The organism is Alicyclobacillus sp. TC (assembly GCF_016804365.1).
Classification (GTDB): domain Bacteria; phylum Bacillota; class Bacilli; order Alicyclobacillales; family Alicyclobacillaceae; genus Alicyclobacillus_I; species Alicyclobacillus_I tolerans.
Genome location: NZ_CP044434.1, coordinates 1,901,138 through 1,958,808 on the forward strand (window position 1 = coordinate 1,901,138; position 57,671 = coordinate 1,958,808).

The 57,671-nt window shown below is 43.0% G+C and carries 52 protein-coding genes, 3 tRNA genes, 1 pseudogene and 1 riboswitch (2 of these 57 running past the window's edge); of the genes and pseudogenes, 23 read left to right on the top strand and 33 right to left on the bottom strand.

The window, feature by feature from the left end:
* The 5 genes from FY534_RS09425 to FY534_RS09445 form a co-directional block, all read left to right on the top strand.
* Positions 1 to 380 carry the 3' portion of an IDEAL domain-containing protein gene (locus tag FY534_RS09425; RefSeq protein ID WP_203114403.1) on the top strand. It extends 103 nt beyond the left edge of the window, so only the last 380 of its 483 coding nucleotides appear in the window; its start codon lies off the left edge, out of view; the stop codon is at positions 378 to 380.
* Positions 381 to 582: 202 nt separating this feature from the next.
* Positions 583 to 855 carry an SAV0927 family protein gene (locus tag FY534_RS09430; protein WP_203114404.1) on the top strand — a complete coding sequence of 91 codons (273 nt, stop codon included), beginning with the start codon at positions 583 to 585 and terminating at the stop codon, positions 853 to 855.
* 193 nt (positions 856 to 1,048) lie between these two features.
* Positions 1,049 to 1,264: a hypothetical protein gene (locus FY534_RS09435; protein ID WP_072873748.1), complete on the top strand. Its 216-nt coding sequence runs from the start codon at positions 1,049 to 1,051 to the stop codon at positions 1,262 to 1,264.
* A 5-nt stretch (positions 1,265 to 1,269) separates the two neighbouring features.
* Complete coding sequence (locus tag FY534_RS09440; protein WP_083574138.1) at positions 1,270 to 1,650, top strand: YlbF/YmcA family competence regulator; 381 nt, start codon at positions 1,270 to 1,272, stop codon at positions 1,648 to 1,650.
* A gap of 65 nt (positions 1,651 to 1,715) precedes the next feature.
* Positions 1,716 to 2,018, top strand: a complete 303-nt coding sequence (locus tag FY534_RS09445) for a DUF1292 domain-containing protein (RefSeq protein WP_072873747.1) — start codon at positions 1,716 to 1,718, stop codon at positions 2,016 to 2,018.
* Between the two features lie 49 nt (positions 2,019 to 2,067).
* Here FY534_RS09445 and FY534_RS09450 read toward each other — a convergent pair whose 3' ends face one another.
* Positions 2,068 to 3,378, bottom strand: coding sequence for an MFS transporter (locus FY534_RS09450; protein ID WP_238413480.1), 1,311 nt, complete (start codon positions 3,376 to 3,378; stop codon positions 2,068 to 2,070).
* 173 nt (positions 3,379 to 3,551) lie between these two features.
* On the opposite strand from FY534_RS09450, the gene FY534_RS09455 reads away from it, so the two are divergent.
* Positions 3,552 to 5,012: a catalase gene (locus FY534_RS09455; protein ID WP_072873746.1), complete on the top strand. Its 1,461-nt coding sequence runs from the start codon at positions 3,552 to 3,554 to the stop codon at positions 5,010 to 5,012.
* 139 nt (positions 5,013 to 5,151) lie between these two features.
* Here FY534_RS09455 and menC read toward each other — a convergent pair whose 3' ends face one another.
* Entirely contained in the window at positions 5,152 to 6,273 is a 1,122-nt protein-coding gene (gene menC / locus FY534_RS09460) for an o-succinylbenzoate synthase (RefSeq protein WP_238413753.1), read from the bottom strand.
* Between the two features lie 128 nt (positions 6,274 to 6,401).
* Between menC and FY534_RS09465 the strand changes: the two genes are divergently transcribed.
* Positions 6,402 to 7,058 (top strand): SGNH/GDSL hydrolase family protein, encoded by a 657-nt coding sequence (locus FY534_RS09465; protein ID WP_203114406.1) that lies wholly within the window; start codon positions 6,402 to 6,404, stop codon positions 7,056 to 7,058.
* Positions 7,059 to 7,108: 50 nt separating this feature from the next.
* Here the strand turns inward: FY534_RS09465 and FY534_RS09470 are convergent, their stop codons facing one another.
* A complete protein-coding gene (locus tag FY534_RS09470; RefSeq protein WP_203114407.1) occupies positions 7,109 to 8,041 on the bottom strand; it encodes a phosphotransferase in 933 nt (310 codons plus the stop codon).
* Between the two features lie 154 nt (positions 8,042 to 8,195).
* Here FY534_RS09470 and FY534_RS09475 point away from each other — a divergent pair, with 154 nt between their 5' ends.
* Together FY534_RS09475 and FY534_RS09480 are read left to right on the top strand one after the other, a co-directional pair.
* The gene (locus tag FY534_RS09475; RefSeq protein ID WP_238413481.1) at positions 8,196 to 9,746 is read left to right on the top strand and encodes a glycosyltransferase family 2 protein; all 1,551 of its coding nucleotides are present in this window, start codon (positions 8,196 to 8,198) and stop codon (positions 9,744 to 9,746) included.
* A 19-nt stretch (positions 9,747 to 9,765) separates the two neighbouring features.
* A complete protein-coding gene (locus tag FY534_RS09480; protein ID WP_203114409.1) occupies positions 9,766 to 10,758 on the top strand; it encodes an aminoglycoside phosphotransferase family protein in 993 nt (330 codons plus the stop codon).
* Here FY534_RS09480 and FY534_RS09485 read toward each other — a convergent pair.
* A complete protein-coding gene (locus FY534_RS09485; RefSeq protein WP_203114410.1) occupies positions 10,677 to 11,864 on the bottom strand; it encodes a YheC/YheD family protein in 1,188 nt (395 codons plus the stop codon). The two genes, FY534_RS09480 and FY534_RS09485, sit on opposite strands and share 82 nt — an antisense overlap.
* 171 nt (positions 11,865 to 12,035) lie before the next feature.
* Between FY534_RS09485 and FY534_RS09490 the strand changes: the two genes are divergently transcribed.
* From FY534_RS09490 to FY534_RS09505, 4 genes are all read left to right on the top strand, one after another.
* Positions 12,036 to 13,109, top strand: a complete 1,074-nt coding sequence (locus FY534_RS09490; RefSeq protein ID WP_238413754.1) for a glycosyltransferase family 4 protein — start codon at positions 12,036 to 12,038, stop codon at positions 13,107 to 13,109.
* Positions 13,110 to 13,281: 172 nt separating this feature from the next.
* Entirely contained in the window at positions 13,282 to 13,593 is a 312-nt protein-coding gene (locus FY534_RS15035) for a DUF5317 family protein (RefSeq protein WP_370541569.1), read from the top strand.
* A 12-nt stretch (positions 13,594 to 13,605) separates the two neighbouring features.
* Entirely contained in the window at positions 13,606 to 14,331 is a 726-nt protein-coding gene (locus tag FY534_RS09500) for a hypothetical protein (protein ID WP_203114412.1), read from the top strand.
* A complete protein-coding gene (locus tag FY534_RS09505; protein ID WP_203114413.1) occupies positions 14,273 to 15,238 on the top strand; it encodes a histidine kinase dimerization/phospho-acceptor domain-containing protein in 966 nt (321 codons plus the stop codon). Before FY534_RS09500 ends, FY534_RS09505 begins: the two co-directional genes overlap by 59 nt.
* A gap of 105 nt (positions 15,239 to 15,343) precedes the next feature.
* On the opposite strand, the gene FY534_RS09510 is transcribed toward FY534_RS09505, so the two are convergent.
* From FY534_RS09510 to FY534_RS09530, 5 genes are all read right to left on the bottom strand, one after another.
* Complete coding sequence (locus FY534_RS09510; protein WP_203114414.1) at positions 15,344 to 16,324, bottom strand: aldose 1-epimerase; 981 nt, start codon at positions 16,322 to 16,324, stop codon at positions 15,344 to 15,346.
* Positions 16,325 to 16,348: 24 nt separating this feature from the next.
* Positions 16,349 to 17,695, bottom strand: coding sequence for a sugar porter family MFS transporter (locus tag FY534_RS09515; RefSeq protein ID WP_238413482.1), 1,347 nt, complete (start codon positions 17,693 to 17,695; stop codon positions 16,349 to 16,351).
* Between the two features lie 36 nt (positions 17,696 to 17,731).
* Positions 17,732 to 19,267 carry a xylulokinase gene (gene xylB, locus FY534_RS09520; protein WP_203114415.1) on the bottom strand — a complete coding sequence of 512 codons (1,536 nt, stop codon included), beginning with the start codon at positions 19,265 to 19,267 and terminating at the stop codon, positions 17,732 to 17,734.
* Between the two features lie 5 nt (positions 19,268 to 19,272).
* A complete protein-coding gene (xylA, locus tag FY534_RS09525; RefSeq protein ID WP_203114416.1) occupies positions 19,273 to 20,589 on the bottom strand; it encodes a xylose isomerase in 1,317 nt (438 codons plus the stop codon).
* Positions 20,590 to 20,759: 170 nt separating this feature from the next.
* Positions 20,760 to 21,902 (bottom strand): ROK family transcriptional regulator, encoded by a 1,143-nt coding sequence (locus tag FY534_RS09530; RefSeq protein ID WP_238413755.1) that lies wholly within the window; start codon positions 21,900 to 21,902, stop codon positions 20,760 to 20,762.
* A 315-nt stretch (positions 21,903 to 22,217) separates the two neighbouring features.
* On the opposite strand from FY534_RS09530, the gene FY534_RS09535 reads away from it, so the two are divergent.
* A complete protein-coding gene (locus tag FY534_RS09535) occupies positions 22,218 to 22,595 on the top strand; it encodes an SPW repeat protein (RefSeq protein WP_072873376.1) in 378 nt (125 codons plus the stop codon).
* Between the two features lie 60 nt (positions 22,596 to 22,655).
* On the opposite strand, the gene FY534_RS09540 is transcribed toward FY534_RS09535, so the two are convergent.
* The 4 genes from FY534_RS09540 to FY534_RS09555 all read right to left on the bottom strand — a co-directional run bounded on the left by FY534_RS09540 (position 22,656) and on the right by FY534_RS09555 (position 26,985).
* Positions 22,656 to 23,957 (bottom strand): MFS transporter, encoded by a 1,302-nt coding sequence (locus tag FY534_RS09540; protein ID WP_072873377.1) that lies wholly within the window; start codon positions 23,955 to 23,957, stop codon positions 22,656 to 22,658.
* A gap of 152 nt (positions 23,958 to 24,109) precedes the next feature.
* A complete protein-coding gene (locus FY534_RS09545) occupies positions 24,110 to 25,252 on the bottom strand; it encodes a CaiB/BaiF CoA transferase family protein (RefSeq protein WP_203114418.1) in 1,143 nt (380 codons plus the stop codon).
* A gap of 47 nt (positions 25,253 to 25,299) precedes the next feature.
* A complete protein-coding gene (locus FY534_RS09550) occupies positions 25,300 to 26,064 on the bottom strand; it encodes an enoyl-CoA hydratase/isomerase family protein (RefSeq protein ID WP_203114419.1) in 765 nt (254 codons plus the stop codon).
* A gap of 96 nt (positions 26,065 to 26,160) precedes the next feature.
* The gene (locus tag FY534_RS09555; protein WP_203114420.1) at positions 26,161 to 26,985 is read right to left on the bottom strand and encodes a hypothetical protein; all 825 of its coding nucleotides are present in this window, start codon (positions 26,983 to 26,985) and stop codon (positions 26,161 to 26,163) included.
* Between the two features lie 105 nt (positions 26,986 to 27,090).
* Between FY534_RS09555 and FY534_RS09560 the strand changes: the two genes are divergently transcribed.
* The gene (locus FY534_RS09560; protein ID WP_238413483.1) at positions 27,091 to 27,783 is read left to right on the top strand and encodes a GntR family transcriptional regulator; all 693 of its coding nucleotides are present in this window, start codon (positions 27,091 to 27,093) and stop codon (positions 27,781 to 27,783) included.
* A gap of 47 nt (positions 27,784 to 27,830) precedes the next feature.
* Here FY534_RS09560 and FY534_RS09565 read toward each other — a convergent pair whose 3' ends face one another.
* Entirely contained in the window at positions 27,831 to 29,747 is a 1,917-nt protein-coding gene (locus tag FY534_RS09565; RefSeq protein WP_203114422.1) for an ABC transporter ATP-binding protein, read from the bottom strand.
* Between the two features lie 199 nt (positions 29,748 to 29,946).
* On the opposite strand from FY534_RS09565, the gene FY534_RS09570 reads away from it, so the two are divergent.
* On the top strand, positions 29,947 to 30,969 hold the full coding sequence (locus tag FY534_RS09570) for a LacI family DNA-binding transcriptional regulator (RefSeq protein ID WP_203114423.1): 1,023 nt from the start codon (positions 29,947 to 29,949) through the stop codon (positions 30,967 to 30,969).
* On the opposite strand, the gene FY534_RS09575 is transcribed toward FY534_RS09570, so the two are convergent.
* Both FY534_RS09575 and FY534_RS09580 read right to left on the bottom strand, forming a co-directional pair.
* A complete protein-coding gene (locus FY534_RS09575; protein WP_203114424.1) occupies positions 30,938 to 32,434 on the bottom strand; it encodes a gluconokinase in 1,497 nt (498 codons plus the stop codon). The genes FY534_RS09570 and FY534_RS09575 overlap by 32 nt on opposite strands.
* An 80-nt stretch (positions 32,435 to 32,514) precedes the next feature.
* The gene (locus FY534_RS09580) at positions 32,515 to 33,768 is read right to left on the bottom strand and encodes an MFS transporter (protein ID WP_203114425.1); all 1,254 of its coding nucleotides are present in this window, start codon (positions 33,766 to 33,768) and stop codon (positions 32,515 to 32,517) included.
* Between the two features lie 173 nt (positions 33,769 to 33,941).
* Here FY534_RS09580 and istA point away from each other — a divergent pair, with 173 nt between their 5' ends.
* The 5 genes from istA to FY534_RS09605 all read left to right on the top strand — a co-directional run bounded on the left by istA (position 33,942) and on the right by FY534_RS09605 (position 40,336).
* Positions 33,942 to 35,435, top strand: a complete 1,494-nt coding sequence (gene istA / locus FY534_RS09585; RefSeq protein ID WP_238413484.1) for an IS21 family transposase — start codon at positions 33,942 to 33,944, stop codon at positions 35,433 to 35,435.
* The gene (gene istB / locus FY534_RS09590; RefSeq protein ID WP_203114426.1) at positions 35,422 to 36,162 is read left to right on the top strand and encodes an IS21-like element helper ATPase IstB; all 741 of its coding nucleotides are present in this window, start codon (positions 35,422 to 35,424) and stop codon (positions 36,160 to 36,162) included. The genes istA and istB overlap by 14 nt, the downstream gene beginning before the upstream one ends.
* 491 nt (positions 36,163 to 36,653) lie before the next feature.
* Positions 36,654 to 37,088 carry a hypothetical protein gene (locus FY534_RS09595; protein ID WP_203114427.1) on the top strand — a complete coding sequence of 145 codons (435 nt, stop codon included), beginning with the start codon at positions 36,654 to 36,656 and terminating at the stop codon, positions 37,086 to 37,088.
* 280 nt (positions 37,089 to 37,368) lie between these two features.
* The gene (locus tag FY534_RS09600; protein ID WP_370541570.1) at positions 37,369 to 38,571 is read left to right on the top strand and encodes an MFS transporter; all 1,203 of its coding nucleotides are present in this window, start codon (positions 37,369 to 37,371) and stop codon (positions 38,569 to 38,571) included.
* A gap of 337 nt (positions 38,572 to 38,908) precedes the next feature.
* Positions 38,909 to 40,336, top strand: coding sequence for an APC family permease (locus FY534_RS09605; protein ID WP_203114428.1), 1,428 nt, complete (start codon positions 38,909 to 38,911; stop codon positions 40,334 to 40,336).
* 449 nt (positions 40,337 to 40,785) lie between these two features.
* Here FY534_RS09605 and FY534_RS09610 read toward each other — a convergent pair whose 3' ends face one another.
* The 7 genes and pseudogenes from FY534_RS09610 to FY534_RS09640 form a co-directional block, all read right to left on the bottom strand.
* Positions 40,786 to 42,372 (bottom strand): IS66 family transposase, encoded by a 1,587-nt coding sequence (locus FY534_RS09610; RefSeq protein ID WP_203114429.1) that lies wholly within the window; start codon positions 42,370 to 42,372, stop codon positions 40,786 to 40,788.
* A 64-nt stretch (positions 42,373 to 42,436) separates the two neighbouring features.
* Positions 42,437 to 42,799 (bottom strand): IS66 family insertion sequence element accessory protein TnpB, encoded by a 363-nt coding sequence (gene tnpB, locus FY534_RS09615; protein WP_072875299.1) that lies wholly within the window; start codon positions 42,797 to 42,799, stop codon positions 42,437 to 42,439.
* Complete coding sequence (locus FY534_RS09620) at positions 42,793 to 43,137, bottom strand: IS66 family insertion sequence element accessory protein TnpA (protein ID WP_072875300.1); 345 nt, start codon at positions 43,135 to 43,137, stop codon at positions 42,793 to 42,795. Before FY534_RS09620 ends, tnpB begins: the two co-directional genes overlap by 7 nt.
* A 69-nt stretch (positions 43,138 to 43,206) precedes the next feature.
* A complete protein-coding gene (locus tag FY534_RS09625) occupies positions 43,207 to 43,830 on the bottom strand; it encodes a hypothetical protein (protein WP_203114430.1) in 624 nt (207 codons plus the stop codon).
* Between the two features lie 221 nt (positions 43,831 to 44,051).
* Positions 44,052 to 45,260 (bottom strand): MFS transporter, encoded by a 1,209-nt coding sequence (locus FY534_RS09630; RefSeq protein ID WP_238413485.1) that lies wholly within the window; start codon positions 45,258 to 45,260, stop codon positions 44,052 to 44,054.
* A 368-nt stretch (positions 45,261 to 45,628) separates the two neighbouring features.
* The gene (locus tag FY534_RS09635) at positions 45,629 to 46,012 is read right to left on the bottom strand and encodes a hypothetical protein (RefSeq protein ID WP_203114432.1); all 384 of its coding nucleotides are present in this window, start codon (positions 46,010 to 46,012) and stop codon (positions 45,629 to 45,631) included.
* A gap of 125 nt (positions 46,013 to 46,137) precedes the next feature.
* Positions 46,138 to 46,344 (bottom strand): annotated as a pseudogene (locus FY534_RS09640) (tyrosine-type recombinase/integrase); the annotation flags it as partial.
* Between the two features lie 65 nt (positions 46,345 to 46,409).
* Between FY534_RS09640 and FY534_RS15040 the strand changes: the two are divergent.
* On the top strand, positions 46,410 to 46,724 hold the full coding sequence (locus FY534_RS15040) for a tyrosine-type recombinase/integrase (protein ID WP_255567364.1): 315 nt from the start codon (positions 46,410 to 46,412) through the stop codon (positions 46,722 to 46,724).
* Positions 46,725 to 46,875: 151 nt separating this feature from the next.
* Here FY534_RS15040 and FY534_RS09650 read toward each other — a convergent pair.
* The 3 genes from FY534_RS09650 to FY534_RS09660 all read right to left on the bottom strand — a co-directional run bounded on the left by FY534_RS09650 (position 46,876) and on the right by FY534_RS09660 (position 47,133).
* Positions 46,876 to 46,950, bottom strand: a tRNA-Thr gene (locus FY534_RS09650).
* 9 nt (positions 46,951 to 46,959) lie between these two features.
* Positions 46,960 to 47,036 (bottom strand) — tRNA-Met (locus tag FY534_RS09655).
* Between the two features lie 3 nt (positions 47,037 to 47,039).
* A tRNA-Ser gene (locus tag FY534_RS09660) sits at positions 47,040 to 47,133 on the bottom strand.
* A gap of 262 nt (positions 47,134 to 47,395) precedes the next feature.
* On the opposite strand from FY534_RS09660, the gene FY534_RS09665 reads away from it, so the two are divergent.
* A complete protein-coding gene (locus FY534_RS09665) occupies positions 47,396 to 48,562 on the top strand; it encodes an alpha-hydroxy-acid oxidizing protein (protein WP_203114433.1) in 1,167 nt (388 codons plus the stop codon).
* 58 nt (positions 48,563 to 48,620) lie between these two features.
* Here the strand turns inward: FY534_RS09665 and FY534_RS09670 are convergent, their stop codons facing one another.
* From FY534_RS09670 to FY534_RS09700, 7 genes are all read right to left on the bottom strand, one after another.
* Positions 48,621 to 49,742: an HAD family hydrolase gene (locus tag FY534_RS09670; RefSeq protein ID WP_072873389.1), complete on the bottom strand. Its 1,122-nt coding sequence runs from the start codon at positions 49,740 to 49,742 to the stop codon at positions 48,621 to 48,623.
* 13 nt (positions 49,743 to 49,755) lie between these two features.
* Positions 49,756 to 50,841 (bottom strand): 3-phosphoserine/phosphohydroxythreonine transaminase, encoded by a 1,086-nt coding sequence (serC, locus tag FY534_RS09675; RefSeq protein ID WP_203114435.1) that lies wholly within the window; start codon positions 50,839 to 50,841, stop codon positions 49,756 to 49,758.
* Between the two features lie 13 nt (positions 50,842 to 50,854).
* Complete coding sequence (serA, locus tag FY534_RS09680) at positions 50,855 to 52,438, bottom strand: phosphoglycerate dehydrogenase (RefSeq protein ID WP_203114436.1); 1,584 nt, start codon at positions 52,436 to 52,438, stop codon at positions 50,855 to 50,857.
* A 73-nt stretch (positions 52,439 to 52,511) separates the two neighbouring features.
* A riboswitch (ZMP/ZTP riboswitch) is annotated at positions 52,512 to 52,591 on the bottom strand.
* Between the two features lie 69 nt (positions 52,592 to 52,660).
* Entirely contained in the window at positions 52,661 to 53,494 is an 834-nt protein-coding gene (gene fdhD / locus FY534_RS09685) for a formate dehydrogenase accessory sulfurtransferase FdhD (protein WP_072873392.1), read from the bottom strand.
* A 2-nt stretch (positions 53,495 to 53,496) separates the two neighbouring features.
* Positions 53,497 to 54,189, bottom strand: a complete 693-nt coding sequence (locus tag FY534_RS09690; protein ID WP_072873393.1) for a helical membrane plugin domain-containing protein — start codon at positions 54,187 to 54,189, stop codon at positions 53,497 to 53,499.
* 206 nt (positions 54,190 to 54,395) lie between these two features.
* The gene (gene fdhF, locus FY534_RS09695) at positions 54,396 to 57,341 is read right to left on the bottom strand and encodes a formate dehydrogenase subunit alpha (RefSeq protein ID WP_203114437.1); all 2,946 of its coding nucleotides are present in this window, start codon (positions 57,339 to 57,341) and stop codon (positions 54,396 to 54,398) included.
* 160 nt (positions 57,342 to 57,501) lie between these two features.
* A protein-coding gene (locus FY534_RS09700) for an aspartate kinase (RefSeq protein WP_238413487.1) crosses the window boundary here: on the bottom strand, positions 57,502 to 57,671 show its end. It continues 1,084 nt past the right edge of the window; 170 of the gene's 1,254 nt are visible here — the last part of the coding sequence; the start codon falls outside the window, past its right edge; it ends in the stop codon at positions 57,502 to 57,504.

Genomic DNA, 57,671 nt, shown 5'->3' on the forward strand with positions numbered 1-57,671 from the left:
CCACACAAATTATTTTACAAAATGTTCCACTCTTGATTTTAGGACGGCATGGCATGATTGCTTGGATTCCAGACAACGGAAAGCTACAAAAGTCAAGCAATCCCGATGATATTTTGAAACATCTGCAAACTTTTTTGCCAAGCAAACAGACACTCTACTTATTTGTCAATCTTCCGGAATTGCCTGTTCCTGAAGAAGTGACACAGGTTTTAAAAGAAATTTCCGAACGTCACAGAAAACGTCTAATATTGCAAGAAAAAATTGATGCTGCACTGGATGCTCGTGACAGGCAGGCTTTTTTAAAAGCGGTTCAAGAGTTGCAATGGCTGAATGAACAGGAGAATGTGCCAAGTCACGGTCGTTTACCTGACAAATTTTAATACAGGTCATCAACTCCGTTTGCTGAGTGTTCCTAGAAGCGGGCTTGGGATACGACTTATTTCAGTAAAGAATAGTCATTGTTCAAAACTTTTCTGATTTGCCGAGGTTTCATAAGAAATTTCATGAAATCGCTCAAAGATTTCAAAGTCCTATTTTTTGAGAAACCTCATCTAGCCCGCCATACAAGGAGGCTTTCACTTGGTGCAGGATGACGCTTTGATGTATGAAGAACTTGAATCCACTGAAACTCGATACGTTGGATATATAGGGGAAAAAGACCGTCTTGATTTTGTTATCACTCGCACCGCACATTTTTATGGCAAAAAATTAGTGGCTTGTCTTCAAACGCGGAGAATAGCTATTTTAGACGCAAATGAAGCTGAAGACCCTGAACTATTGGTGGAATTGTTTGATATTGACACCCATGAAGCTTATTCCCTCGCGAATTTTCTTTCCGGACGTCTTTCTGTCTAAAAAAAGATTACCGGACAAGCCATTTTTCTGTTACTCTAAGGATGAGACAAAATTCTATTTGTCGCATCCTTTTTTTCACCAAATTTGAATCACACAATCTCTTTTGGATCTTGTTCTTTAAATGGAAAGTCATTTGCTAGGTCAAAAGCATAAGAGTTCTGAAATCAGGGTAGTATGGGAGGAAGCAAATCCTATGCAAAAAACACGCCGTTTGCGATATCTCATTTTTTCAGCAATGTTTGCAGCCGTGCTGGTTGGTCTTCTGGCACATTCTTATATTGTTCTGAGCGTGCTGGTTGTTTTGGCTATATTGCTCGGCATAGTGGGAGATGTTATTGAAAATAAACCTACCGCGCCTTTTAAGCAATATAACGAATTGCACGATCACCATGTAAAGATAGGCGAATAAATGCGATGAACTCTCCAAAACCTGTAGATATGGTGGAACTTCTCAGTTTAACTGAAGAATTAGCAGATGCGATTTTGGAATCTGATGAAGTGAAAGCATATCAAGAAGCAGAAGCCAAGCTGCAGAACAATCCCAAAGCTCGTAAGTTACTTCAACAGTTTCAAGACTTGACGGAACAAATAGCTGAGTTGCAAGCACGTGGAGTTCCAGCTATTCATATGGCAAATATGCTCAAAACATTGGAATCTGTAAAACAGGAGTTGGATAGCGAACCAGAAGCTGTCTTATTACAAAAATCAGCCGAAAATGTGGAAAATCTTCTGGAGCAAATTGGCAAACAGATGGCTCGTCCACTTACAGAGCCGTATACATTTAAGAAAGATTGACGATTTCAGAAAGCAATTGGTATTCTACAGCAGTTAATTGCCTTAAGGCAGAAAGTAGGATGATAATGGCTGACGAACATCAACATGACCATGAACACGAATTGGATGAAGAAATCATTGTCCTTGAAGACGAGGATGGCGTAGAGCACAATTTTATTCTGGGTGAAGTGCTAACCGTAGACGGTAGAGACTACGCGGTATTGCTCCCTGTTGACGAAGATTTGGAAGAAGGCGTTATCTTCCGTATAGATGGCGAAGATGGCGACCAAATGGTCTTGGCAGATATTGAATCCGATGAAGAATGGCAAAAAGTTGTAGATGCCTACAATGAAGATTTGCTTGACGAAAGCGAAGACGACGCAGAATAACATAAGACTTGCATATTTTGACAAAGGGGCTTTTCAGCCCCTTTGTTTTTTAATTCAATTCACTACGTTCTTTCAGCGTCTTTTGTTTATCAGGGTGATGGAAAAGAAGAACCGCCAATACCGAAGTGAGGGCAAGAATAAAAAGTAACCAGAAAGCATCGGTAAAGTGTCCGGTCGCATGTACGACAACACCTGTAATCCAAGGCGCTACAAAACCAGATATAGCAAAAAAGGTATCCATGACACCCAAAGCCGTACCTGTGCGTTCAGCAGCTACGTCAACATTAATGGCATAAAAAGTGGAATTAGAACTCATACCAAACCCAACCGCCAAAGAGATAAACAAGATGGCTACCCACAGTGTATGTGTGTAAATAATCGGCAAAATACAAATAGCGGCTAGCAACTGAGAAATCCAAATTGGATGGCTGCGAGCCTTGCGCAAACTACCTGTTTTTTTCAGTACTCGGTCGGACAGATAACCTAATCCATAGAGGAGTATTGCAGCCAATGACCATGGCAAAATAGCAAATAGCCCAATACTCCCCAGCTTTAAGTGATACACTCTGCCTAAATATTGTGGCAACCAGGTCATAAAGAAGAAGAGATAATACCCAAAGACAAAAAAGGCCCAATCATTGGCAAGTAGCGTGGGATTGGTTAATAAAAATTTCCAAATCCCCTTGACGCTTTGCCTCTGTTGTTTACGCATTTCTTTATCCGATCCGCTTTTCACTTGCTCCCCATCACGGATATGTTCTAATTCCAAACGATTCACTCGTCGACTGTGTTCGGGAAAATCACGGAATAAGAGAAACCAGACTGGTACCCAAATCAGACCGACGATACCAAGAATAATAAAAGTCGTACGCCAGGAAGTATGAATCAGCAGCTGCGTAACAATAGGAGCACCAATGGCCAAAGCTATAGGAACAGCCACAAGCGAATTAGACAACGCTATGGCTCGCTCCCGTTTGGAAAGCCAATCTCCGACTGCCCGATTCATGGCTGGAAAATTTGGACCTTCCGCTAACCCAAGCAACCAACGGGCGAGATACAGGGTCGTCAAAGAGGTCGCCAATCCCGTCCATCCCATGGCAATGGACCAAACAATCGATGAGATGGTCAAGACCCAACGGGCTCCCGCCCTATCAACCCAAATTCCGCCAAAAAATGTCGTGATCATATAACCAATAGAAAAGACTCCAAGAACCCCACCAAGAACCGCTGCATTGATATGAAATTCCTTGATGAAATCAGATGCAGCATACGATGCTGCTGAACGGTCAATATAGTTGACCACTGTGATAAAAAATAAAAGAAATATTATGACCCATCGATAACGAGTCCGACGCAACAACTTCACTCTCCTCTCATCTATTTTGAAAGCGTCATCTTAGATTATAAACAATGTTTTTATTTGAGACTAAAAATTTTGTCCTTTCATCGTCATAGCCTCATGGGATTTTTAACTTGACACTAAAAATATATAGATTTAAACTAAGTTTAAATTCATATAAAGAGGTGTTTGAATTGAGCGAAAATAGACTAACAACTGCAACTGGTTCCCCCGTGGCTGACAATCAAAATTCGCAAACCGCAGGCTACCAAGGTCCTATCCTCATGCAAGACGTTCATCTTATTGAGAAATTGGCTGCTTTTAACCGTGAAAGAATTCCTGAAAGAGTCGTCCACGCAAAAGGGGCAGGTGCTTTTGGATATTTTGAGGTTACTCATGATGTATCAGAGTTTACCCGGGCAAAATTTCTCTCCACAGTTGGCAAACGCACTCCTGTCCTGATTCGTTTCTCCACTGTGGCTGGAGAGAAAGGTTCTGCTGACACTGAACGTGATCCTCGTGGATTTGCCATTAAATTTTATACAGAAGAAGGTAATTATGATCTCGTTGGTAACAACACACCGGTTTTCTTTATTCGAGATCCACTAAAATTTCCAGACTTTATTCATTCACAAAAGCGCCATCCTGTGACGAATTGCAAGAATCCTGATGCTATATGGGATTTTTGGTCACTGTCACCAGAATCCATCCATCAAGTAACCATTCTCTTCAGCAATCGCGGTACTCCTCGAACCTATAGACACATGCATGGATATGGAAGTCATACTTTTCAATGGGTTAATGAGGCTGGACAGGGTGTTTGGGTTAAATATCATATCCGTACAGAACAAGGTATCGAGAATTGGCGACGCCATGAAGCTGTACAATTAGCGGGAGAAGATCCGGATTATTCTACACGCGATTTGTTTGAATCCATTCAACGCAAAGAATACCCTGAATGGTCTGTATGGGTACAAATCATTCCATTCGACGAAGCCAGAAACTATCGCTTTGATGTTTTTGATGTCACTCAAACCATATCCCAAAAAGATTATCCTTTAATCCCTGTGGGACGGATTGTGTTGAACCGCAATCCAGATAATTACTTCGCTCAAATTGAACAAGCAGCTTTCTCACCAGCCAATGTAGTTCCTGGAATTACTTTTTCTCCAGACAAAATGTTACAAGGGCGGCTCTTTGCTTATGCAGATGCCCATCGTTACCGACTCGGCATCAATCATACGCAATTGCCAGTGAATCGTCCTCTGTCACCTGTAACAAACTACCAGCGCGACGGTGCCATGCGTGTAGACGGTAATGGCGGAGATTCTGTTTACTACGAGCCAAACAGTTTTCACGGTCCCAAACAAGACCCAGCAGCTAGCGAACCAGGCTTGTCCTTACAGGGTTTGAGCGGATCGTACGCTTATCCACAAAACCAGTTTTATACTCAAGCTGGAGATTTGTACCGCCTATTACCAGAAAGCGAAAAAACAGATTTAATTGACAATATTGCCGCATCGTTGGGTCAAGCACAAAAAAACATTCAACTTCGACAGATTGGACATTTTTACAAGGCTGACCAAGAGTACGGACAACGTATTGCCGAGGCACTTCATCTAGCAGAAGCAGCCCCAACTGATCTTCAAGATTAAACTGGCCAAACTCAACGGCAGGTGTCGTTCCTGTCACACTTAGATTGATAATCAGTCACCAGCCTCCAATCGACTCATAAAATGGAAAGGCTGGTGACCTTTCAATTGAGTATGGATGACAAACAAAAGTCTAGCGAAGTCAAATTTCAGGACGTTCAAACACATACTCCGAAACCTGCGAGCGCTTAATTTCAGACCAATCTATCCGCTCTTGAACACCAACTAACGGATCGACAGATAAAAATCCTGGACGTGAGAACACTACAGGCGGATTGATAATATCTCGCTCAAAATAACGGTCACTCGGTGATGTATCGCCCGGCAGAGTGAATCCCGGCAAAGAGGTCAAGGCAATATTATGCAAGCGCCCGATCCCGGTTTCGAACATTCCCCCGCACCAAAGCTCAAGTCCATTATCTACACAGATATTGTGAATCTCTATAGATTCAGCAAATCCACCCACTCGCCCAGGTTTTAAATTGATCACTTTACAGGCACCCATTTCTGCCGCTTTTTTTACATCACTGGCACTCCGAATACTTTCATCCAAACAAATAGGAGTGTCTAATTTTGCTTGCAGTTGCGCATGGTGAAGTATATCATCCGGTTCTAGCGGCTGCTCTATCATGACAAGCCCCAAGGAATCCAATTGCTTCAGTTGTTCTGCATCCTCTAACCGATAGGCACTATTCGCGTCGGCAAGTAACTGTAATCGCGGGAATGCACTTCGAAGCGCTTGGAGAGGAACATAATCCCAACCAGGTTGAATTTTCAATTTGACACGCTGATATCCTTGTTCCACATAGTTCCCTACCTGTTTTAACAGGTGAGACAACGAAGTTTCAATCCCCACACTAATCCCTACTGGAATTTCCTTCTTCACACCACCCAGCAATTGGGATATGGGTTGTTGATACTCTGCTGCAAACGCATCCCATATAGCCATTTCCAAAGCAGCCTTGGCCATCTCGTGATGACGAACAGGGCGAAAGGCAAAGCGGGTAGTCCACAAATCTTCGCGGCTTTGCCACTCCATCCGCCATATCAGCGGTATTAGAAATTTACTGATTATATACAAGGCCGTTTCTGTTGTCTCTTCATTGTAATAAGGAGAGGGCATAGCCACACATTCTGCAAACCCACTCTTCGGTGTTTCCGTTTGAACTTCCAATAGCAGTACATCTTTTTCTTGTTCCACACCATAAGAGGTTACAAATGGCTGACGCAATTTCATCGCCAAACGCCGCACAATGACTTTCATGACACGCAATGCTTTCTCCACCTTTCCAAGCGCACTTTTTTAGCAAAATAGACACCTGAACACAACTTTAGAGCATCTTTTTTCATTTGATATTTCAGCATCATTGATTGTGAAGGGGGCGAATTGAGATGTCATTATATATAGCCTTAGGCGACTCCATCACTGCCGGAGAATGCGCTTCTTCCTGGTCGCTTGCCTATCCAAGTCTCGTAACATCTATGCTTTCTCAACAACGTTCCATCTGGAATGGCGAAGTCTTAGCTGAGCCCGGATGGACCAGCCAGGACTTATTCTATTATGTAACCAACCATTCCCCTGTTTATCTAGAGCAAGCAAAAGTCGTCAGTCTATGGGTAGGCGGAGATAATTTGGTCGACGCGGCCAGACAAATCCTTGGCGGTGCCCCACGTTCTGCCATCCATAAGGCATTGGTTGGTTATAGCCAAAGTTTAGCTGCTCTTCTCCAAATGATTCGACAAATCAGTAGAGCCCAGATTATTGTTTGCACGCAATACAATCCATTTCCAAACTCTCCAATTGCTAGTGAAACTATTGAAGCTCTAAATACTGCAACACTCTCTGTAGCCAGTCGAATGCAGACGAGTGTAGCACCATGTCATACCTGGTTTGCTGGTCGACAGGCCGAACTCATCTATGGTTATCGAAATGGAAAAATTCAAGATGTGTTAACTAGCCCTATAGCACCAGTTCATCCTAACAACTTGGGACATCGTGTCATCGCCCAAAATTTAGTGCCTCTTGTAAGAAGTCAGCCGATGGGCTGACCTATTTTGATCTCTATATGGATGAGTTCCTGAGGCGAATTTTTCATCATTCAAAGTAACTCTTTTTCTAATTTTTCACTATAGTATACGGCTGTTTGAGAAGAGAGCAAAGGAGCGGGGCGATGACTAACATGACGCTTTTGCATGAAATACCAACGAACCAATGGATACGGAATATGCAGAAGCGTAAACAAAAATCGTCTGTCATAGTTTGAAATAGGTCGAATTTGCTGATAAATTTTGATAGCCTCTATCATCCGTTGAGCATCCCATATAGCGCTCCGATGCAAAAGGTGGGCAAGATCTATCATTCGATTCTGCATAGATGTATTATCAAAATCAATCAATTGCAGGCTACCTGTTGTTTGGAAAACTAAATTAGGATAATTATAATCCCCATGAATGAATGCTCCCATCTGTTGTTCTTGCTCGATAGCCGTTAAAATTTCGGGATGTTCAACTTGTTCCACCGCTTTGAGCAAAATGCTTCTTAATCCATCTAATGAAAAATCTATCGATGGTTTGGCCTCCAACTTGCACAAAATCTTCTCTGCGCTTTCTATTTTCTGAAAAATCTCATGATATCTGATCTTTTCGGCAGGAATACATGGCGATTGAAATTGCTCTGCAGATTGATGAAATTGAGCCAATGTTTGTATCGCATCACGCCATTCAACAAAGCGCTGAAAATTAGGTTGTCTGCCGGAAATCCAGGGAGTGACAAGATAATATTTTTGATGATTGCGAAAGACCCATTCCCCCCGTCGGCTGGAGAAAAGTCGAGGACTTTTAGCAAAACCGCGATCGCGCAAATGTAGAAGTATATCTACCACATGATAGACATGTTCAGTAGGTCCATCGAGAAGTTTCACGCAAAGTGTTCCGGACGTAGTGGTTTTTACGCGATAAACCCCTTTTCTGACCTTCCGAAATGATTGCACAACAAATGGAAAATTCTGTTCAAACACTTGCCAACGACTCACGGTCATGCCTCCGCTTCCATAAGAATCTTTGCGAGCCACTCCCACTGTATATGCGCACACATGAAAGATTGTGGTTGACCTTTTTATTCAGACTCACCAGTGTTTCCCACGGTTCATATGCTGTGAAACAGCCATTGTAAAGGGGGGCATGGTATTGCGCTCATTACCATCAACCCGTGTGCTGGCTAAACGCCGGACACCTAACCAACTATCTGGATACCAATCCAAAACATTAGCAATCAGTGTTATACTTCCAGTTCGTAATGAGGAAGAACGATTGAGGAAAAATTTAGAAACCCTCAAACAGTGGAAAGCCGTTAAAGAGATTATTGTGATCGCTAATGGCTGTACGGATAATTCTGAACAAATCGCCAATCATGCTGGCGCCTTGGTGGTTTCCTATCCTGAACCACTTGGACCAGACACTGGGCGTGCTATTGGTGCCAAGCTAGCTTCCTGTGAATATATACTTTTTTTAGATGCCGATATCGTATGGAAAATCGAAGAATTACAGCCATTGGTCCAATCTCTGCGTCAGGGTGCTGACATCGCTCTCAATCGCTATCCATTAAAAGGCAGTCGATATTTCCACCATCCAACCGCTGTAGCGAAAAGAACTTTAAACATAGCACTTGGCATGGGCCATCTTCAGGCAGCTTCCCTAACGGCAGTTCCTCATGCTGTCCGGAAAAGTGCTATTCAAAAAATCGGTGCAAAATTTTTGGCTGTACCGCCTCTCTTTCAAACCAAAGCTGTACTGGCTGGACTCAAAATTACCGCACCTACTTATATCAATGTTAGAATTCGCAATCGCCGCAGAGCAACCCATAGAGATGGTTATCATATGCAAGATGTTATATTGGGCGATCACGTTGAAGCATTTGCAGAAATTATCCGACAAAAAGGTGAACGTGGAGGTTATGCTGACAGACGCCGACGAGATTTCATCGAAGAGTCAAGTTCCCATGATTCGCACCAATGGGTTGCCGTCGTGCCAGCAAGCAATGAGGAAAAAACTCTTCCTGGAGTTATTCGAGAACTATTCAAAACTAAAGTCAGCGACATCTACGTCATCGAAAATGGCTCAGACGATCACACTGCAAGGGTGGCTGAACAAAACGGTGCACACGTTCAGTCTTTTACAATGCCCCTTGGCCATGACGTGGGCCGCGCCATTGGTGCATCTTTAGCCCAATCATCTGAAGGCATTCTTTTTGTAGATAGCGATTTTGCTGTTCCTGCAGAAGAATTGGTTCCTTTTCTCGAAGCAATCGAAGCAGGAGCAGATATTGCATTGAACGATCTTTCCAGCGGAATTTCAACAATCGCGAAAAGAGACGCTGTTACCACCATGAAATCATTTCTTAACTTGGTACTCGGTTGTCCTCATCTGGGTGCCTGTTCCATGACGGCCGTACCCCACGCCATCCGTGGTCGGGTTTTAAATGTGATTTCTGTAGAAGACCTTGCTGTTCCACCAAAAGCTCAGGTTCGTGCTATTTTATCCGATTTGAAAATAGAGCCTGTTCGATTTGTAGATGTGATTCAACGCAATCGATATCGTGCCAAGCTTCATTCCGCTCGCCATGGCTCTTTTCTCAAACATTTAATTATTGGCGATCATATAGAGGCGATATCGCTTCTCATTCATTCGCGCGGTGAAAGAGCAGGTTTTGTGCAACCTCGAAGACTCGATCAAATATAAATTCTATGAGGAGAAGCGAATGAAAACATCTATCTCCCAAAAGAACACTGTCTTTGTCTGCTTGAATCATATTAGTCAAACGTATGGTTTCCAGTTGCTGAGTTATCGCGTATGTCCTTCTTTATATAAAAAAAACGCTGCCTATCAAATTCAGACTCAACAAGGTACTTTCTTGGTAAAACCTTACGGAGGAAATTCTCAACAACTGGAAGCCAAATTAAAGCGAATTCTAAGTATTCAAAATCTCGGTTATCCGCATATGGCAAAATTGATTCAACAACCAGACGGTAAACTCTACACAAGGTACGCTAACCAAATATTTTATGTCAGCGAGTGGGTAGCCGGAAAACAACTTACTGGCCATCCATTTGACTGTCACTTGTTAGGAGAAGCTTTGGGAAAACTGCACCGATTACCTACTCCTGAAAGAAGGTTATCTTGTAAAAATACACTTCTAAAACTACGTAAATTGCATGCAAAGTTTATCGATCAAAATTTGCCTTATGTACAATCGACGAGATCAGACATACAAATTTGGTTTCAACAACATGCATCCATTCTCAAAAAGCTTAGCAGCGAAACGTTTTCTATCTTGGATAAACGCAGTTTAAGTAATGAACTTGACTTTTCCCTTTCTCATCCCACATGGATCCATGGGGATGTGACAAAACCGAATACCATTCGCCGTGAAGCAGATATTTGTCTCATCGATTGGGAACAGACGAAAATCGATTGGTCACTGTTAGAATTAGTTAAAGCTTTAGCCAATACGACAAATTTTTCTCCAACCTTACTTATATCCATGTTAAATGGTTACGAACAAGAACATCCGCTCAACATGAGTCAAAAACAAATCATTGCGGCTCTCTTTCGACTTCCTAGGGAAGCTTGGTTTGTAGCCAGCCAGCTTAAGAAGATCCAATCCACTTCTCAAAGCTTCTCTATTCTTAAACAATCTTGGGAATCGCGCTTAAAGGCCATCAAGATTCTAGATGACTGGGCATTATTCTGACTGGCTTCAGAATAGAAGTTCTCTTGAAGCCAACAAGCAAAACCGACCACGGACCGCATGTATCGCTCCAGTTCTAAATCGTTCAATATATCTCTACCCGGTCGACCATTGCAGTCATAGACATATTGGGAACCACTTTTGGTCTGACCTATATCCATACCAAGAACACCTAAGTGAGGCAAATTGGTTTGCAATCTTTGCGCCACATGAGAGGCAAATTGTTGAGCACGATAAACATCGTCCAAAGTCATACCTACAGATTGCAACCAAACTTTTGCTTCTGTTGATGGATAGGTCAACGATACTGCTTTGCCTCCTGCATGATAATTCGTAAAAAGTGAGTGGGCACGACTAGTTCTACCAGTGGAAGCCACAACCTCCCAGTCGCCCTGACGATTGCGTACTAAAGTGATACGCAAGTCAGCTGTACATTGATTTTCTGTCTTTAATAAAGGTACATGTGCTTGAGCCAAATATCGACGTTCTTGCACTGCCAAACGAAGCAAACTCTCTAACTGATACCGATTGACCATAGAATCCATTTGTTGCCCGCAAAAATGTTCTGTAACAATGTGAAAGTCATCATGTCCTAGATACTGCACAAAAACTGAATTTCTTCCCCCTGAACCACGAACGGGTTTTAGCCATAATTCAGGCATATCCTTTAGGAGACGCAAAACTTTTTTGGGCGTAACATCAAAGATGGTCATAGGTAATTGTTCCGATAATGGAGCGCTTTCACTTAAAAAACGAAATATTTTTTCTTTACCCGGCATCTCGGGATTAAAAAGGGGGAAATTTCTTGAACGAATATCCTGTAGTAAATCACGGTATGAAGAACGTGCCAAACGCAAGTCAGAAAGATACATAAAATCATAGAAGACAGGGTGCAATGCTTGCAGCGAATGATCATCGATAGCCAGATTCTCCTGCCCAGATAGCATCCAAAACTTAGAACGGTTCTGCCCATTCATCGAATGATTTGGCTTTAAGAAAAATAATTCTTTTTCTTCCCGACTTGCTTCATCAGAAAGAAATTGATAAGCGAGCGTTCGACGAGGATGCATGTAAGGATTAGGCACTTGACCCGTAATGACAATCAACATATTGGCAACCTCCCCCAATCTCGTCGACCTAAAATATGCCTATCCTTCATAGTCTGTATAGGCCAATTGGCCCGGAACCATTTGAAATTAAACGACGACATAGTTACATGGGTTAAAAATGTTTTCTGGAAGTTGATTTATTTTGAGATACAAGGGGGATTTTCGTTGAAAGTGGCGATTGTAGCTCCAGAAGGATTGCCTATTCCTCCATTACGTGGAGGTTCGGTACAAATCTATATCGATTCGTTGAGTCATGCTTTTCAACAAATAGGATTTCAAGACTATGAAATTATTGCGCCAGGAAAAAAACTCGAAGGAATTAAACTTTCCTTGGATCGCGATGCCTACCGAAAACAGACTCTACGCATTCTGCAACAAGTACAACCCGATTGGATTCAAATTGAAAATCGCCCCCTTCTGATTCCCTTGATTCGCCATAAATTCCCTAACAGCAAAATTCTATTAAATTTACATTCAACAACCTTTTTACAACCGCGCCATAAAAGTCAAGCAGAAATGAAAGATATTCTATGCAATGCCGATTATGTAATCGTTAATAGTCTTTACTTGAAAGAAACTATCGCCAAACGATTCGAATTGAAAGAAAAAAATTGGCAAGCCAACGTCATTTATCCGGGTGTTAACCTTGAAAAATTTTTCCCTCGTATGGAGAATGATGCACTTTTCTCCTCCGTTTCACGCAACCCCCATACTTTACGTTTATTATTTGTAGGACGCATCATTCGTCAAAAAGGTTTACACGTATTGCTTCAAGCTCTGCACATCCTTGACAGTTACAACTTACCTATTCAATTGACGGTAGCTGGACGAACTCCACCCTGGGAAAAAAAATATGGACGTGAGATAGAAGCACTGGCCGAAAACTTACCTGTCCAAAAGTTAGGTTTTGTCTCCCCATCTCAATTACCTGTTCTCTACCGCGAAACAGATATTTTTGTCTGCCCTTCTCAACAGGATGAAGCATTCGGCATGGTTAATTTGGAAGCAATGTCCAGTGGTCTCCCAGTCATAGCAAGTCGTATTGGTGGCATACCTGAACTCGTTACTGAAGAAACTGGAATACTGATTGACAAACCTCAATATCCAGAGGAATTTGTCAGCGCTATTCAATTACTCTACAACCATCCTCGCTTACGTCAAACTTTATCTCACTCAGCACGTGTTCGAGCCGAGCAATTCTCATGGATTCAGACAGCAACCCATTTTTATTCTTTGTATGTATAATCAGGTATGTGACTTTCTTGATGTAGATAATCGGTAGGTTTCCAACACTCACACTTGGCTTCAACTATCTCACCGTGGTTTGCCTGCAATGTTTTTATTAAACAAAGAGAAAAAGAATTGACGTATTCCATCGCCTCCTCTTTATTTCATAGAATTAGGAACTCTATTTTTTCTGGCTCACCCTGATCTTTCTGATTCACAACCTAAAAATCCCAGGTTTTTTCTTATTGCAGTCGGCGCATCGCTTCATTTCCTGGAAATTATTATCAATCACGGAGCCATGCTCATCTTGTCTTCTGCATTCCATTATCCCCTTGACAACTATAAAAATATTGGAAATCACCACAATATACTAGCACATCCACACTTAGAAATACTTGCTGATAGATTTTATATCGCTCCATTTTTTATGAGCATTGGTGATTTGATAGTGGGAGGCGGACTGATTTTGTTTATCTATGGCAATGCGAGAAAGGTTCATTGAAAAGACATGTCTATGGAATCTTTGCTCAAAAAATTTTATTTATTAACCTTGTTTATTTGTGGTTGCGTATTGACAGTCATGTCATTCATCAAACATCCAACTCACTTAGATCTCAATTTAATTGGGATTATTGCCTGTTCAGCCATTGCTGGAGCGTTCCCAATGATTCTTCCAGGCGGAATCGTCTGGGGAACTTCCGTATTGTTTTATATGCTCGCGCTATATGAGTATGGTTTGTACGTCACATGTAGCGCCATTTTCATAAGCACTTTCGCTACGTTTTTGCGTTTTAATCAATGGAACCTAAAAAAAATTCGCTGGTTTCGTTTTTTTTCCACACTTGGAATGTATTTTATCTCCGTTCTGTCTTCATTTGTTTTTATAGAATGGAAATCAGGAATAGAATCCTATATTCGTATAGTCCTTTCCATTTTTATTTTTGAAATGGTCAATTTACTTTTGTTTATACTCGTCACCCTATGCACACAACAATATAAAGGTAAGAAGACGATCAAACCATTGACCAATAGCCTGCCACTTACCATCATCATGGCTCTTTTTCTTTCTTTAATCATAGACAACAAAAATTTGCCCAAATTAAGTGTAATTTTATTACTAATTCTCTCACTGGTTTTGCTCTCGCGCCAATATCAATTTTTTAGCAAAAAAGAACAAAGTCTTGAAAAAAAAATACGAACTGATTGCCAATCATACAAGCGACTTCATATTCATCATTGATCGTTCATTTCACATTCTCTATGCTTCGCCTTCTTTTCAGCAGTTATTTTTATTAAATAAGAACGATTCTTTGAACTTTACATCCATCATTCACCCAGAAGATTTTTCTCAACTTGAGGAATATTGTCAAAGCAGACCGAACCATCCTCTACAAAAGCGCATAGAGATGCGACTTCTCCATCAATTCAAAGTGATTTATACGGACACCGCGATTACTCCCATTTGGGAGTCTGACCAAAAAGAACCAACCTCTTTTATGATCATTTCCAGAGATATTTCGGAGACTATTGCCCAAAGAGAATATATGTTAAAAACAGAAAAGTTGGCCGTTATTGGAGAACTTGCGGCGGGGGTAGCTCATGAAATTCGCAATCCATTGACGGCAATCAAGGGATTTTTACAACTATTCAGACAAGATCTTCAACAAGTTTCAGCACGTACCTATGATCTGATCTGGTCTGAATTGGAACGTATTGAAGAAATTACAACAGAGATGTTGCTATTGGCCAAACCCCAAAAAAACACACATAAAGTTTTTCATTTATCTAAACAAGTCCATCAATCCATTACCTTTTTGACTGCTCTGGCGAATTCCAAAAGTATCTTAATTGAACAGCATATAGAAGAAAATCTGTATATTAACGGAGATTCTCATCAAATGGGAAAACTTATTATGAATCTAGTAAAAAATTCTATAGAATCTATTCAAGAAGATCCCGGAAATATTCAGATCCGATTGTTTCGTCATTTGCATTGGGTGATTTTGCGAGTGGTCGACAATGGCATAGGAATGACAATCGTGCAGAGAATCGTTGAAGAACACAATGGCATGATAGAAATTCAAAGCTCAATTGGACAAGGAACGACTATAGAAATTAGGATTCCTATTTCGACAGAAAATTTCTAAGTAATCATTTTTTAATAAATGACCTTGTTAGGTTGTCGGTTTGAATTCATAAAACCAACAACCTAATAAGATCTTTAACCAGCAAAGATACCTGTTAAAAAAATGTTACATGAAAAAAGTTTCTGCGTATAAACGACTTCTTGCTGTCCAAACTCCACGTGGCTCGATAAAAATTATCCCCGTTTCCTCAGTTGGAAGAGCGACATTAGGTGCATTTCCTATACAAGTTTGAGGTTCTACACAGAAAATATCACCGGAAGCCTTATTGTTCCATATCATCCAGAAGCGATATTGACGATCTGTCTCATAGATGAAACGAACACCTAGTCGTTGATCCGTTAAAATCGCACGTTGAGAATCTTCCCTTTCTTTCGCAGAATAGAGATTGTCCATAATAGAATCAAACGGATATATTCCATTTTCATCCATTTGCTTTTCCCACGAGTTTAGTGATAAACGCCGGCCTGTTGGCAACATGCGCTCGTTCAATTCCCAACGCTGTTCTATATCTGCCTGAAATCGATAATCTAGAGGAGCACTTTGCGTATGAAACGGTATTTGCAGCGAAGTATGAAATCCTAACATACAGGGCATAGCTTCATCTCCGTGATTCTCCATACGTGCTTCTTGATGCAAGCCTAATGAATTCAGTTTATATTTTAAAATCAAAGAAAAGTCATGCGGCCAAAACTCATAAAATGGATGCCCAGCTTTAATCTCCTGACACAAAATCACATAATTTTCTCCCATATCTAGAACATCCCACGGCAAATGATACAGTATGCCATGTAAATGATTTTGATATTCAGGCTCATTCATGGGTAACTGATACTGTTTTCCTAATAGTTTGAAACGACCGTGATCATACCGATTAGGGGGAAACAAGACGGGTATCCCAAAACGTAGAGGAGAATGTTTAAATGCATCCATTCTATTTTCGGGTTCTCTAAGAAATCTTAATGATTGGGCAGGTTGACGAAGAGCAACCAAATTTCCTCCCCTTTTTGGTAACAAAATGGCTTCATAACCATCTGCCGTAAGCTGAATAGCCTCTTCACCAGCATAAATCGTTTTTTGAACAGTCATGCGCCACCTCCTCAATAGGATGGGTTAAATTGCATTTGCCTGACCACGTTTTCGCAATTCCATTTCAATTTCTTCCAAACTCTTGCCTTTGGTTTCCTTGACCTTCAGAATCACAAAAATAAGTGCAAGCACTCCCATAGTACCGTATATCAAAAATAAATTACTGATGCCTAAACGGGAAAGAAGCCAGGGAAAAGTCAACGAAACGAGAAGGTTGGCCACCCAATTCGTTACAGCTCCAATTCCCATACCTGTCCCGCGAATGCCAAGCGGAAAAATTTCCGATAGTAAGACCCACATGACTGGACCCCAACTGATGGAGAAAAAAAGAATATAGATGGCTAGACAAATCAAGGTAATCCATCCTGTCGCAACAGAATGAGCAAAAACTTTATTCATTAAACCAAGAATGAAAAGCGACAAGGCCATACCTATACTCCCACTGATTAAAAGTGGCTTTCTACCTACGCGATCAATCAGGCGAACTGCTATCAGCGTCATAACGACTTGCACAGAACCAATGCCAACTGTACCCAATATGGCTGCAGCAGAGCCAAGTCCAACCTTAGTAAACGTAGTTGGAGCATAATAAATAACCGTATTTGTGCCTATGACCTGTTGAAAAACAGCCAGTCCGATAGCCGTCCAAATAGCTGGTCTTACCCAAGGTTGTTTCATTTCACGCCAACCACCGTTTTCTATTTTGTTGGCTTGTTGAATCTCATGGATTTCCTGCTCCACATGGCTGGTTTTACGCAGATGTTGCAAAATTTTGCGCGCCTTTGTTTCTTGACCTTGTTTAAGTAAAAAACGCGGGCTTTCTGGCAAAAACAACATACCTAAAAAAAGAATAGCTCCCGGTACAAAAGCTAGTCCAAGCATCCAACGCCAAGCCTCACTGGCAGCAAAAATATAATCGACGATATAAGCCAGTAAAATCCCAACCACGATCATAAATTGGTTTAAACTTGACAATCCTCCTCGAATTTCAGTAGGGGCTGTTTCAGCTAAATACATTGGCACCATGGTGGAAGCAGCACCTACAGCTAGACCGAGCACTATACGAAAGCTTACCAGATCTGTTGTATTCCCGGAAAACGCTGAACCAACAGCTCCTAAGCAGAAAATGAGAGCTGCCGCAAGAACAACTATTTTTCTTCCCACTTTATCGGCAAGAGGACCACTGATGGCCGATCCGATAATGGCTCCAATCAAAATTGCGCTGACTACTAATCCTTCCGTTATGGTAGTTAAATGAAGTGATTTTTTGATAAACAATATAGCGCCAGAAATGACACCTGTATCGTAGCCAAAGAGTAATCCGCCTAGGGCACCAAAAAAATAAATCAGTATATGATTCATCTTTCTCACGATATTTCTCTCCTCTCTTTTTCACTAGTCCGCCACTTAACTTATGAATTTTCTATATAGAGGTTTGAGCAATTCGTATATTTCCTTATAAACCGCATATTGACGGTTATATAAATTCATTTCGTCTAACTGAGGATGATAAGTGTGTTTGCGCATAATCAGCAAATCGCATGCTGACTCCACATCCACAAAACACCCCGTTCCAACTCCAGCTAATATAGCCGCGCCAAACGCTGGACCTTCATCAGATTCTACAGTGTGCACGCTTCGTCCATATATATTCGTTTGGATGGAACACCAGAGATCGCTTTTGGCTCCACCGCCAGATAGACGAATTTCTTCAATAGGCAATTGTAAATCTTCAATTAAAGAGAGGCTGTCTCGTAAACTAAAAGATACACCCTCCATAATGGCGCGAACAAAATGAGCTCGTTTATGGCGAACTGTCACTCCAAAAAAAACGGCACGAGCATACGGATCTAAATGTGGTGTGCGTTCTCCCAGTAAATAGGGCAGATATACTAGGCCTTCACTGCCCGCTGCAACCTGTGCAGCCTCTTTGGCTAACAGATCATAAATATCCTCTGCCAAAGTTTCCGCCAAAGCCTGCTCAAGGGGTGCAAACTGTTTGGCATACCATTGAAGCGAACCACCTGCTGCCTGGGTTACTCCCATCACGTGCCATGCACCTGGAACCGCATGACAAAATGAATGGAGTCGTCCTTGTTCGTCCTGAACAATATTCTTCGCAAATGCAAATACCACACCCGATGTACCAATCGTGCTCGAGACCACACCTGAACGTACAATTCCGTTACCTACTGCACCCGAAGCTTGATCACCTGCACCAGCTACCACTTTTGTACCAATTTGCAGTCCTGTTTTGGCAGCTGCTGTTGGATTGACCGTACCTGTCAATTCTGGCGATTCTAACACCCTCGGAAGCCATTCCATAGGAATCTCAAGACGTTCGCACATCTCCTGAGACCAATGGCGATTTCTCACATCAAATAAAAGGGTTCCAGAAGCATCTGATACATCACTGGCATACTCTCCGGTCAAACAATAGCGAATATAATCTTTGGGGAGCAAAATCTTGGCTATTTTTTTGAAATGATACGGTTCGTGTTGACGTATCCACTGCAATTTTGTAGCGGTAAAGTTAGGTAAAGCAGGATTAGCGGTAAATCGAAGAATATGCGAACTGCCAATATGTTCATTCATCCAATCACATTCTGGTTGAGTTCTCTGATCGCTCCAGAGTATAGCCGGTCGAATGACTTTCCCATCACTATCGAGTACAACCAAGCTATGCATTTGACCTGTCAAACCAATTCCTTGAATGGAGTCAGAAGAACATCCAGAAATTTCTATAACTTTTTGTATTGCTAAGCATGTCTTTTCCCACCAAACTTCAGGATCTTGTTCAGCGAATAGCGGCCTTTCGTGCAACACTTCATACCTCTCAGTAGAGACGGCCAAAATATGGCCGTCTATGTCCATCAGCAGCACTTTCACTCCGGAAGTTCCAACATCGATACCTAACAAACATGACTTGCTCAAGCTTGTCATAAACTTCACTTCACTTCCAATAAATATTGATTTAATCGCGACAAAAGCAACTCTTGATAACCAGACTCAAATGAGTCGACGGGTTCGTCCAATATTTTCTCTTCCAAAGAAGCCAGTGTGGCACGTCCCTGGATAATGTCCTGACCCATACCGGATTGATAGCTTTGATATCGTTTCGCTATTGCTTCTTCAAATATTTTATCTTTGATTAAACTAGCGGCTACTTTCAGACCTCTTGCAAAACTATCCATACCCGCAATATGCCCATAAAAAAGATCAAGAGGGGTCATGGAAGTTCTCCGGACTTTTGCGTCAAAGTTTAATCCACCTGTTTGGAAACCACCGTTTTTAAGAATTTCATACATAGCTAACGTAGTGCTGTAAAGATTCGTAGGAAACTCATCTGTATCCCAACCAAGCAGCGGATCGCCCTGATTCGCATCTACAGACCCCAGCATGCCGTGGACTCGGCTGTAACGCAGCTCATGTTCAAATGTGTGACCCGCTAATGTTGCATGGTTGGCTTCAATATTAAGCTTAAAACGCAAATCTAATCCGTATGTTTTAAGAAAGGATAATGTACTGGCTGCATCAAAATCATACTGGTGTTTAGTGGGTTCCTTCGGTTTGGGTTCAATTAAAAATTGTCCTCGATAACCAATTTCATCTGCATAATCGCAAGCCATCTGTAACAGTCGAGCGTAGTTGTCCATTTCAAATTTCAAATCCGTATTAAGAAGTGTTTCATAGCCTTCCCTTCCTCCCCAAAATACATAATTTTCAGCACCAAGTTCCTTAGCGATTTCCAAGCTCTTTTTCACTTGACCTGCCGCATAAGCAAATACTCGTGCATCTGGTGAGGTCGCCGCACCATGGGCAAAACGGGGATGAGAGAAGAGATTCTGCGTATTCCAGAGTAATTTAATACCTGTAGATTGCATGTATTCTTTTATCATGGTAACGATTACATCTAAATTGCGATTGCTTTCACGTAAAGTTGCTCCTTCGGGGGCAATGTCGCGATCGTGAAAACAAAAATACCCTACATGCATTTTTTGAAAGAATTCAAATGCTGCTTCAACTCTTTTTTTAGCCAAATCAAGCCCACTAAATGAATTCCAGGAACGTTGCATGTTGCCCATTCCGAATGGATCATTACCCGCTAGTGTAAAAGTGTGCCAATAAGAAACTGCAAAGCGCAAGTGATCCTTCATTGTTTTCCCGAAAACGATTTCATCGGGATGATAATACTTAAAGGCTAACGGATTTGTCGATATAGCATCTTCAAAAGAAATTTCTTTAACTTCAGGAAAAAATTCCATCTCAAAACCTCCAGCATTAGATATTGTGTGCTGCATATCACTTCAACTCAGAACAGAAAACGGGTTTAGACAACAAAGAATCATTCTCAATTTAGTTTGGTTAAGAAACAAACTAATAGTAGCGCAAGATATATTTTTTTTCAATTGCCTATTCAAAAGGTTTTTAGTGTTTAAAGTATCGTTGGTTTAGCAAAACGATGATCGATGACTAAAGAAGCTGCTCCAAGTGAAATCGCATTTTGACCGAGTGTAGACCATTCTAATTTCGTGTGAAAAAAAGAATCGACCATGGATTTAGAAAGAACAGGTTGGATCGCTTCCCAAAGCAAGGATTGAAAACGGGTAATTCTCCCTCCCACGATAACACTTTCCGGATTACAAGTATGGATTAAGTTATTCATTCCTGTGGCCAAATACCTACCAACCGAAGAAATCGCTGCTTTAGCCAAAACGTCTCCATTCTCTGCCCGTTGAAAGATTTCTTCCACCGTCGATACCTCTTTACCTGATTTTTGCTGAAAGATTTCTATTAAAGCTTTCTCTGAGGCATACATTTCCAAACAGCCCCTGTTCCCGCAAGAACATAGCAATCCATCCACTACTACCACCATATGACCAACTTCTCCTGCTATGCCTCCACTTCCCCGCATCAACTGTCGATTCACAACAATACCGCTACCAAGTCCTGTGGTTACACTTAAATAAACAAAATTTGAATAATTTTGTCCTTTACCTAACCATTGTTCAGCAATGGCTCCCATATTAGACTCATTATCAATAAAAACAGGCAAATCTAAATGTGCTTCAAGCATTTTACGTAAAGGAATATTCATCCAATGCAAATTAGGCGCGTTCCATACCACACCTTTCTTAAAATCTACCAGTCCTGGAACAGCTATTCCCACACCAATCACACCTAACGGGGATGAAGGTGCTGATTGAACTATTTGTTGAACCACATCGACTACTTGATACACCGTTTGCTCAACTTCCATACCCACAGGAGATGCAATCACCAGAGATTTTTCTAATTTGCCAAGTAAATCTATCAATAAAAAACGAACTTCATGAAGATCAATAGCCACGCCTACAGCATAGCCAGCTCTACCATTAAAACCGAGCATACGTGGCCTCCGTCCCACAGCAGAAGGACCTGTACCGAGTTCAATGACAAGTCCTTCGTGGATGAGTTCATCAATCAAACTGGATACAGTTGCTTTATTTAAACCTGTTATTTCAGAAATACGCGCACGTGAAACGGGATGTTGACTACGTATGATATCGGTGACAATTGATTTATTAATTTCTTTCATCAAAGTTTGATCTCCAGTTCTCATAACCCACTACCTATCATTTTAGAATTTGAAAAATCATATCACAGGACCGTTCTAAACCAAAGAAACCGAGATTTTCGAGTTGCTCGATCGCGGTTTCCAGAAAATTTTCGCTTAAAAACATACGTAATGATGAGAAATTCAAAGATTGGTTAAGAAAGAAAAAGAGATAGGAATATCTTATTAAATTTTATTCTCTTTTTCGTCTAATTCGATTAAAACCAACCTTGAAGAGTTCATGGATAAGTTTTAATTTACTTTATGTAAACCAAATCTTTTGGGAGGTGTGGTTATATGAAGTGGAGAAATGGATTACTTGCCCTAATTGGTATTTGGTTTATCATTTCACCGTGGGTCTTCCACTACACCAATCACACATCTGCTCTTTGGTCAAGCATTATTCTAGGCGCAATTCAACTGATTGCATCTGGATGGGCAACATTTATGCAGAATAGTTCCGGTTGGAAAGTTTGGCAAACATGGGTTTCCCTGATTATGGGTATTGGTTTCATCATTCAACCTTTCGTACTATCCATGGATACTAAAGAAACATGGACAAGCGTCATTTTAGGAGCTATAACCATTCTGCTCAATCTTTGGACGATGGCTGGCAAAGATACAGAACTAAAGATAAACTCCAAATCAACTCCAGGTAAACATGCCCATGCGTAAAAAATTTCAATGAACAGGTCGATCTTTTGACTAGATCGACCTGTTCTGATTTGCATCACATTATTCTGGAAGAGAATCCCCTCTTGTTTCTTTTGCTGCTGGTATGATGAGTATACCAATTAAAAATGCAATTGACGTCAATGCTACCGGTATTCCAAGTGTTCCCATTTGGTGAACCAGTGAACCAATGATAAACGTTACAATTGCACCAACAAACCGACCAATCGAAGTAGTAAATGCAAAAGCACTAGCTCTCCTATCTGTAGGATATTGTTCAGGTAGCCATAAACTAAACATTGCAAAATTCCCTCCACCAAATCCAAGAAAGAACAGGATGATCATAAATGGCGCAAGCCCATGTGGTAAATAGAATGCCCACCCAAAAGAGAGAATGATGCTGACAATCATCACTGCAAAATAGACTGCTAAAGCTTTTTTCCGACCTATTTTCTCCGCCAGAGGAACTAGCAAAATACATCCTAGAATTGTTCCAATTGATAAAATAGCTGTTCCATAAGATGACATGTGTACAGGCGCGAGTCCTTTCATTCCAGTTTTTGTTGCTAGTTGGATAATAGCTGTTGGTTCATAAACTGACCCTGCCCAGAGTCCAATGATAGCTACAGTTAGTAGTAGAGAATTAATAAGCGTACGTTTACGATACTCAGGTGTAAAAATTTTAGATAAAGGCTGATGATTCTTCGTCTTTTGAATTACTTTTGTAAATTTTTCCGGTTCTTTTACACTTGCTAGTACCCAAAAAGATACTAGAGCAGGAACAATACCTACAAAAAACATGGCTCTCCAGCCGAATGATGCTCCAATTGTATAGTTCAAAGCGGCAGCCACAAAAAATCCAGCATAGTAACCTGTTTGTAAATATCCTGCCCCCATTTTTCTTCTATCCTCAGGCCAAGATTCTGCAACAAAAGTACCAGCCATTGACCATTCACCACCAATACCAATACCCGCCAAAGTCCGAAAAATAGCCAATTCCCAAATATTATGTGCAAACCCGCTTAAACAGGTAAATACAGCATAGACAAGAATCGTTAACATCAATGACTTGGAACGTCCAAAACGATCTGCTATGGGTCCCCATAAAAACGATAGACCCCAACCAACCAAAAATAGCGCAAACAAGATAGAACCGTACAGAGCAATATTACTAGCAGTAGACTGAATACCAGACATAGGAAGCAATTGTTTCATAGCTGGAGTCAATACGAGTGCATAGATGACTGAATCCATTCCATCCATCAACCACCCACTCCAGGCTGCCCAAAATCCATTTATTTGTTGACGATTTAATTTAGTTTTTATGGATAAAGGAGCACTTGCAACTTGAACTGACGAACCCATCCTTCCTACCTCCCTTATTCTTCAACAAATCGCATCGTATATCAGATAAAAATAAATTTATATAGATTAGAATATTCAGATTTATTTTGCGTTACTTTCTCTTTCATCTCCTCTCTGTTGTAAACTTGTTTTACTAGGAAGAAAAAATGACCCTACATGATTTGGATAGCTTGCAAGATGGTTTCAGTATGTTCGCCAAGAAGCGGTGGCGGATTATCTTTAATTTTATTTTCTGTCTCATTCAAAAACTTAACGGGTGTGGCCACTTGTTTAATTTCTCCTGCCAAGGGGTGGTTTACAGTAAAGAGCATGTTTCTCTCTATAACGTAATTATCAGCGTATAAATCTGATAATTTGTAAATAGGCCCACATGGAATCCCATATTGACGAAGAATTTGAATCCACTCAGAAACCGTTTTAGTTTTAAATATTTCCTGCAACAACGGAATAAGAATATCTCTTCTTGTAACACGGTCTGGATTAGTCTTAAATCGTTCATCGTTACCTAACGCACCTATTGCGAGACAAAATTTTTCCCACAATTTATCATTTCCAACCGCTAAATTAAAATAACCGTCGCTTGCTGAAAACGCCTGATAAGGGCATATATTTGGATGCGCATTTCCCATCGGTTTAGGGTCATAACCACTCGCAAAAAAATTACCTGCAGCATAGGTTTGAAAAGCCATCATGGATTCTAGCAGTGAGACATCTATCCACTGCGCTTCAGAAATATAACGTCTTTTTTCTAAAGCTGTTAAAATACCAATAATCGCCCACATGCCTGCACTAATATCTGCCAAAGAAAATCCAGGCTTAACTGGCTCACCATCTGGATATCCTGTCACAGCCATTAAACCGCCCATACCTTGAGCAATCACATCATAACCTGGTTCATCTCTATAACGACCCGTTTGTCCAAAACCAGATATAGATGCAAGTATGATGGTTGGGTTCCATTTCTTTAAGTTTTCAAATCCAAATCCAAGTTTCTCTAAAGTACCTGGTCGAAAATTTTCAACTATGATATCTGCATTTTTTACTAATTCAATAAGCCTTTGTTTACCAACTTCAGACTTTAAATCAAGAACCACACTTTTTTTATTTCTGTTTACGCTCATAAAGTATGCGCTTTCACCTTGAATAAACGGAGGTCCCCAAGTTCGTGTATCGTCTCCATTTGGTGGCTCGATTTTAATTACTTCCGCACCGAGATCAGCAAAATACATTGTACAAAAAGGGCCACTTAATATTCTTGTCAGATCCACAATACGGATATTTGAAAACGCATACATACGCTACCCTCCCATTGTGTCTATCTAACAAGTTTTTTGATTTACATCTAGAAATGTGCTGGTCGTTTTTCAGTAAACGCGCGTACTCCCTCTTTAAAATCATTGTTATCAACCCAATAACCTGTTTCCATCTGCATACCCGATAGGACAAGATTCACATTTTTCTTTACCGCAAGCAAAGATGCTCTTGACTGTAATAGCATTCTCCTGGCTAATGAAATCGTTTCACTATCTAATTTTACGCTTGGTACAAGATAATTCAGAATTCCTAGTTCCATTGCCTGGTTTGCTTTATAACTGCGCGCGGTATAAATCAAATCTTTAGTTCGACTAGGCCCCAGTGTTTGTATCATTCTGCGTAGAAAAGGAGGCTGCAAAGTAACTCCAAGTTTTCCAACAGGCATTCCAAACATTGCATTTTCTGTACCTATCCTAACATCGCATGCTAACGCTAATATGAAACCAGCTCCAAAAGCAGGTCCGTTAATTGAAGCAATCGTAGGAATCGATACATTCTCAATAGCGGAGATAGTCTCTTCCATTGTTTCAAAAGCAATATTTGCCTGATCTACCGTTAAAACAGAAAATTCCTTAATATCGCTTCCAGCAGTAAAATCACTTCCAGCACCACGAATTACAAGTAATCTCGTTTTAGATGGCAGACTCACTACCCAGTTTTTCATAGTTTTCCACATATCTTGAGTTAATGCATTACGTTGACTAGATCTGTCAATTGTAATCACACCAATGGGTCCGGCAAGTTGAAATCTCAAGGTCCCCTGTTCATTAAATCTCTCCACTACAACCTTCACAGTTTCCCCCCCATCCCTAATTGTCGATTGTCGACAATATATCATTGAGCAATGATTGATGTCAAACTATTTTAAGAATATTGATTATGATTTTTTTTATGTCATATGTGTTGGAGGACTGATTGAAACAATTTCTATAACGATATTGGGATAAGGAAACCCAAGTTTTTCTTGTAGAAAGTTGAATATATGTTGTTGAAGCCTCATGGATTCTTTACGTAAATCACTTTGCCATTTGGCATGTAATTTAATATGAAAATGACTCAAGTCATGATTCAATACAACCATTCGAGTCATATGAAAAGGATATTGATGAAATTCGATAAGATGATGAATGGATTGACTAACCACTTGAGGATGAATGTAAACTCCCCCTTCCGCAAAAATAGGACGAACAACCGTAAATTCTTCATCCGTTTTTTTTAAATGGTGACTAACTTTTATACGATTAAGCATTTTTATCGCATAAGAGGCGATACGACTTTCCGCTTGAAGCTTCGACTGAAAAATCGGAACCGCATGCAATCCCTTTTGCCGCATTTCTAAAGCTAATAATTTTTCTTCAATATTTACAATTTCATCGATAGAAATCCATTTAATTTCATTTATATTTAATCCCAAACGAAAACATATTCTTTCAATCATTCTTTGTGAAGTTCCTAGAATAAGACATTTTGAGGGGTTATATTTTAGCAACGCACTGCGGACTTCTTGACAATGCAAAGTATCCATAAAAATTGCTCGACGTACAGCGTCTATCATAGTTTTCTCTAGTTTTGCAGAGTACCCGGCTTTGAGCACACCTTTATAAATCATAACCCCATCATCCAATATACATTCTATATTCATTTTTTGGGCAATCCATTGAGCATGATGGCTTTTGCCAGTCCCACTTCTACCATATAATCCATACAGTTTCATTGCACACCTCTAGGTTTCTGTAGTTCTTTGCAGGAATTGAACCTATTCTGTACAATACCTCTTTATAAAGTGATATTTCTATTTAAAAACAAGGTTGTGAATGAATTGGAACGAACCTATTTCACTGACAATAAATCCGAAGTATCACTTACAAATCCACTTCCTATGCAAATTGCTGATTGGTTGGCAGAACGTATCTTCAATGGCGAATTGCCAAGAGGACATCGTCTTAAAGAAGAAGAGTTAGCTTCTATGTTTAAAACGAGTCGAGCTCCGATACGCGAAGCTCTCTATTTATTACAATTGGATGGGTTAGTAGAACGGTTACCTAGGCGTGGTACAGTTGTACGAGAATATTCAGATGATGATATTCGTGATTTATACGAAGTGAGATCTATTTTAGAACTTTCTACCATCGATAGACTAATGACACGCTGGAACCATGAGATTTACAGTTCATTTCAAGATATTTTACATCAAATGCAGACTTCTGTAGTGGATGCAGACAATCAAGCCTATTCTCAATATAATTCCATGTTTCATGAGAGTCTATTTCAATTTTCCGGCAGTCAAATCCTCTTTAGACTTTATCAACAGCTTGGATACCCTCTCAAATATCTCTTGCAATTTTCAACACAAACAAAGGAGCAGATGGAAAAGTCCTATCTTGAACATGCTTCGATTATAGAAATGTTGCATCAGGGACGTTTTCAAGAAGCTAAAGAGATACTTGCTAGTAATGTAAAAAATGGCTTATGTCGTGTCATTGAATCCCGGCATTCTTTGAAGGAGAAGTAACTTTAGGAATAGCCATTTCCTTTTTATTCATTGCAGACTCAGTTCTTCTAAGTGGCTTGCCATTGCTCTTGAAATTGAGTACGATACAGATTTTGATATAAGCTATTTTCTTGCAGTAATTCTTGATGCGTTCCCATAGCGACTACCTTTCCCCGATTCATAACAATGATATGATCGGCATTTAAAATAGTCGACAATCTATGGGCGATCACGATGGCTGTACGGCCAGCCAGCAATACGGAGAGCGCCTCTTGAATTTTCCGTTCGGTGATACTGTCAAGAGCACTCGTTGCTTCGTCTAATAAGACAATTTTAGGTTCTTGCAAAAGCACTCGTGCAATGGCCAGACGCTGTCTTTCGCCACCTGATAACCGATAGCCGCGTTCCCCTACTACTGTGTGAAATCCATCAGGTAGTTGTTCAATCGTATCTAAAATTTGCGCAGCTCGGCATGCTCGTCGCATTTCTTCCAAAGTAGCTTCTTCTTTTGCCATTTTTAAATTATGAAAAACCGTGTCATGAAAGAAAAATGGATCTTGGGGCACCAAACCAATTTGCGCCCGCAACGACTGCAACTTCAATTCACGAATATTCCATTCATCAAGATAGACAGTACCTTGAGTCGGATCCATAAAACGCGGTATGAGCTGCAGAAGAGTTGTTTTACCTGCCCCGCTTGGGCCTACAAGGGCTACTGTTTCACCAGATTTCACATGAAATGCAATATCTTGCAAGGCAAACTGATGCGATTGGGTAAGCGAATCTTCTTCATGTGAATCATTGACGTCCTCTTTCACAGATATTGCAGATAACTGTTTTTCGCGAAGCGGGTAACGATAGGATACGGCTTGCAGAGTCAGATTACCTTCAATAGCATCAGCAGGAATGGTCAATGGACCATCAACAACTTCTGGAGCTTGATCGAGCAAAGAAAAAATGCGGCGAAATAAAGCAATGGACGAAAGCAGATTGACATGAATTTGAGCTAATTGACTAAACGGACCATAAAGACGCCCCAACAAGGTAGTAAATGCAACAATTGCGCCAAGTTGCAAACGATGGTGAATAACCAGCCACCCACCATATCCCCATAGGGCGGCAGGACCAATAGCAGAAAACATATTGATCCACATAAAAAGCCATCGACCAACAAGAGATTGACGAACCTGCAAATCACGCAAGACATGATTAGTTTCAGCGAATTGTTTTTCTTCAGCCTCTTGTCGATTTAAAATACGAATTAAAAGAGCACCACTAACACCGAGTGTTTCACTTAATTGGACAGTTAATTTGGCAAGCCACTGTTGAATTTCTCCCTGTAATTTCTGACGAGTCATACCTACGCGTTGGGTGGGAATAACAAAAGCTGGAACGACAATCAGCGAAAGAATAGCCAACTGCCAATTCATACTGAACATAAAGACGAGTGTTGAGGCAATGGTTAAAGCACTACTTACAAAACCAACCAGTGTATTGGTTACGACGTTTTGAATGGCTGTTACATCGTTGGTTACACGGGAAACTAATTCTCCCGCTTGACGAGAAGCAAAAAAATGGACACTTTGCAGTTGAAGATGCCGAAATAAATCCATTCGATAGTCAGCCATTACATTTTGCGCAATGAGATTGCTCAGCCAAGTCTGAACCACGCCCAGCAATCCGGTAACTACAGCGGTTAATACAAGAGCTACAGTGTACTCCATGACAACTTTCAAATTGCCTTTAAGTATACCGAGATCGATAATGCGTTGAGTCAAAGATGCGGGCAACACCCCACCTATGGAAGTGGCAAGAATCACGAAAATCACAACAATAGAAAGTGGCCAATAGGGTAGAAATGCTCGCAAGGCTCTGCTTAATATTTTCCAATCAAAATGTTCTTGTTTGGCCAACTCGCGCATTTTCCATCGATCAGCGCCATGACCACCCCCGCCAAGTCCCAAACCGCGAAATTCAGCATGCATAAGAGAAGAATCACTCCTGTTAAAACAAAGCTTTTTCAGTTTGCCATATTTATTCTAGAATCAATCTTGCTATATATCCAGTCTACAGCCCTATCAAACCGAAGCGTTGTTGAGTACAGATTGAACATAGACATTTTGCCCAACAAGCGTTTGTCACCCCTACATGATATGATGAATAAGCTGGATGGAGGGATAGCATATGGCAAATTTCAAACGGGTTACCATTGAAGATGTTGCACGTGAGGCGCAGGTATCGATTACTACAGTATCTCGCTATTTAAATGGACATTATGAATATATGAGCGAGAAAACCAGAATGAAAATTGCCAATATCATACAGCGTCTCGAGTATCGTCCCAACATCATGGCGCAAGGACTTAAAGCCAATCGGACAAAACAAATAGCCGTTGTTGTGGTCAACATCAGTTACCCGTTTTGTGCCTCTGTCATCCGTTCACTTTCAGAGGTCATGGCACCAGCCGGATATGGATTGCTAGTTTTTGATAGCAACGGAGATAAGCAAAGAGAACGAGATTTCTTATTATCTTTGCGCAGTCAAAATGTCGATGGTATCGTTATTCAAACAAATGGAGCAAATGCAGATTTGTTGCAAAATATTTCTAAAGAATTGGCGTTGGTCATGATCGATCGACGCATAGATATTGCAAATGCTGCCAACGTAGTTACCAACAATGAGCAGGTTTCTTATGATGTAACCCATTATTTGTTTACCACAGGCTACGAAAATGTAATTTATGTTACAGAGATGGAAAACGGAGTGAGTACTCGTGAAGAAAGACTACGTGGATATCGAAATGCCTGCCTGAAAGCGAAGCGTAAAGAATGGATAGAACGTCTGGATAAATCTAATGAAGAAAGTTACTTTCATACCGCGGAACGCATTCGTAAAAATATGAACGGTCAATCTTTTGCTATTTATACTGCCAATGGACTTCTTATGCTGCGACTCTACCCGTGGTTACAGAAATTAGGAATCCAAACTCCAAATCCCATGGGACTGGCTACTTTTGACGATCCCGATTGGGCAAGCGTTACCACCCCTCCATTGACAAGTATACGTCAACCTACGGAAGAAATGGGACGCTTAGCAGCCAAACTTATATTAGAGAAAGTGGAAACGGGATCGACAGAAAATATGCCTGTATTACAGATACTTCCTTCCGAACTGATTATACGCGACTCGACGATGCTGAAAGATTAGATTCCAAAAGTTGACAATACGAACGAAATCGCTCATATTTCTCTGCGTATTCAACTTGCTTTTTTTTATTTGGAAAAGTGAATTCGAAAGGCAACCCCTCACTTATTTGATGATATTGAATGTCACCTGCAGCTAACATAGCCAGCTTGGCTGCTCCTCTGGCTGAGGCATCCCCAACATGACAACTGATTACGGGAAGTTGAAATATATCTGCGCACAATTGCGACATGAACGCGTTCTGCAACAACTTCCCTGATAAAATGAGTCGTTTCGGTTGTGCTCCAGCTTTCCGCAATCCTCCCGCAATCCAAAAAGCATTGAATACTATTCCTTCCAGAGCAGCGCGCAACAAATGAGAACGTTGATGTTCCAGACGCAAGCCAAGCCAAGCACCGCTCCAATCAGCATTCCATAAGGGTGCTCGCTCACCTGCCACATAAGGTAAAAATGTCAGATTGCCAGAATCCACTTGAGACGCTTCCTGTAATAAAATTTTCCACATATCGTTATCTTCCGATACTGAACTTCCTAAAAACTGTTGCAGAATCCAATCTACAATCACACCTCCACTGTTACTCGGTCCACCAACCACATAACGTTCATCGTCCAACACGTAAGTAAACGGTTGGTGCTGAAAATCAAAGATTGGTTTGTGAGCGGTCAACCGAACTGCACAACTTGTTCCCATTGTAATAACCATAGACTCATCGTCTAAAGCACCCACGCCTAAATTAGCCAAAACTCCATCCGAAGCGCCAATATTAAATAGTGTATCGGACAAACCGGCCAACTTTAATTCAGAGTTTATCACTCCTTGATAAAGCTTCTTCGTTGGAACAATGCTTGATAACTGATCGCGCTGAATGCCGGCGAGTGAAAGAGCCAATGGGTCCCAATCGCGGATATGCAAATTGTACATACCAGACGCTCCCGCCATAGATTCATCTACCACCCACTCGCCAAACCATTGATACCAGACAAACTCCTTCAAAGATACATAACGATTATGTTGATTTAAGAATGGGCTGGATTGGCGGCGCATCCATAACAATTTGGCTAAAGGAGACATTGCATGCAACGGTGTGCCTGTTGCTTCGTATAGTGTTTTACCAATAGGTTGTCTACGAAGCTGCATTGCCTCTTCGTTTGGTCGAGCATCCATCCAAATGGAAGCATACGTTAAAGGCTCACCCGCTTGATTGACTACAAGCAGGCTGTGCATAGCAGCACTGATACCTACTAAACGGACGGAAAAACCAGATTTTTTAGCGAATTGGGCCGCCTCAACCAATACCTTCCCTGTCGCTGTGGCCACTTCCTGAGGACATTGTTTAGCCGAACCATCCTCTTCGTGATGCGTTTTTACGGTATGACTAAACAACTGCAACATCTGGCCATTTTCATGAAACAAATTGGCTTTCACCGATGTTGTACCGAGATCGATACCGATCACACAATGCGTCATGGTATTCACTCCCATTCAATAAAGACCGCCGACCTATACAAGCAGGCCGGCGGCAATTCCAGCTTCATCCCAAACCACACTTAGAGACGAGATATTTGAGAACATTCCATCGGTTCAATCCGCCCAAGCAAAAAGACATAGGACAAAATACCAATGAGAAGCACTACAGCAGCTACTAAAAATCCTAGCGCAAAAGAACCTGTTCCTCCAGCAATAAATCCCGTGATGATGGGTGCCAAAATACCCATAATATTATTGACAAAGTTCATAATACTTCCGACTGTTCCAACTGTGCCTTTAGGCGCAATCAGAGCAGGGATACTCCAGCCGATGGGCGCTGAAAAGGCAAGGCCTCCAAGTGCAATAGAAATCCAGACAATAGCCACACTTGCATGAGATGTGAACGCAGCGCCTGCTACAGCTAGCCCAAATATCATCCCTATAACTAACAAAGTTTTGCGGACACGAGATCCATCACGACCTGAAGCAACCAGTTTATCTACAAGCCAACCTCCAATCCATAAATCCGTCAATGTGGCTACCACCCAAGGAATAATGGCAAATCCACTACTTTTTAAGACGGACATATGCATCTGTGTTTCTAAGTACCCTGGCAGCCAGGTAAGAAAAAGGTAAAATGCGTAGCCATAAGCAGCAAAACCAATGGTCAGGCCCCATACTTTACGCCGCCCCAAAAGATAGCCCAAATTGCGCATACTGCCACCTGGTGCTTCTCCTTCTTCTTGAGCTCCCCCTTCACGAATATAGCGTAACTCTGCCTCATTGATCGATTTAGATTCCTCGGGATCGCGATACCAAATCCAATAAGCTAGAAAATATAGCAGACTGAGAATGCCTGTCAGTATAAATCCGCCTCGCCAGCCCCATGCCGTCACGGCAAAAGCAACAATCGGTACGCCAATGACATTAGATAGCTTAGCTGCTGCATCGAACATTGAAGTTGCTCTGCCGCGCTCGATTATTGGAAACCAATATCCAGTCGCTTTGGATGCACCGGGAAAAGCAGGTCCTTCAGCAATACCTAGTAAAATCCTCGAAAAAATAATGAGTCCCATTCCACTGACAACAGCGGTCAAAAAAGTTGCCAAAGACCAAAGCAGCGTGCCAATACGCATAAGCCATTTCACACCCACTTGGTCTAGCAAAGCACCAATAGGAATTTGCACCAAAGCATAAGACCATGCAAATGAAGATAAAAGAATACCCATTTCTCCCTTGGTTAAATGATAACTGGACATCAAGGGTTTAGTGGCCACGGAGATATTGGTTCGATCAAAATAATTGATAACAATTCCTATTCTGTGTATGGTCAAATAAAAATGGAGGTTCTGGTCATCGAAAATTCCTTGGTGTAATCAACTGAAATTCCCTGTTGATTTCATCAGGAAATCCCTGACCGGATCTGGAAAATTCCCTGGTGGATCTCTGCCACTTCAGTCATCCAATACTTACAATCCTTCTTGTAGAAATGCGAGGAGGAGAAAGGATGACGATGAGCATGGACCAGATTCACAGGATTAAAGAGCTGCAGATGCAGCAGAAAGGAGCCTACCAAATTGCGAGCGAACTAGGGCTGGACCCCAAGACCGTTCGCAAGTATATGATGCAGGAAGATTTCTCACCGAAGCCGCCTGCGTCCATTATTAAGCCATCCAAGTTGGACCCTTACAAGGCCACCATTGATGCATGGCTTCTTCAAGATGCGAAAAATCGCTACAAGCAACGGCATACCGCCAAGCGTGTGTACGACCGCCTGGCAAAGATGCATTCAGACTTTCCGTGCTCGTATCCTACCGTGAATAGATACGTAAGTTCATTTCGCCAACGTCAGCAACTGAGTAAAGGCGGATATCTTGAGCTTGAATGGCATCCGGGTGAAGCTCAGGCCGATTTCGGTGAATGCGATGTATTTCTAAATGGCGTTCGTCGAGTCTCCAAGTACCTCGTGCTCTCCTTTCCCCAAAGTAACACCGGATGGGTGCAAGGTTTTCTTGGCGAAACGGCTGAGTGTTTGTGCCAAGGCCTCATGGATGTATTTGAGCACATTGGAGGTGCACCGCCACGGCTTGTCATTGACAACGCAACGGCAGCCGGTCGACGCATTGGTGAGCTTGTCCGCATGACCCAGTTGTTCAAGCGATTTCAAGCGCATTATGGTTTCCAGGTGACCTTCTGTAATCCCAATAGCGGGAATGAGAAGGGGAACGTCGAGAACAAGGTGGGTTACGCAAGGCGCAATTACATGGTACCGGTACCGTCCGTACCCTCGCTCATTGAATGGAATACCGAGCTGTTTGAGTTGTGTGATCTGGATAATCTGCGAGAGCATTACAAGAAAGAGGCACCGATGATTGAGCTGTTTGAAGCGGACAAGCAAGCACTACTTCCTCTACCACGTCTACCGTTTGAAGCATGCCGCTATGAGCACGTAAAAACTAACGGCTACGGAAAGTTTGTGATAGACGGAAAGCACAACTACTCCTCGTCTCCGATGTACGCAGACAAGGAGATTGTGGTTCGAATGAGTGCCCACTTTGTAGAGCCACTGGATGAGAGTGGCGACGCGATCTCTCGTCACCCCAGGGCGTTTGGAATGGAGCGGACGGACACTGTCGATTGGCTGACAATACTGGACCAATTGATTACGAAACCAGGCGCTTGGAAGAACAGCATGATGCGCAGCCAGATGTCCTATGAGGTACGTGACTATATGGACGAGCAAGACAAGAGTGGGCTACGGCAAGCTTTACGGGTGATTAAAGATCTGTCGAGTCAATACGGACTTGATGTTGCCGTTACCTCTCTCCAGGAAGCGATTGTTCGGCGACGTACCCAGGGCATTGATGTCAACGCTGCGGTGATTGCTGCTCGCATTGCTCACTACGGCCTTGATACGCCAGGCGAACCCGGACCGGACATGACTCAATACGACGTCCTACTACCAAAAACGTTAGAAGGTGATACGTATGGACCGCAGTGAAGTTCGCCTTGAAATCTCACAGTTCTGCCGGCAACTGATTCTCAGCCAAAATGCGGTGCGCTTGTGTGACCTTGAAGCCACTCCGAAGCAGGAGGAGTTCTTACACAAAGTGTTTCGTGAGGAACTTGAGCACCGGGAACGACAGAAAAGGATTCGGCTCTTTCAGAAGGCGGCGTTTCCGGTTCGAAAGACGTTGGAGGGCTACGAATTCAGTGCCCTCCGGCTTCCCTCCACATTACCCTTGGATGAACTGATCTCGTGTCAGTTCATCCAGGAAAAGAAAAACCTCGTCATGTATGGGCCAGTAGGAACTGGCAAGACACACCTTGCCATTGCAATTGGTACAAAAGCGTGTGAAATGGGGATTCCGACTCGTTTCTTTACGGCGGCCTCCCTTGTGACCAAGCTCAGCGAAAGTAAGCGAAATGGCTTGTTGGAACGGACAATGAAGGAACTAGAGAAGGCACAGCTTCTTGTGATTGATGAATGGGGCTATCTACCCATGGACCGTGAGGAAGCACAACTTTTATTTCAGGTGGTGGCCGCAAGCTACGAACGACGAAGTCTCGTGATTACAACCAACCTTGAGTTCTCAAAATGGGGAGGTATATTCACTGACGACCAGATGGCCGCAGCCATGATTGACCGTCTAGCCCACCATGGACAATTGGTCGTGTTCGAGGGAGAGAGTTACCGCCTAAAGCATGCACTGATGAGACAAAAATGACTGATTTGGAACTGGAAATTGGCCAAGGAATTCTCTTGATTAAACCAGGGAATTTCGGTTGATTCCACCAGGGAAAAAGCGTTGATTATACCGAGGAATTAGTGATGATAAAACCAGGGGAAACCACTTGACAAAACACATCCTATTCCTATGAGAACCGCTATTCCCCATCTTACATTGCTTCTCTTACTGCTCATAGTCAGACCTCCTTTTAGCTTGGAATTGAAGGACGCAATAGCCATGGGTTCGACATGTTTTGAATGCGCTTACCTCCATCAATTTTCAGAAAACGTTTTAGTTAAACGTTTTCTATATCATATCCTATATATTCGAAATTTCAAGAGAGAATACCTACAACATGTTGCAAATGGAACAAAATTCGATACTTTTGGAACAATCGATCTTTCTAAAATGAAGGCATAAATAATGAAGACTTTGAAACGGTGAACAGGAAACCCATCGAGTAGTTCAATTTTAGGAGGCAGTTTATTTTGAAAATCATTATTTGGAAAAAAATATTTCATTTCAATGAGTTAGGTTTTCAAAAATTGATGGAAAAAGGCTGGGTCATTAAAGAAACTCTTTCATATATTCGTCTGCTTAGCGAAGGAGATCGTATAAATCCCTTTTATATTGTGCAAAGAATTTTTTACAGTCCTCATGAAGAATTAGAGTTTGGGATGATTCCGATGGGAGAATATCGATTTATTCGAACATTTTTTGATACAAAAGATTTGGATATATGGAAAAAACTCATGACTCATCCCGTATTAATTGAACTTATAGAGACTTATGGGGATCAAATTACACACCCTATGAGTACTATGAAAATCATAGAAGTTCCTAACGATATAGATTGGGAAATTGTCCCTCTTCAAGACCAAGAAATTGCTATTGTCGATAAACAACGAATCTGGAGCGCTTAATTGACCTGCGCAATATTTATAGCCATTGAAATCAAGGGGAATACCACATCCCCTTTATGATTTTGTTTACCTTAATATCATTACTTTTACCTACACTTCACAAAATTCCTCATCCAAAATCAATCACTTGAAATCAGAGCGGAATAGTATATGATGTATTTTGGTTCTTCGAGATCGATATTTTTTGAAGAACGCAGTTTCTCCCCCCAATATATTTCGTTTTACGAAATATATTGGGATTAATCACCACTTTATCCTCTATTTTAGCAAAAAGGAGTCGATTCAGTTGTCTTCTCACCTTGAAGATTTATCTGACACACGGCAGCCACTTTGGCATCAACCACTTGCTGTTTGGTCAGTAGCATTTGCATGTATCATTGCATTTATGGGTCTTGGTCTCGTCGATCCGATACTTCCAGACATTGCTTCTAAACTGCATGCATCCCCTGCTGAAGTTGAACTTCTTTTTACTTCCTATAACTTAGTAATGGCTTTAGCCATGGTCATTACCAGCGGGATCAGCAGCAGAATTGGCTACAAAGGAACGCTGATAGCTGGTTTATTACTGATTATTCTTTTTAGTGCGCTGGCTGGACACGCAGCCAATGTTGGACAAATCGTCTGGTTCAGAGCAGGTTGGGGACTGGGCAATGCACTTTTTATTTCCACTGCTCTGGCAGTCATTGTTAGCGTTGCAAACGGCGGTCCCGCGGGAGCCATTATTTTATACGAAGCCGCACTCGGACTAGGAATTTCTGTAGGTCCCTTGCTCGGTGGAGAATTAGGCGCTATCTCCTGGCGTGGTCCTTTTTATGGGGTAGCAGTATTGATGTGTATCGGTTTCTTGTTGACCTTAATTTTACTGAAGGGAAATCAACGTCCAGCTGCTCGACATAGCCTTATTGAACCTTTTTTTGCCTTACGTCACCGTGGGCTTCTTACTATGGGCTTGACTGCATTCTTTTATAATTTCGGATTTTTTACATTGCTTGCATACACACCCTTTGTCTTGCGGCTCAGTATTCATCAGCTAGGATACGTCTTTTTTGGCTGGGGCATTTGTCTAGCGATTACATCTGTTTGGATAGCTCCTCATTTACAAAAAAAGTTTGGTACCAGTTCGGTCATGATGACTGTACTCACACTGTTTGCTCTTGATTTGATTATCATGGCCGTATTTACGAATACTACAATGATTGTCTCTATAGCCGTTATTCTGGCGGGAGCTCTTTTGGGAATCAACAATACGCTGATAACTACAGCAGTTATGGTAGTTTCCCCATTTGAGCGTCCTATAGCTTCATCAGCTTACAGTTTTGTACGTTTTTTAGGAGGCGCTATTGCTCCTTGGCTAGCTGGAAAATTAGCATCATGGTACAACCCTCATATACCTTTTTATTCAGGTGCACTGGGCGTTATCCTTAGTGTTGTGATTCTTGCGATTGGCCGTAAACATTTAGCCAGCATTCCGCGTGGTCATTAATTCCTTACTGCTCTATCATCAACTGACAATAAAGTAGCGTCAAGCAAGTTGGTTATAGAGCCCCCTTATTCATATGCCACTTTCGAACAGCCCTCATTTTGAACGTCCATGACCCATTCATCGTTAAGCATTTTCTGATCAATTTTTAGATGTTCAATCCCATTCCATCTGTCTTTAAATAAACCCTGCGATAGCAATCCAGAAAATAAGATCGATTACGATTTACAAAACAGCATATCTATGTTATTTTGAGAATAAATCAGAACCATTCTTATTTATAACAAAAGAGTTTTCACATGTATGTTTTCACAATCAGTTTGAGGAGGTTAAAAGACACGTGAGTCAACATAACCACTTGCAAACAGAATCGGTCGGCTTTTGGGGATTAGTAAGTCAAAGTATCAGCGGTATGGCGCCTACCTGTGACGTGGTAGCTTTTATGACTGCAGGCGCGGCGTTTGCATTAGCCGCACTTCCTCTTTCTTATCTATTGGCATTTTTGGTTATGTTCATTGAAGTCAATACTATCTACCACCTTTCAAAACACCGCACATCGGCTGGTGGTTACTACAGTTACGTAGCCGCTGGAATTGGTCCAAAGTCAGCCGTGTTCACCGCATTTATGGTCATCTTTTATCAAATCGTCAGCGTAGCTGGAATACCTGTTTACATAGGTGGCGTATTTTTACCAGGAATCCTAACGCAACTTCACATTACATTACCCCCCTGGTTTTGGATAGCAACCGTTATCTTTTTTATTGGAGTTCCTCTTGCTCTTGGATTGGCAGGAATACGACCAACCATTCGCTTTATTGCTCTCTCCAGTCTTATAGAAATTGTATTTCTAATTATTTCTTCAATTTTAATTATTGTGCATGTTCATCCTTCTGCTCCATTTGTTCCATTCGAAATTCCAAATAGAGGTATACAAGGTGTCGCTTTAGGAATGATTTTTGGCATAACTAGTTTTATTGGTGTAGGTAGTCATACACCACTCGGAGAGGAAGCCAAGAATCGACGCAATAACCGAGGACGTATCGTTGGTCGTGCTGCTCTGATTTCTCTATCTTTAGTAGGCGCTGCCTTAACATTATCGGCCTACGCTCTGACAGTGGGATGGGGTATTCAAAACATGGCTACTTTTGCAACCAATGGAGCGCCTGGCGTAGTGGTTTTTGAACATTATTTAGGACCAGTGGGAGCAATTGTACTCGTTATTTTAGCACTTAACAGCGCATTAGCAGACGGTATTGCACTGATTACAAGTTCAGCGCGCATCCTCTATGCAATCGGCAGAGATGAGTTAATGCATGCTTCCTTCGCCCAAGTCAACGGACGCTCTGCTCCACGAATTGCAGTAATATTACTCTCATTACTTGCCTTTACTATCGCTATCGTCTCAGGATTATTACTGGGTCCCTCCAATGCGTTTAATATGTTGACAACCGCTGTACTCTTCGGCTTGGTTGCTGCCCATACCTTACTCAATATTTCTGTCATGCGACTGTATCACAAACTGAAAACTTTACATCTTATTCGCCACTTTGTATTGCCTATATTGTCAACTCTGATACTTTTTATCGTTCTATACTACTCTATCTGGCCGCCAGTTTATCCACTCTGGATTTCTCCGCTCGTATTCCTTGCAGTAGGCATCTCTGTCAATTGGTACATCCTGCGTCTGCGCAGGAAAAAACCTGATAAACTCAAAATAGCAGACGGGTTGCCTCATCATATGGAAAATTTAATGGATGAATTTGCTTGAAATGATTCAACATGCCTTCTTGGATGAAAATTTATTGACTGGTTGTCGGCATTTAACCCATAGAGAAGGTACCAGATTTCAAAAAAAGATATATCGCAATGTGTCACGGATGTTCAGGCGTTTGCCAACGGTATGTTAGTTATTGGGTTAACAAAATGAAATGTAATCTCACGAATTCCATAATTTTCTTAACCACATAAGATACTCACTTCTCTTGCCTACTGAGTGGGACGCTGTTCAAACCATTGCCTGGAATGAATTGCAGGAATTTCTGAATGACCCTGAGCATCATCATCCATTCCTGGTCATGTAAACATGAATGGCTCGACCTTAGCAGTTTCAAACGTGAACGTCAAATCCCGCCCACCTTGCACTCCCCCCCTCATGCTGTAGCAAAGTCGTATATGAAAGCAAACCCCGCCGGGGAGCCAGCGGGGCACCTTCATATGCTATGCTTTTTTCGGTCTCCTGCGGATTCGCTCAGGCAGACGCTCCGACCACGGCAGCAACTCGTTCATTGCCGTCTGGTCGTCCGTCTGGATGTTCGGTAGCCGTTCGAAAAGGTACTCCAGGTACAGGTACGGGTTCAGTCCGTTCTCCTTGGCCGTCTCCACCAAACTGTACGTGGTGGCACTTGCTCTCGCGCCCCGTGGGGTGTTCGCGAACAGGAAGTTTTTTCGTCCGATCACGAACCGCTTAATCGACCGCTCACTCCGGTTATTGTCCAACTCCAAATGCCCGTCTTCCAGGAACGTGGTAAGTTTAGACCACTGGTTGAGGCAATAAGAAACCGCCTGCCCCAAGGCGCTCTTGGGCAGCAACTGTTTGTTCTGCTCCTGAAGCCATGCCAAAAACTCGTCCAGCACCGGCCGGCTTAACCTCTGCCGCTCTGTGTGACGTTCTTCTGGGCTCGCGTCCTTCAGAGCGCGTTCAATCTTGAACAACCGGTTACAGTATTCTAATCCTATTCTGGTCGCTGTCGGTTTCTTTCGCTCCTCTGCTGGCAGCGCAGTGTGTGCCTCATGAAACTTGCGCCTAGCGTGTGCCCAGCACCCGACCAGCTTCACCCCTGGAAGGTCGTTGTACCCGCTGTACCCGTCCACGTGCAGGTACCCCTCGAATCCTTCGAGAAATCGCTTCGGGTGCTCTTTCGAGCGGGTCTCCTGATAGTCGAACAGGACAATTGGCGGTCCATCTGCACCACTGCGGTACAACCACATGTACGATGTCGTCTCAGCCGGTCGTCCTGGCTCATGCAGCACTTGCAGCGTCGTCTCGTCCGCATGAAGATACCGCCGCTTGCGCAATTCCTCGTGCAACTGGTGGTATATGCGTTCGAGCCATCGTGTCGCGCCTAGTACCACCCAGTTCGCCAGCGTCTGCCGGGTCAACTGCAGACCCTGCCGGGCAAATTGCTCCTCCAGCCGGTACAGCGGTAAGCCGTCCACGTATTTCTTGTCCATCACATACGTCAACATCGATGCGGATGCCAGGCTACCCGGTATCGGGGGCTTGGGCATCTGTGCCTTGACCATGGGCGTTTCGGTCCCATGCTTGTCGCACGTCCGGCATGCGTACTGTTGTTGCACGTGTTCACGTACCTTTGTCTGTGCTGGAATGTGGATGAGCTCGCGACGGATTTCCACACCCGCCTCGTCCATCACCTCGCCACAACACGGGCACTGACGTTCCTCCTCCGACAGACGGTACTCCACCCGTTCCACCGGAAGGTCTGCCAGCATGGCATCCCGCTGGCCAGGCTGCTTCTTGCGTCGCTCATAGGTCACCGTCTCGAGGGTGGGTTCCGTTGCCTCCGGCTGCGCCTCAACCTCGGCCTCATTGAATACCAGATCCAAGCGCATCTGGTCATTCGCTACGCGTTCGCTGGACTTCCCAAATTGCCGATGACGGGTCAGGCGAAGCTGCTCCAGCAGCAGTTTGACCTGCTTTTTCAGCTCCGCGACTTCCTGTTCCAGCGCCTCGTTGCGCTGTTGAAGGGCTTCCAGTTGGTTGGGGGTCTCCGTCGTCGTGTTCATCATGCAAAACGATTTCGACACACTTGCCGAAATCCCTTGACAGATCCTTCTGTGTTTATCGGTCTCACACCACTTTTTTCGCCGTAACTTTGGGGTGTGCCTTGGGTTGGTTGAGTGGCAGTCCGTCCAACAGCCAGTTCAGCTCCCGACGGGTGATGAGGAGGGTCTTGCAGTCCCTGGCGCCCGGCCATTCAAACCGTCCCCGCTCCAAGCGGCGGTAAAACAACCAGAAGCCGTTGTGTTCCCAGTACAACAACTTCAATTTGTCCCGCTCCCGGTTACAAAACGCGAATACCGCTGGAGAAAACGGGTCCAGCTGAAAGGACTCCTGCACGAGGGCCGCCAAACCGTCGATGGACTTGCGCAGGTCCGTGCTGCCGCAGGCCAGATACACGCGCAACTCCGGTGCGGTGTCGATGTTCAGCATAGCGATGCCAGAGTGCGCACCACATCGCGCAGCAGATCCGAGTCGTAACCAGGTAAGACCTCGATCACAGCAGGCCCTACGCGTACGGACAGCGGCTTGTCCGTCACTTCAGTCGCAAACTCGTCCAAGCGCACCGGGATAAAACGCGGCTCAACATCATCGCGCCCCTGGCTGTCGTGGGCGGTGTCCGCCTTAAACTTGCCGACCCAATACCTCAGCTGGTGCTCCTTGACCTGATGCGCGGCACACCATGCTGCTCCGGTTAACCCGCTGGCCCGAAAGTCCGTCACACGGGCGCGCCAAAGCTCGCGAAGTTCTTCTAACTCGGCTTTTGTCACGATGATCCCTCCATGACTGGATTCTGGAGGGGATCATCTCGCAGAAGAAGGACTAACGCTAGGTGGGCGCTATTTGACGCACACGTCCAGATGATTTGTTCGATTGGGATAGCTTTGGTTCCCGATTTGCTTAAGGATCGCTCCAGCCTGATTTACAAATTGGATAGATTCCTGTGAACCTGTATAACGTCCTGCTTCGGAAAAAGCACTCGCTATAGCGCTCAGTTTTTTATACTGTTCATGTCCGAAAAACTCAACACCTCCCATATCCGCTCCTGCCTGAATGTCCGCTCCTGCTTGAATCAACTGGATTCCTCCGTCGGCATTCATAGAATTATTCATAGATACGCTCATTGCACGGACAAATCCCAAATTCACTTCTGACCACATAACCGTTTCGTTGTGCGCTTGATACTGAAAGACCCCAATCGTTCCGAAGACTAAGGCTAAGCTTACAATCCCAGTAGTCCACAGCACAGATACCCTTTGTAATTGCCTCCATATCCAGTAGTGAAAAAACAAACCTACCAAACAGCCTAAAGTCCCTAAGACCAAGATGGATGCGATGTGAAACCCATATGGGCGGTTCCATACCCACATCACATACGCTGGTACACGAACTGGGATACCAAAATAGCCAACCACGAGACCCAATAGTGTGAACCACGTGATTGGGGATTTAACAAATCTCAACACCAACACCTCCAGTATTCCTGCCATTTCTGGTCGAACCCGCACAGTATGATATACAACCGCATAAAAACAAAAAGAAAATCTTCAGTTTTTCTGCCCCTATGTCCCATAGCAGCCTCCGACCTGAACTGCATAATCATGCGATGTGCGGAACATGATTGTTCAGTTCAAGCCACCTTTAGTGCAGCAGGGAAGCCCATGGGCTTCCCTGCTTAATGTACTTAAATTGTGCGAAAACTACGCAGAGACAACAGCATCAATCCGATGACAACCACCACGAAACCTGTCGCTCCAATGACCATCGAAGAAGGAAACCACTGTCCAAACGTACCGCCCAAATAAGAGCCTACAGGCGCACCTAAAGCGATAATTGAGCCACGAATGCCCAAAATTCGTCCCAGAAACTCTTTGGGAACTAATCTCTGAACGACTGTTCTGGCAAGTGGTGGATAACCTCCGAAAAGAAGTCCTGCCAAAGCGACGCAGATAAAGGTGACCCATAATGAATGAAACCAAAGCATGGGGACAAAACTCAATCCCCATCCAATCACCATGAATGCCATAATGACTCCACTTCGGTTGCCCTTGGATGTTAGTCCACTGAAGGCTGATCCGACGAGTGAGCCCACGAAGTACGTCGACCAAATGCTCCCGAGGATGGCAGCACTGCTCGCCAATTCATTGTGCGTAAAGAGCGGCAGTGACACTTCCAGTTGACCGTACGCAAGGAGGAAACCCACCGCACCAAGCGTGATCCACCAAACCGCTTTTAATCCGTACAACATCTTAATGCCGTCCCAAGTATCATGGAAGAATGAGATTCGCTGACTCGGTTTTTCTGAGTGTTGTTTTGGCTCATTGACAAGAAATACGCACAAGGCAGCTACCAAAAACGACACGCCATCAGCAAAAATTGATACTGTTGCACCAAATCGTGCAATCAACAGTCCGGCGAGAAGCGGACCAAGTAATGAAGCACCATTCCAAATCGTTTCAACAATTGAATTAGCAGGACCAAGCTCATCTTCCTTGACAAGGTTCGGAATAACCACCATCCAGCCAGCGCTCGTAAATGGGGTTAAACAACCTGCAGTCAAAACGAGTCCGAACATCACCACCATAGGTAATGCGTGCACTTGGTACAGCAGTGGAATAGCCATAAACACGATAGCAAGCAACATATTCGCAGTAACCAACACTGTCTTGTGAGAAGTACCGTCGAGTACGTTTCCAACAACCGCCCCAAGAAGGACACCAGGGAGTCCAAATGCGAGACCGAGCAATCCCAGATATCCAGCATGATTGGTCGTGACCATTGCAAACCACAAAAGTGCAACCCAACCGATCTGATCGCCAAGCACCGAAACAGCGTCGGCGATCGTCATATAGGCAAAATTCCGCTGTCGGAACAATCGTACATAAGGCAACATTCTACTTTCACCTCGTTAGGAGCCCCGAAACGGAAGCTCACAAAGTTAATACACGGGGCTTCCCCCAACGAGATGCATCAAATCGGAAATGTTCTCAACATTGGTTATGCCTCCATGAACACTAATCACTACCATAATTTATTGTATTACAATTCCAATCGTTCTGTCGTTAACCCGTTACCTGAGTAACCAAAAGCTCAAGTCCTCATATTCCTCGCCATTTGTAGTGCCAACTCAGTGGAACGAATCAACTCATCGTTTCCCTTTGCGATACGCAGTTCCAATGCAGATTCCAACATCGAAATTGCGTCATCAACCTCCCCTTGTTCCAAACGACATTTGGCTAAGTGCTGCAACACAAAGTCTTTTTAGGTCGATAAGCCGTTGTCATTTGTCCAATCGAGAACTGACCGTAAGATATCCTCAGCAACGGCATGTTCCCCATTGTATTTTCTCGCCTCAGCTAAACGTATCGTATTGACCAATTCTCCCTTACGATCCCCCGTGGTCTTGCTACGAAAAACTGCACGCTCAAGGTACTGTATTGAGTCGGAGGGAAGGTTGGCAACACGGCACGCATTGCCCAAATAGCCGAGCAAGAAGGTGATATCTGACTCATTATTGTTCGCTTCAGCTTTCTCCAACTCTTTTTGGGCTTTATGTATTGCTAATGTCAATTCAGCGGAGTCTTTAGCAACCTCTCGAAGCGTGGAATCAAACATGATTAGCTCACTCAAAGCGGGCAAATTCAAACCAACACCACCTTCTCAACTATCAATGTGGCTAGACTCGCTATTGACTTTAACTGCCCGTTACCTGAACAACAAAAAATCCTGTACATTCGTTCTGTACAGGATTTTACCATACTCTGGCACGCTTATTGCACGAAATATCTCTGATACGATTGTTGCCTCGCCGTACCACTTAAATGTGCGTACAGTTGCGTCGTCTCCGTCTTTTCATGACCCAAGATGGACTGAACCGCCACAAGTGGCGCACCTTGGTTCAGAAGCACTGTGGCAAGCGTGTACCTCATCTTGTGTGGTGACACGCGCTCTGCGAGGCCGCAACGCTTGGCAATTCGTTTGAAGAGTGTGCGCTATTTGACGCACACAAATAAAACAGGAAAGAAAGGAACGACAAACCAAGTTGGGGAAGAAATTCAGTGAAGAGGAATATGTGTTCGTTTCGTCCAAAGGCACTCCGTTAAATGATCGAAACGTAATCCAACGCCATTTCAAACCTCTACTCCGGCGTGTGGGCATTAACGAAGATTTCCGCCTGTACGACCTGCGACACAGCACAGCAAGCCTCCTGTTGCGTCTAAACGTACATCCTAAGGTGGTTGCAGATATGTTTGGCCATTCCGACATCACCTTAACCTTGAACACGTACTCACACCTGACACCGGGCTTGCAGCAGGAAGCGGCGCAGAAGTTGTCCAATCTGCTCCGTAGAGGGTAACGCACACAACTTGCACACAAAAAGCGTGTTGCACACAAGTTCAGGCACACAACTTGTGATTTCCGCACACAAGTCGCACACAAAATGAAAATGAGGCGACTGTCCACATCAGACAATCACCTCAAAAACCGCGTCGCCACGGCCTTTCTTCTGGAGCCACCTATCGGATTCGAACCGATGACCTGCTCATTACGAGTGAGCCGCTCTACCCCTGAGCCAAGGTGGCAGACTTCACTGGTAGCGGCGGAGGGATTCGAACCCCCGACACCACGGGTATGAACCGTGTGCTCTAACCAACTGAGCTACGCCGCCAAATGGCGGAGAGAGAGGGATTCGAACCCTCGAGACGGGTTTAAACCGCCTACACGATTTCCAATCGTGCTCCTTCGACCAACTCGGACATCTCTCCGTAAGTCTCGAAGCTATTGAATAAATGCTTCAAACAGACAAGTGGTATATTACCATGAGAATACGTGGTTTGCAACCTTCAAGATACACTTATTTTTAGAGATGTTTTTACAAAATTTTCTGTCCTTCTTTCATCAAGAGATCGATATTCACAAAGATGAACGGAAACATTCAAAATACTATCGCAAAATCTGCAAATACCTTTAGAATAAAATATACAGAATAATGAAAGACAAGACCAACCGGCAGGGAGTGTTATTCAATTGGATAACATCGGTAATCAAGTGCAGTTTTCTATCTATCAAACCAGTCTTACGGATATTCCCTACCCCCATCTCATATCTATTGAAGAATGGGAAAAGAAAGCGCAATCTAAACTGAGCCCACCTGCTTTTGATTATGTACATGGAGGAGCGGGTTGCGGTGAAACCATGCAAAAAAATCGAGATGCTTTTACAAAGTGGTCAATCATACCAAGAATGTGGCGAAACGTAGAACAGCGCTCTCTGCAAATCAATCTCTTTCAAAATAATCTTCCTGCCCCCCTACTTTTGGCTCCCATAGGCGTGCAATCTATTGTGCATGATGAAGGAGAGTTAGCATCCGCAAGGGCTGCAGCTTCTTTACATATCCCATATATAGCAAGCACAGCATCTTCTTATACTCTAGAAGAAATTGCAAATATCATGGGTAATAGCGTTCGATGGTTTCAGTTATATTGGAGTAAAGACGAGGAGTTAGTCAAAAGTTTTATCTCTCGCGCCGAAAAGTCCGGCTATAGCGCCATTGTTATCACGTTGGATACTCCCATGATGGCTTGGAGAGAAAAAGATTTACAACACGCTCATTTACCATTTTTACACGGAAAAGGAATTGCTAACTATTTGGCCGATCCGATTTTTCTCAGCCACTTAAAGAAGCCTCCCAAAGAAGATATGCCGTCGGCCATAGCCCTTTGGACCAGGTTGTTTGGGGACGCCACTCTCACCTTTGAACGCTTAAAACTTATCAGGGAATCTACTCGATTGCCTATCCTCTTAAAAGGGATTCTACATGCTGATGACGCAGAGCTTGCAATTCAAAACGGAGCCAATGGCATTATTGTCTCTAATCATGGAGGAAGGCAGGTAGATGGCACCATAGCTACCCTTGACGCCTTGCCCTCAGTACTTGCTGCTGTCAATCATCGTGTCCCAGTATTATTGGATAGTGGAATTCGTCGCGGCTCGGATATCCTAAAGGCTATTGCTTTGGGTGCAAGCGCAGTGCTACTTGGCCGACCTTATATTTATGGACTAGCTGTAAGCGGCGAAGAAGGCGTACGCGCTGTGGTACGCCACCTTTTGGCCGATCTCGATTTGACTATGGGATTAGCCGGATACAGAGCAATACAAGAAATTTCCAATGATTGTTTATTGGTAAAAAATTAATGATTTATTGGTTTACTTTAAAATTCTATCCATCGAAGTTCATACAAGAGCAATGCTGCTACTTTGCGAATAAACTGAATAACTCAAGAACATCTTTAAAAATATAGTTAGCCCCAAGAGCCTCAAATTCAGCACGAGCCGCTTCTCCAGAAGGTCCTGTAAGAACAGCGGCAAAATCACAGCCTATTTTTTGTGCGCATATTGCATCTGCTACTGAATCACCCACAATCAGAACCTGTCGGGCAATATGATCAGATAGCGGCAGTGATGTATGAAGTACTTGTTCAACATCTTCTGTGGCAAGTAAACTTCGCAAATAACTGAAAGGATGGGGTTTTGATAAAGGGGCAAATTCAGGATATTGCCGCTCTGTATGCAAAACATCTGACGCGGTCGAAATTCTCTTTTTATCAAACAAGGAAAGAAGTCCCAGATGACTAAGTGGCACTCTTGTTTCTACATCGGGACGACCTGTAGCTATTCCGAGTGCGATACCAGACGACTGTAAATGAATGAGAAGCGCTCGGAAACGCTCTATATCTACAATGGCCTCCTCATCATGAAGAAAACCTCGTTTCTCATGAGAAAGTGGGCTGTCTGACTGCTGTCCCAAATACCAAGTTTGAAAAACTTGGCAGCCCAGTTCCCATAGTTTTTGGAAAAATATTTTTTCTTCATTCGCAGACACTAAACGACGAAGTTTTTCATTGACTTTGTTCATTAAATCAGCTTTATCTGAAGCCGATTCTGCTAGACATACAAATTTTTGAAAATCAGGAAGATTACGATGACCCTCCCGACTTTGCAAAACATGACCCACCCGGCATAAATATTCTGCCATATCCTCTGACGGTTGATATTTAGAGATTGTCACAGTTGCTGTCTCATCCAACAAACGACCTAATGCAAAAGCAAATAGTAAATATACCATATCCCAATTGGCATTAATGCCCTTGCTTTTCATAGCGAATAGAGCACGATCGTCCGCAAAAACGTACTGCCGAGCATTTCGAATGTAGGTTTCTGTAGGATTATCCTGAATGGAATCCAACGGCTGTGCTGAAAGCCCCAGATAACAAGAGCGGTTCCAAAGTTCAATGACTGTTAAAGCTGTGGCGTCAAAATATCTTTCTTCACTCAGCATGACACCATCCACATCAAACAATAGGGTACGGTACACCATTTTGCCTCCTTTACTTTTCACTTTGGGCAAAATCCCGCATAAATTCTGCCAATCGAGCTGCAGATTCTTCTGAAACTGCATTGTAAAGTGAGGCACGAATACCGCCAACCGAACGATGCCCAGACAAACCAATAAATGAATAATCGTTGGCTACAGTCAGGAATTGTTTCGTCCTCTCCGGATTGACCAGTCGAAAAGTTACATTCATTCGTGAACGTGCTTCCTGACAAGCATGACCTTCATATACATCTGGAAACTCGTCAATCACTCGATAAAGATAACCAGATTTTCTCAGACTTTTCTCCATCATCGCTGGTACTCCACCTTGTGCTTCCGTCCACTCCAAGACAAGATTTAACAAGTAAACAGCAAAAGTCGGTGGAGTGTTGTAACGAGAGTCATGTTGAAGATGAGTTTGATAAGAGAGCATGGTAGGAACTGTCTCGCTCGCTTGCTCAGCCCAAGACTTTTTGACAATCACTACTGTTAAACCAGAGGGGCCAAGATTCTTTTGAGCACCTGCATATAAAAGAGAAAAAGATTGAACGTCCAGCGGACGAGACAGTATATCGCTGGACACGTCAGCAATGAGAGGACTGTCCAAATGACTAGGAAGAACATGCCATTGCGTTCCATAAATCGTATTATTTGTCGTGATGTGCAAATAGGCATCATTGCTTTCACTGTATATCGCGTTCATTGCAGGAATACTGCGATAGCCATCCTCCTTGCTACTCGCCGCAATACGTGTCTCTCCTAGTTTTTTTGCCTCTGCCAATGCTTTCTCAGACCAACTTCCTGTCAAAACATATGCAGCCGTTTGACCTTTCTGCAAAAAGTTCATGGGAATCATACTAAACTGTAAGCTAGCGCCACCTTGTAAAAAGAGGATTTCATACTCCTCTGGAATATTCATGAGTCGACGTAATCGGTTTTTGGCAGAAAGATGAATTTCATCAAACATTTCACTGCGATGAGACATCTCTAGAACGGAGATACCTTTATTTTGATATGATAATAGTTCGTCTCTCGCTTTTTCGAGGACTGCTGTAGGCAGCGCGCCAGGGCCAGCTCCAAAATTATCCACTCTTTTCATTCTGCATTCCCCCTCAAAGTTGAATAGCACGCGCTACCCGAACACCACTGACAGAACCGATCTGTTGGATCACAGAATCTGGAACAACTTTGTCTACACTAAGAATCATGATAGCTTCTCCACCACTCTCACGTCGGCCAACTTGCATACCGGCAATATTAATGCCAACGTCGCCCAATAGAGTACCCATTTTTCCAATCATACCCGGTTGATCAACATGACGCGTAAACACCATATTGCCTTCTACTGGCGCATCTACTGCGTAACCATCCACTTCGACAATACGAGGCCCAAAACCGTTATATAAAGTTCCCGCGACTTTGATTTGAGCACCCGAAAAATACAGTTGCAGCGAGATGAGGTTTTGGAACACCTTACTCTTCGGTTCACGGACATCACGAACTTGAATGTGCAATTGTTCAGCAACTATTGGAGCGTTGACATAATTTACTTCATCTTGGTAATGGTAAGCCAAAAGACCTTTTAGGAGAGTTCGTGTTAGAAATGACACATCTAATTGAGCAAGTCCACCACTGTACGTTATTTCAATAGATTGAGGCGCTTCAGGAACCAACTGTGTGGCAAAGAGACCAATCTTTTCTGCCAATTCGAGATAAGGTGACAGTTCTCTGTTTTGCTCCGCTGTCAATGAAGGTAAATTGACAGCATTTCGAAAAGGCAACCCTGACAACACACGTCCAACCTCTTCTGCAACATCAATGGCCACATTAACTTGAGCTTCTACTGTCGAGGCTCCAAGATGAGGTGTCAAGACTACGTCCGATCGCGATAACAAAGGATGATGCGCATCCAGAGGCTCTCTTTCAAATACATCGAGGGCGGCTCCGGCTACAATACCTTCTTCTATAGCTCGCAATAACGCTTGTTCATCAATAATTCCGCCTCGTGCACAATTCACAATACGAACTCCTCGCTTCATTCGATAAAAAGCCGCTTCGTTTAACAAATGATGAGTTTCTTTCGTAAGTGGCGTATGAACCGTAATAAAATCCGCCTCTGCAATGGCCTCTTCGAGCGGTTTCGCTTCCACTCCCAACACTTTGGCCCTTTCCTGGGTAAGAAACGGATCGTATCCTATGACTCGCATTTGAAAAGCAAGGGCTCGTTTGGCAACTTCTGAACCAATACGTCCCATGCCAAGAACAGCAAGCGTTTTTCCAGCCAATTCAACGCCAATAAATTTTTTTCTGTCCCAGCGGCCGCTGCGAATAGAAGCATCAGCTTGGGGAATATGGCGAGAAAGGGAAATCAACATGGCAAAAGTATGTTCGGCAGCTGAAATGGTATTGCCATCAGGGGCATTCAACACAACGATTCCTCGACGAGTAGCGGCTGTGACGTCAATATTATCGACTCCAACACCAGCTCTTCCAATCACTTTTAATTGAACTGCAGCTTGCAGGACTTTTTCTGTAATTTTAGATTGAGAACGTAACAGCAAGGCGTCTACATCTGCAATTTCTTCAAGCAATTCATCTGGAGTCAATTCCGGACGGACTATGACTTCTATATTAGGGAAAGACTGCAATTTTTCTACTCCAAGCTCAGAAATGCCGTCTGTAACGAGAACTTTCATGGGTCCACTCTCCACTCTCTTTAGGTTATCTGCTGAAGGGTAAAGCAAAGGCCACCTGAACAGACTCTTGAACAAGAGGCGCCCAGGCGGCCGGCATACATCCTTTCGCACTCCCTTGTGGTAATCCCACTTCCGCCAGTTATGCGAAGGTTACAATATACTTTTCGATTGCCTATCTGTATTGATATTTAATTCAGAATATAGACAAGAAATGGCGCAGCGTCAAGACATCTGCACCCTCCAATCATGTGTATAGACATTAAATGATGAATTTCTGACAAATCCTATGACGGTAATATTCAAATCACGCGCTAAATCTAATGCCAATTGGGTTGGCGCACTGTGAGATATGACAACGCCAACACCCATTTTTGATACTTTCAATAATACTTCTGATGAAATACGTCCACTGAATGCCATTCTGGCACCAATTGTAGACAATCCACAACGTAAAAGATATCCAAAGACTTTATCAAGAGCGTTGTGACGACCAATATCTGAACGCGCGATGAAACACTGACCTGGAATTTCTAGAAAGGCCATATGCACACCGCCCGTTTGCTTAAACAAAAAAGATTCCTCGTCCATTTTAGCCATGACATTCAAAATATCGCCCGCACTTAAACGTGTTGAATCTTCAATTTTATGAGCCGTCTGGGCATCATTAAAAAAATAAAATGATTGTCTGCTTTTCCCACAACAGGAAGTAATGTAGCGTTTCCGATAAACTTCTGGACGCATCTGAAATTTCTCTTTCAAATGTACCCAAGCCATCCCACGATAGAGGCTCACTTCCAGATTATCCACATCTGAAGCTTGACGTATCACACCCTCTGACGCCAGAAAGCCTATAACAAAATCCTCCAGGCAATCTGGCGTACAGACGACAGTAGCAAATTCCTGACGGTCCACTTCAATCGTTAGAACAAATTCGTTAGCTACCGAATCTTCAATAACCGTCCACTGTCCTTCATGATAACGTTGAATAACTGTTTTGGCTTGCAAAGGAGCACGGCGTTGCCTTCCCTCGCCTCGTTGTGCTACTTTATCCAGCATGGTTATTGACCATCCGTTTTCCGCAAAGCCTGCCCCATTCCCTTCAAAAAGGCAAATCCACTTTGTAGCGCTGCACTTACATCTGGATCTTTCATCATACGAAGCAATTCGAAAATACCCATAGGCCGTCCATTGGGTTCAGATTCAGCCATTTTTGAAAGCCCAGCAGTGACTCCTTTGAGTGTACGTCCCAGAGCTTCTCCATCAAGATTGGAAACTTCAGAAGCAAGCGAGATGATGGACTGTAAAGATTTTGACTGCGCTGTTTGGGCAGCAAAATCCACCAGAACTTTAGCAATGTTTTGTCCTTGTTCCAGTAAACCAACCAAAAAATCAAGCAATCCTTTATCCGAAAGCTCTTGAAGTAATTTCAGTAATGATTTCATGGCTGCTGTAAGACTGTCTCCATCCAGTTCTGAAAAGCCTTCAACAGCCGACATAACTTTTTGAATTCCTTTCATATACTGCTCACGAGTCACCAATTCAACCAGAATTCGAACCACATCATTACCTTGTTTAATCAGTGCTACGAGAAAATCGAGCAGCCCTTTCTCATGCAGCTCTTGTAACAATTCTGCTCCGCTTTTTAGACCATCAGCATTTTCAGCCAGTACCTGTTGCAACTCTTGCAACATTTTTTCCTTTTGTTCAGACTCATTATCTTGCCGGACAATTGCGGTTGTAGCTTGTGCCATATGTGAGCACCCCTCCACTAAAAATCAACCGACGGCAAGCTCAAAAAGCCTGCCGCAGTTCAGCCGTATCTAGTGTACATGAAAAACTACCCGAATACATCCTTAACTCAACACGGATTTTTACTTAGTCTTAGCTAATTACCAAAAATATATAGAGTAAAAGACCTTAAAGAACGAGCGGGGTTTATTCAACCCCGCAGCCCCCTTCATTTACCCACTTTAAGTAAGTCATGATAATCTTTACGCTGCCATTTTTGTTCCACATTGACACCTGGTTGAGGATTTGGATGTCCCAAACGGAAATTGCCACGTTTAATAGGAGAATCGCCATCTTTTTCGATGATTTCCATACGTACACTGGTTTCCTTGTAAGCTGGAGTATGGGTAATCGTATCGTGATAGCTGCTGGTAAGGTAATTGACCGCTTCTTCGGCTTTTGGTGTATTCATAGGGAGATACAATTCTTTACCTTTTACCCTATCTGTTACTACTGCTCGTACTTTGACTTTTCCATAAGGAGAAATCAGTCGAACCAAAGTTCCCGTCTGAATACCTCGTTCTGCCGCTAATTCTGGAGAAATTTCCACAAAAGTAGTAGGTACCTTTTCTTCAATTCCCGGCACACGATAAGTCATATTACCCTCATGGAAATGCTCCAACAAGCGCCCATTGTTTAAATGGAGATCGAACTCTTCATTTTCTACCATAGGCCGCTGCCATTCCACCGGATAAAGCTGTGCTTTGCCGCCTGGTTTTTGAAAACCATCCAAGTAAAGGACTGGTGAATCCGTGCCATCTTCTGCAACGGGCCATTGCAAGCTCTTGAACCCTTCTAACCTTTCGTAGTTGGCACCTTTCATCAAATCGGTCAAAGCTACAGCTTCCTCAAAAATCTCCTGTGGATGCGTGTAGTTCCAGTTAGCACCTAAACGGTTAGCCAATTCTTGAATAATGATCCAATCTGGTTTTGACTCTCCAAGAGGTTCTAATGCTTGATAGAGGCGCTGAATTCGACGTTCTGTGTTGGTGAAAGTTCCTTCTTTTTCTAAACTAGGACTGGCTGGAAATATAACATCTGCATACTGACAGGTTTTGCTAAAAAATATATCCTGAACAATAAAGAGTTCCAGCTTTTCAAACGCTTCGTGTACATAATTGGCATTGGAATCCACCAGTGCCATATCTTCACCAAATAGATACATAGCTTTGAGTTGCCCATCATGAATCGCTTCAACCATCTGATGGTTATCTAACCCTTTGCTGCGTGGAAGTTTAACACCCCAGGCTTTTTCATACTTCTGCAACACTGCTTCGCTGTTGGACGGCTCATAACCAGGCATAAACGCAGGAGCGCAGCCAAAGTCTCCTGCACCTTGTACGTTATTATGTCCGCGCAACGGATAAGCACCTGTTCCAGGACGGCCCGCATTCCCGGTCACAAGCAATAAGTTACAGATTGCAGTTGAAGTGTCACTACCACCCAGATGTTGTGTGACTCCCATTGCCCAAGCAATACAGACGCTTTTTGCGTCACGAATCATCTCAGCCGTGCGAATTAATTCTTCTTTACTCAGCCCTGTCTGTTCAACAGCAAATTCCAGGGTATAGGCTTCCAAAGAACGCTTGTACTCTTCCAGTCCGGTAACTTTTTCGGCTAAAAATGCTGCGTCAGCATAATTGTGATCGAGCAAATATTTAGTGACCGCCTGCAACCAAACAAAATCCGTGCCCGGGCGAGGGTGCAAGAAAAGGTCTGCCCGATTGGCCATATCATTCTTTCGCAAATCAGCAACAATTAGCTTTTGTCCATATTTCTTCTTAGCACGACGCAAACGCGTAGAGAGTACAGGATGAGATTCTGCAGGATTGGCACCAACTATAATCACCAGATCCGCACTAGCTAAATCTTTGATCGTTCCGGTATCCCCGCCAAGCCCCATGGTTCTACGAAGTCCTTCGGTAGCAGGTGCTTGACAGTAACGGGAACAATTGTCAATATTATTCGTTCCCATAACAGCACGAGCAAACTTCTGCATTAGATAATTTTCTTCATTCGTGCACTTTGAAGAAGATATATAGCCAATGCTGTCAGGACCATGTGCCTCTTTGATTTCACGGAGACGTTTTGCAGCAAACTCTAACGCTTCTTCCCATGTAGCTTCCCGGAATTCATTGCCGTGGCGAATCAGCGGTTTGGTAAGACGCTCTTTAGAGTTGACAAAATCCCAGCCAAATTTACCTTTGACACAAGTGGAAATTTGGTTGGCTGGCGCTTCCATTTGCGGTTCTACTTTCAATACTTTGCGGCCTTTGGTCCAAATTTCAAAAGAACAACCAACTCCACAGTAAGTACAGACCGTCTTTGTTTTCTTAATGCGTTCCTCACGAAGAGTCGCTTCGATTTCGGAAATAGCAAAAATTGCCGAATAGCCCGGCTCAACTGCCTTCGTGAGATCAATCATGCGGCCTAGCGTATCATCGTCAATACCTGTTAAATAACCCGCTTCACCTAACATGTTTTTTTCCATGAGTGCGTTACAGGGGCAAACGGTCACACAATGCCCACAACTCACACAAGAAGATTCGTTAATAGGTACATCATTATCCCATATCACACGTGGATTTTCTCGTGACCAGTCAATGGAAAGCACTTCACTGACCTGCAGGTTCTGACACGCTTCCACACAACGGCCGCAAAGAATACATTGATTTGGATCGTAGCGATAAAACGGATTCGACATATCTTTTTCGTATGGTTTTGGCTCAAAAGGAATGCCTTGATGATCAATACCCATTTCCATCGTGGTATTGTGGACAACACAATTTTTATTGTTGTTGTCGCAAACAGTGCAATATAATTCATGATTGTGCAAAATACGATCCATTGCTTCTTTACGCGCAAACCTGGCAGCAACCGCTTTGGTTCTGACGTTCATGCCTTCAGTTGCCAAGGTCGAGCAAGCGCGCACCAGTTGCCCGTCCACTTCAACGATACACGTATCGCATGTTTGGATAGGACCAAGCGCTTCATGGTAACAAATGTGGGGCAATTCTAAACCTGATGAAAGAATGGCGTGAAGCAGGGGCTCACCAGCATCTACTGAAACTTGTTGACCATCAATAGATAAAGTGATTGCCGTTTTCTCGGTCATGCGAACACCTCCATGCAGCAATTTCCTATTGGCTAAATCATCTACAGACTCTTACAAAAAGAACTTCACTATTTTATTGTAATGCCTTCATAGAGGAGATTCCAACATGATTCGCCAAAATTTTCATCACTCATAAAATCGGATCGCAAAAAAGAGCGTTTTATGCAAACTCCACATGAGTATTTACGGTTGGAGATTCCTCTAAAAATTGACGATGCAGGGCAGTAACTGCAGTGTCCACTTGTTGACCACGAATCATACAGGAAATTTTCATCTCAGAAGTAGATACCATACTAACGGGTATCCCGGATTCTGCCAAACAAGAAAACA

Bases quoted from the DNA above. Each gene is read 5' to 3' on its own strand.
- FY534_RS09445 (WP_072873747.1), top strand. From the start codon at position 1,716: ATGGCTGACGAACATCAACATGACCATGAACACGAATTGGATGAAGAA.
- xylB (WP_203114415.1), bottom strand. From the start codon at position 19,267: ATGACAAGCTTGAGCAAGTCATGTTTGTTAGGTATCGATGTTGGAACT.
- istA (WP_238413484.1), top strand. From the start codon at position 33,942: ATGACGATGAGCATGGACCAGATTCACAGGATTAAAGAGCTGCAGATG.
- FY534_RS09435 (WP_072873748.1), top strand. From the start codon at position 1,049: ATGCAAAAAACACGCCGTTTGCGATATCTCATTTTTTCAGCAATGTTT.
- menC (WP_238413753.1), bottom strand. From the start codon at position 6,273: ATGAAAGTCATTGTGCGGCGTTTGGCGATGAAATTGCGTCAGCCATTT.
- FY534_RS09630 (WP_238413485.1), bottom strand. From the start codon at position 45,260: ATGTTGCCTTATGTACGATTGTTCCGACAGCGGAATTTTGCCTATATG.
- FY534_RS09570 (WP_203114423.1), top strand. From the start codon at position 29,947: ATGGCAAATTTCAAACGGGTTACCATTGAAGATGTTGCACGTGAGGCG.
- FY534_RS09465 (WP_203114406.1), top strand. From the start codon at position 6,402: ATGTCATTATATATAGCCTTAGGCGACTCCATCACTGCCGGAGAATGC.
- FY534_RS09530 (WP_238413755.1), bottom strand. From the start codon at position 21,902: ATGAAAGAAATTAATAAATCAATTGTCACCGATATCATACGTAGTCAA.
- FY534_RS09555 (WP_203114420.1), bottom strand. From the start codon at position 26,985: ATGAAACTGTATGGATTATATGGTAGAAGTGGGACTGGCAAAAGCCAT.
- FY534_RS09690 (WP_072873393.1), bottom strand. From the start codon at position 54,189: ATGGCACAAGCTACAACCGCAATTGTCCGGCAAGATAATGAGTCTGAA.
- xylA (WP_203114416.1), bottom strand. From the start codon at position 20,589: ATGGAATTTTTTCCTGAAGTTAAAGAAATTTCTTTTGAAGATGCTATA.
- serA (WP_203114436.1), bottom strand. From the start codon at position 52,438: ATGAAAGTTCTCGTTACAGACGGCATTTCTGAGCTTGGAGTAGAAAAA.
- FY534_RS09540 (WP_072873377.1), bottom strand. From the start codon at position 23,957: ATGGGTTCGTCAGTTCAAGTTGCAAGTGCTCCTTTATCCATAAAAACT.
- tnpB (WP_072875299.1), bottom strand. From the start codon at position 42,799: ATGCTGAACATCGACACCGCACCGGAGTTGCGCGTGTATCTGGCCTGC.
- FY534_RS09535 (WP_072873376.1), top strand. From the start codon at position 22,218: ATGAAGTGGAGAAATGGATTACTTGCCCTAATTGGTATTTGGTTTATC.
- FY534_RS09485 (WP_203114410.1), bottom strand. From the start codon at position 11,864: ATGTTGATTGTCATTACGGGTCAAGTGCCTAATCCTTACATGCATCCT.
- istB (WP_203114426.1), top strand. From the start codon at position 35,422: ATGGACCGCAGTGAAGTTCGCCTTGAAATCTCACAGTTCTGCCGGCAA.
- FY534_RS09480 (WP_203114409.1), top strand. From the start codon at position 9,766: ATGAAAACATCTATCTCCCAAAAGAACACTGTCTTTGTCTGCTTGAAT.
- FY534_RS09565 (WP_203114422.1), bottom strand. From the start codon at position 29,747: ATGCATGCTGAATTTCGCGGTTTGGGACTTGGCGGGGGTGGTCATGGC.
- fdhF (WP_203114437.1), bottom strand. From the start codon at position 57,341: ATGACCGAGAAAACGGCAATCACTTTATCTATTGATGGTCAACAAGTT.
- FY534_RS09500 (WP_203114412.1), top strand. From the start codon at position 13,606: ATGGAATCTTTGCTCAAAAAATTTTATTTATTAACCTTGTTTATTTGT.
- FY534_RS09610 (WP_203114429.1), bottom strand. From the start codon at position 42,372: ATGAACACGACGACGGAGACCCCCAACCAACTGGAAGCCCTTCAACAG.
- FY534_RS09545 (WP_203114418.1), bottom strand. From the start codon at position 25,252: ATGTATGCGTTTTCAAATATCCGTATTGTGGATCTGACAAGAATATTA.
- serC (WP_203114435.1), bottom strand. From the start codon at position 50,841: ATGAAAAGAGTGGATAATTTTGGAGCTGGCCCTGGCGCGCTGCCTACA.
- FY534_RS09575 (WP_203114424.1), bottom strand. From the start codon at position 32,434: ATGACGCATTGTGTGATCGGTATCGATCTCGGTACAACATCGGTGAAA.
- fdhD (WP_072873392.1), bottom strand. From the start codon at position 53,494: ATGCTGGATAAAGTAGCACAACGAGGCGAGGGAAGGCAACGCCGTGCT.
- FY534_RS09510 (WP_203114414.1), bottom strand. From the start codon at position 16,324: ATGACTGTTCAAAAAACGATTTATGCTGGTGAAGAGGCTATTCAGCTT.
- FY534_RS09440 (WP_083574138.1), top strand. From the start codon at position 1,270: ATGAACTCTCCAAAACCTGTAGATATGGTGGAACTTCTCAGTTTAACT.